The organism is Streptomyces sp. NBC_01465 (assembly GCF_036227325.1).
Lineage (GTDB): Bacteria > Actinomycetota > Actinomycetes > Streptomycetales > Streptomycetaceae > Streptomyces.
Genome location: NZ_CP109467.1, coordinates 1,420,584 through 1,477,770, shown reverse-complemented (window position 1 = coordinate 1,477,770; position 57,187 = coordinate 1,420,584). Strand labels below are relative to the sequence as shown.

The following is a 57,187-nucleotide window of genomic DNA, read 5'->3' as shown; positions in this document are numbered from 1 at the left end:
TGTCCGGTACGCAGCTCACGAACCGCATCGCCATGGCACCGATGACCCGCAGTCGCGCCGGCGAGAACGGCACGGCCACGGACCTCACCGTCGAGTACTACACCCAGCGCGCCACGGCCGGCCTCATCATCACCGAGGGCATCCAGCCGTCGGTCGTGGGCCAGGGCTACCCCTTCACCCCCGGCCTGCACAGCGCCGAGCAGGTAGCCTCCTGGCGCAGGGTGACGGACGCGGTGCACGCCGAGGGCGGCCGTATCTTCGCCCAGCTCATGCATGCGGGCCGCATCGGCCACCCGGTCCTGCTGCCGGAGGGCCAGACCCCGGTCAGCGCCTCTCCCGTAACCCCCGCAGGCCAGCTCTTCACGGCCGAGGGCATGAAGGACTTCACGGAGCCGCGCGAGCTGACGGACGCCGAGATCCGCGCGACGATAGCCGACTTCGCGGCAGCCGCCCGCAACGCGGTCGACGCGGGCTTCGACGGAGTCGAACTCCATGGCGCCAACGGCTACTTGATCCACCAGTTCCTGGCGCCCAGCACCAACCTGCGCACCGACGAGTGGGGCGGCGAGGCCGAGGCCCGCATCCGCTTCGCGGTGGAGACGGTCAAGGCGGTCGTGGCGGAGATCGGCGCGGAGCGCACAGGCCTGCGGATCTCCCCGGCCAACCCGTACAACGACATCGACGAGCCGATCGCGGAGGCCGAGAAGGTCTACCCGGCACTGGTGAAGGAGATCGAGCCGCTGGGCCTGGCCTACCTCCACGTGATGGAGAACGCCGAGATCCGCGACCTGACCCTGGGCCTGCGCAAGCAGTTCTCGGGCACGTTCATCATCAACGTGCTGGGCCCCACGGGCCCGGACGACCACAAGGTGATCGACGACGGCATCGCGGACCTCATCTCGTACGGCGCCCTCTTCCTCGCCAACCCGGATCTCCCGGCGCGCCTGAAGGCGGGCGGTCCCTTCAACACCCCTGACGCGGCAACGTTCTTCGGCGGCGACGCGAAGGGCTACACGGACTATCCGTCGCTTGGTGAGTGAGTACGCGTACGGATGTGCGGCGCGGGTGGGGCCCATAACCTCCAGGTGGGAGGTGGGGCACATGATGCAGCCACAGATGATGGTGGAGCGGGGCGGCGGCCACAAATGGTGGGCGCCGGGGCTGATCAGCGCGCTCCTGCTGCCCGTGTGGTGCGTCGGCTGCGTGGTCCTGAATGTGATGGCCACGCTCCTGACGTTCGGTGACGGCGGGTGCGACGACGGCTCGGGGGACTGCATGGGCCCGAGCCAGGCCGTATGGCACGGGACGATCCTCGTCATGGTCGCGGCTGCACTGGCGACTCTCATCAGCTTGCTGGTGCCGCACGGGAGAGGGTGGCGCGCGCTGCGGTGGTCCCTGGCAGGAACGAGCATGGTGCTCGGCCTGGTGGTGCAGGTCATCGCGGTGACCGTGACGTCGCACTGAGCCGGACCGGCGTCATCGCCGTCCTACGCGTCCGGGTCCCAGGCGCTGAGCTGGTCGAAGAGACCTCGGTCGCCGTCGAGCCTCAGGGAGTTGAACGGGATCCGGTCGTGCAGGATGAGGACCAGCTCGTCGGCCGTGCCCCACGCGGAGAGGTCGGCCGCGTCCGGTTCCTGGCCGCCGGCCTCGGGGAGGCGGACGGACCGTGCGCCGTCGGCGGAGAGCGAGAGGCGCCAGGAGCGGCCCTCGGAGGCGTGGAAGTCGATGACAGCGGGCTTGTGCGGCCAGGCACTTGTCGTGGCGACGCAGGTGGACAGGAACTCGTCGACACCGTCGAGCGCCACCTCGGCCGGCAGCGGCTGCGGGGCACCCAAGGTGATCTGGGCGTCGTACGTGTGCACCGCCATCTGCAGGAGCTGGTGCCGAGCCACGGTGCCGGAGGTGTGCGGCGACTGCAGGGTCTCCCACCACGCCCAGCAACCGCGATCCGGGCCGACTTTCCGCAGTGCGTCCAGGAGTTGCTCCGTGGACTCCGCCAACCAGGCCAGCAGGGCCTCGCGCTCCCGAGGCACAGCCGGAGCGCCCTCCGCTGCGGACTTGGCCGGAGCAGGCCCTGCGGCGACGGTGGCGGCCCAGTCGCGGCGCCCCTCGCCTATGTGCTGCGCCAGATCGAACAGCGTCCACTCGGGGCAGGTCGGCACCTGTACGTCGAGGCTGGGCGCGGAGGCGACCGCGGCGCGGAAGGCAGTTGACCGTTCGTCGATCAGTTGCAGCAGGGCAGGGAATTCGAGAGTCGTTGTCACCCCGAATCTCTATCACTGTGATCCGACCGTCGGACAGCGATTTTGAGGGGGCGGCAGTCCGTGCGGCTGCCGCCCCCGTGCATGTCAGGCGCGGTACGAGCCGATCGACGCCAGCGCCGGCAGTGCCTTGCTGCTGTAGTCGAACAGGGCCTGGTTCTCCCAGTTGTTGCCGGAGGACGCGTTGGTCGGATCCCAGCCGTTGCCGGTCACCGCCGTCCAGAATCCCTCCCAGTAGACATAGCCGAGGCCCATTCCGTTCGGGGTCGCCGCCACCGTGTCGGCCACCGCCCGCACCCAGGCGTTCTGGCCGGCGGAGGTCGCCGGGTAGCCGGAGGTGAGCTGGCTGCTCGCGTTGACCAGGTTGGCGAAGCCGTCCTTGTCCGTGAGCGTCCAGGGGTACGCGGTCTCGGCGACCAGGGCCGGAGTGCCGTAACGGGCCGTGACGTAGGCGAGGTTGGCCGCCAGGTCCGTGAGGGCGCCGTGCCAGTACGGGTAGAACGACATCCCGATCACGTCCCAGACCACACCCCGCGACTTCATGTTGTCGAAGAACCACGTGTAGAGGCTCTGCGTACCGCCGTTGGAGAGGTGCAGGATCGTGCGGACGCCCGGCGTGGTGGCCTTCGCCGCGCTGATGCCCGACTTGAGGAACGTCGCCAGGTTGTCGAGGTTGTCCCAGTTGCCGGTCGGCCAGAGGATGCCGCCGTCCGTCTCGTTGCCGATCTGCACCAGGTCGGCGGGGGTGCCCTGGGCGACGAGTGCGCCGAGGACGTCCGCTGTGTGGTTGTAGACCGCTGTGGAGAGCTGCGCGACCGTGTAGCTCGACCAGGCGGCGGGCTTGGCCTGGTTGCCCGGGTCGCACCAGGTGTCGGAGTAGTGGAAGTCGATGAGCAGCTTGATGCCCTTCGCCTTCAGGCGCAGGGCGAGCGGGAGGATGTGCGCCTTGTTGTTGTAGCCGTCGGCCGGATTGACCCAGACCTTGAGGCGGGCGTGGCTGATGCCGGCCGTCGACATCAGCTGGACCGCGTCCGTCTTGGTGCCGCTGGTGGAGTAGTACACCCCGCCCAGCGCCTCGGACTTGGGCAGCGAGGAGATGTCGATCCCCCGGACGGAGAGGGAGGTCGCTGCCGAGGCCCTGCCTGCGGTCGCGGTGAGGAGGGCGGGGGCTGCGACCGAGGCGGCGGCGGCTTTGAGCAACGTACGTCTGCGCATGGTGATCCTCCCGGATCAGAGGTGCGGGTACGGGTGCGGGTCGTGCGGTTGGTACATCGGCGGCTCGCAGCGACTCACCGGTCATGGCTGCGAGCCGCCGACATCGGAAGCGGGGCGGGACTCAGCCCCGGTAGCGGCCCAGGGTCTTCAGACCGGGCAGCGCCTTGTCGTCGAAGTCGAAGAGCGCGAGGTTCTCCCAGGCGTTTCCGGAGGTGGGGTCCGTCGGGTCCCAGCCGTCGCCCTCGCGGTACGTCCAGACGCCCTCCCAGTAGCAGTAGCCGAGGCCCTTGCCGCCGGGGATCGCGGCCTGGAGGTCGGCCACCGCGCGCAGCCACGCCGCCTGGCCCTCGGGGGTCGCGGGGAAGCCCGGCGTGAGCTGGGAGGGGTCGTACAGGATGTCGTTCGTCGCGTCCTCGCTCTCCAGCGTGAACGGGTACGCCGTCTCCGCGATCACGACCGGCTTGTCGTAACGGGCCGCCAGATCCGTCATGTTGGCGAGCGCCGTCGCCAGGTCGCCGTGCCAGAAGGGGTAGTAGGACTGGCCGATGATGTCGAAGTCCAGGCCGTACGAGACGGCGTTGTCGAACCACCAGCGTGACGTGCCGTTGTCGCCGCCCGAGGCGATGTGGAGCATCGTGCGGACGCGCGGGGTGGTGTCGCGGGCGGCGGTGAGACCCGCCTTGAGGAACGCGGCCTGCGTGGCCCAGCCCCCGGACCCGTCGCCCCAGTTCTTGCCCTCGGGCCAGAGCAGGCCGCCGTTGATCTCGTTGCCGATCTGTACGAGGTCGGCGGGCGTGCCCTGGCGCTTGAGCGAGCCGAGGACATCGGCCGTGTGGTCGTAGACGGCCCGGGTCAGGCCCGCCACGTCCAGGGTCGCCCAGGCCTCGGGCTTGGTCTGGTGCGCCGGGTCGGCCCAGACGTCGGAGTAGTGGAAGTCGATCCAGATGCCGATTCCGGCGCGCTTGAGGCGGCGGGCCAGCGGGAGGATCTGCTTCTTGGTGTTGTAGCCGTCCGCCGGGTGCACCCACACCTTGAGACGGGCGTGGGTGACGCCGTACGACGCGAGGATGCGGATCGCGTCGTCGCGGCGGCCGTCGGCGTAGCGGTAGACCGCGCCGAAGTCCTCGTCCTTGGGGAGCGAGGAGATGTCCACGCCGCGGATCTCCAGGCGGCGGTGCGTGCTCGCGGCGAGGGCGGGGGCCGCGGTCAGGACGGGGGCCGCCAGGGCGGCGGCTCCCGCGGCGGCGAGAACGGTACGTCTGCGCATCACAAAGGTTCCCTTCACAGTGAATCGGCTCTGGATCTGCGGGGGGTGGGGTGGAGCGAGGAGTGGTCAGCGGGGGTCGCGGAAGACCTCGACCGCGCCCGCGGGGACACAGGCGCGGGACCCGTCGGGCAGGGTGACCTTCACCTCGGCGTCGGTGTGGTTGATCGCGAAGCGGAACGTGCCCGACTCGCCTTCCCGTACGACGAGTTCGACATCACGCGGGAGCCCGGAGGGTGCGATGCCGGCGTCCGCGAGGGCGAGATCCACGACGGCCGCCAGGCTGTCGCCGGTCAGCCGCGTCGCCAGATACCAGGCGGTGCCCTCGCCGAGTACGTGCCGGGTGAGCGCCGGGTGCCCGGCGGTGCGGCCGTCGGTGAAGGTGGCGAGGGTCTCGCAGCCGTTCGGTACGACGACCTCCGCCCAGAGGTCCGCCTCGTACGTCTCGCCCGTACCGGTGCCGACGGTGACCTTCTCGCCGGGCAGCAGCGGGCTGAACTCCTCGACGGTCAGGCCGAGTACGTCACGGAGCACACCCGGGTGCGGGCCGGGGTGCACGGTGTCGTTCTCGTCGACGATGCCGGAGAAGAACGAGACCACCAGCGTCCCGCCGCGCGCGACGTAGCTCTCCAGGTCGGCTGCGACGGAGGCGGGCGCCGCGTACAGCTGCGGGACGACGAGCAGCGGGTATCGCTCGGGGTCCAGGCCGCCAATGCCGGACGGGGCGAAGAAGTCGACGGTGAGGTGCCGGTCGTACAGCGCCTCGTAGAAGGATTCGAGCCGCTCACGGGCGTCCAGGTCCTCGCTGGGGCGCCATTCCAGGCTCTGCGCCCACATCGACTCCCACGACCAGATCATCGCGACGTTGCCGTGGGTGCGGGTGGCGCGCAGATCGGCCAACTCGCCCAGTGTGCGGCCGAGTTCGACGACCTCGTTCCAGACGCGGGTGCCGGTGCCGCCGTGCGGCAGCATCGAGGAGTGGAACTTCTCCGCGCCGCTGCGGGACTGCCGCCACTGGAAGAACATCGCGCCCTCGGAGCCGCGGGCCACGTGCGACAGGGAGTTGCGGGCCATCTCGCCGGGGAGCTTGGCCGGGTTGTACGGCTGCCAGTTGACGCCGGACGTGGCGTGCTCCAGCAGCAGCCAGGGGCCGCCGCCCGCCACCGAACGCGTCAGGTCGGCGGTGAGGGCCAGGTTGACGTGGGTGCGGCGGCCGTCGGTGACCAGGTAGTGGTCGTTGGTGACGAGGTCGACCTCCGCCGCCCAGGCCCAGTAGTCGATGGACTGGCACTGGCTGGGCGCGACCATGAAGTTGGTGGTCACGGGCACGCCGGGGGAGAGGCGGTGCAGGATGTCGCGCTCGGCGACGAAGTTGGCGCGGGCCTGGGCGTCGGCGAAGCGCTGGTAGTCCAGCTGCTGCGTGGGGTTGCAGACGGTGGGGGTCGTACGGGGCGGGGTGATCTCCTCCCAGTCGCCGTACTGCTGGCCCCAGAAGGCCGTTCCCCAGGCCTCGTTGAGGGCGTCCAGCGAGCCGTGGCGGTCCTGGAGCCAGAGCCGGAACGCTGCTGCGCAGTTGTCGCAGTAGCAGGTCAGGACAGGTGCGCCGTACTCGTTGTGGACGTGCCACAGGACGACCGCGGGGTGGCTGCCGTACCGCTCGGCGATCTTGGTGGTGATCGAGGCGGCGGCCGCCCGGTAGTCGGCGCTGGAGTGGCAGATCGCGCCGCGTGAGCCGAAGGCGAGCCGGACCCCGTCGCGGGTGACGGGCAGTGCGTCGGGGTGGGCGCGGTAGAACCAGGCGGGCGGCACCACGGTCGGGGTGGCCAGGTCGACGGATATCCCCGCCGCGTGGAGCATCCCGATGATCGTGTCGAGCCATTCCCAGTCGTACGTGCCGCGCCTCGGCTCGGTCCGCGCCCAGGCGAAGACGCCGAGCGAGACCACGGTGACCCCGGCCTCCCGCATGAGCCGTACGTCCTCCTCCCAGACCTCCCGCGGCCACTGCTCGGGGTTGTAGTCACCCCCGTAGGCAAGCGGCAGGCGGTCGTGCGGAAGGGCGGAGGACATGTGGTGCTCCCGGAGGATCGTTGAGGCGATGTCGCAGTTTTCTGTGAGCGTGCACAGAGTAAGTCGGCGCTGACATCGGCTTGCAACGAGTAGGTAACCCCACGGTTCATCCATTGACAAGAGACCGAAACAATTTTCTACTGTGCACGATCACAGAGCCGCACGGCCCTCCTGAAGGGCCCGCTCTTCTCAGTCAGGGGAGATACAGATGTCGATCCACCGCCACCAGATCAACAGGCGAACCGTGCTCGCCGGCGCCCTGAGCGTCGCCGCCGCCGGCACGCTCGCGGCCTGCGGCAGCTCGGACAAGGGCTCCGGCAAGAGCAGCGGACCGGTCAAGCTCTCCTACTGGTCGTGGGCGCCGGGCATGGAAAAGGTTGCCGCGATCTGGAACAAGAAGAACCCCGACATCACGGTGACGGTGTCGAAGCAGGCCAGCGGTGGCGAGATGATCTCCAAGCTGATCACGGCGAAGAAGGCGGGCAACGCCCCCGACCTGATCCAGGTCGAGTACCAGTCCCTGCCGACCCTGGTCTCCAACGACGTCCTCGCCGACATCGCGAAGTACGCCAAGGACGCCAAGTCCCACTTCTCCGACGGCATTTGGGGCATGGTCACCCTCGGCAGCGACGCGCTCTACGCGGTCCCGCAGGACTCCGGGCCGCTGATGTTCTACTACCGCGAGGACCTCTTCAAGAAGCACAACCTCAAGGTCCCCACCACCTGGGACGAGTTCGCCGAGACCGCCCGCGCCGCCAAGAAGGCCGCCCCCGACGCGTTCCTCACCACGTTCTCCTCCCAGGACTCGGGGCTCTTCGCCGGACTCGCCCAGCAGGCCGGCGCCAAGTGGTGGACGGTGGACGCCGACGGCAAGTGGACCGTCGACATCGCGAGCGACGCCACCGACAAGGTCGCCGGATTCTGGGGCGGCCTCGTCGAGGAGGGCGTCATCGACAACCAGCCGATGTACACCCCGGCCTGGAACAACGCCCTCAACAAGGGCACCCACCTCGCCTGGGTCTCCGCCGTGTGGGCCCCCGGCGTCCTCGTCAGCTCGGCCCCCGACACCAAGGGCAAGTGGCGCATGGCCCCGCTCCCGCAGTGGTCCGCCGGCGAGAACGTCACGGGCAGCTGGGGCGGCTCCTCCACCGGCGTCTCGACCGACTCCAAGAACGCCGAGGCCGCCGCCAAGTTCATCAAGTGGCTGAACACCGACACCGAGGCGCTCGCCGCCCTGGTCAAGGAGTCCGGCATCTACCCGGCCGCCACCGAGGCGCAGTCCGGATCCGTACTCGCCACGCCCGCGTTCTTCCCGAACCAGAAGGACTTCTACGCGACGGCCGCCAAGATCTCCGCGACCACCGTCGCCTCCGCCTGGGGACCGAACGTCCAGACCGCGTACGACGCGTTCACCGACAGCTTCGGCAAGGCCACCAAGGCGAAGAAGAAGACGAAGTTCCTGTCCGCCGTCGGGGACATGCAGTCCCAGACCTTCGCGGACATGAAGAAGCAGGGATTCAAGGTGACCGAGGGATGACCACCACTCCGCTCGAGGGTTCCGGCCGTCTGACGGCCGGGCCCTTGGCGGACGGTGCCACCAGTCCCGTCCGCCCCCGCCGCCCGCGACGCCGAGGCCGCTCGGCCCCGTACTGGTTCCTGGTCCCCACCCTCACCCTGTTCGCCGCCTTCACGGTCGTCCCCATCGGGTACGCGATCTGGCTCAGCCTCCACAAGGTGCAGGTCAAGGGCGCAGGACTCGGCCGAGGCGCCCGCGCCGAAGTCTGGAACGGCATCGGCAACTACGCCGACGTCTTCGAGAACTCCGAGTTCGGCCACAGCATCCTGCGCGCCTTCGGCTACGGACTGATCGTCATCCCCACCATGCTCGGCCTGGCGCTCGTCTTCGCGCTGATGCTCGACACCCCGCTGGTGCGCGGCGCCTCCTTCACCCGCCTCGCGATCTTCCTTCCGTACGCGGTGCCGGGAATCATCGCCGCCGTCATGTGGGGCTTCCTCTACCTGCCCGACGTCAGCCCCTTCTACTACGTGCTGCGCGAGCTCGGCCTCCCGCAGCCCGACCTGTTCGACGGCGGCAACCTCTACCTCTCCCTCGCCAACATCGCGGTCTGGGGCGGCACCGGCTTCAACATGATCGTCATCTACACGGCGCTGCGCGCGATACCGCAGGAGATCTACGAGGCCGCGAAGATCGACGGCGCCTCCAACCTGAAGATCGCTCTCCGGATCAAGATTCCGATCGTGATGCCCTCGCTGGTCCTCACCTTCTTCTTCTCGGTCATCGCCACCCTGCAGGTCTTCACCGAGCCCAAGACGCTCCGCACCCTGACCAACGGCGTCTCCAACTCCTGGAGCCCGCTGCTGGCCATCTACGACAGCGCCTTCGGCCGCTCCGACATCTACGGCGCCTCCGCCACCGCGGTCGTCCTCGCCGGGGCCACGTTCCTCCTGTCCTTCACCCTCCTGCGCATCTCCGACCGCTTCACCCGGGAGGACAAGGCATGACCCCCCTCACCCTGACCGCCACCACGGACCGCCCCTCCCGTGCGAAGCGCACCGCCTGGATCCCCACGCTCGTCATGGCGATCGGCGCGCTGTACTGCCTGATCCCCGTGGCCTGGGTCGTCATGGCGTCGACGAAGAACCGCTCCGAGCTGTTCTCCACCTTCACGATGTCGCCCGGCTCCGGCTTCATGGACAACGTCAGCCAGCTGAGCTCCTACCGCGACGGCATCTACTGGCAGTGGATGGGCAACTCCGCCTTCTACGCGGGCGCCGGCGCCCTCCTGTCCGCGGCGGTCTCCGCCGCCGGCGGCTATGCGCTCGGCCGGTTCGCCTTCCGCGGACGGGAGTTCGTCTTCAAGCTGATCCTGGCCGGCGTGCTCGTCCCGGGCATCGTGCTCGCGGTCCCGCAGTACCTGCTGATGTCCAAGATGGGCCTCGCCGACTCGTACTGGTCGATGCTGCTGCCGTCGATCCTCTCCCCGTACGGCGTCTACCTGGTCCGCATCTACGCGAGCGCCGCCGTCCCCGCCGAACTCCTGGAAGCGGCCCGCATGGACGGTGCGAGCGAGTGGCGCATCTTCTCGCGGATCGCGGTCCCGATGATGATGCCGGGCCTGGTCACCGTCTTCCTCTTCCAGTTCGTCGGCATCTGGAACAACTTCCTGCTGCCGTACGTCATGCTGGCCGACGACACCAAGTTCCCGATCACCCTGGGGCTTTACACCCTCATGGCCCAGGGCGCCTCGCAACCCGCTCTCTATACACTGGTCATCACCGGGTGTCTGCTGGCGGTCATCCCCCTGATCGCTCTCTTCCTGGTGATCCAGCGTTTCTGGTCCCTGGACCTGCTGAGCGGATCGGTCAAGGCCTGACCGCACAGCTCGCTCATCCGCACCGGCACAGACGAGGGACATGACCACCAGTACGAACGGACGCCGCAAGCCTCCCACCGTCCACGACGTGGCGAGGGAGGCGGGCGTCTCACGGGGAACCGTCTCCCGTGTCCTCAACGGGGGCCACTACGTCTCGCCCGCCGCACGCAAGGCGGTCGAGGCGGCCATCAAGAAGACCGGGTACGTCGTCAACCGGCACGCCCGCTCCCTGATCACCGGACGCTCGGACTCGGTGGCATTCCTCCTCACGGAGCCGCAGGAGAAGTTCTTCGAGGACCCGAACTTCAACGTCCTGCTCCGCGGCTGCACCGAGCACCTCGCCAAGCACGACATCCCGCTGCTGCTGATGCTCGCCTCGAACGAGGACGAGCGCCGCCGTCTGACCCGCTACATCACCTCGGGCCATGTCGACGGCGTGCTCCTGGTCTCCAGCCACAGCGGGGACCCGGTCGCGGCCGAGCTGCTGGACGCCGGAATCCCCCTGGTGGCCTGCGGAAAGCCGCTCGGCCTCGGTACGAAGGTCAGCTACGTCGCCGTCGACGAGCGCGAGGGCGCCCACGAGATGGTCCGCCACCTCGTCGCCACCGGACGCCGTCGCATCGGCATGATCACCGGCCCGCTCGACACCCCGGGCGGCACCGAGCGCCTGGCCGGGTACCGCGACGTACTGGCCGAGGCAGGTCTCCCGTACGACCCGGCGCTGGTGGCGGAGGGCGACTACCGGCGGGCCGGCGGCGAGGAAGCGGCCGCCCGCCTCCTGGCCCAAGCCCCGGACATGGACGCCGTGTTCGTCGCCTCCGACCTCATGGCCCAGGGCGTCGTCTCCACGCTCCAGCACGCCGGACGCGTGGTCCCCGACGACATCGCGGTCGGCGGTTTCGACGACTCCCCGGCGGCCACGGCGGTCAGCCCGGCGCTGACCACGATGCGCCAGCCCTTCGACCGGATCAGCGCCGAGATGGTGCGCGTGCTCCTCGCCCAGATCGCGGGCGAGGACACGGCGGCGGTGATACTCCCGACGGAACTGGTCGTACGCGACTCGGCCTAGCCCGAGAGCGTACGGACGGCCAGCGCAAGAATCAGCGCCGACGACGCGAGCGCGGTGCCCAGCCGTCCGCGCCTGCTGGTCAGCACCCGCCCGAGCAGCGTCCCGCCCCCGGCCAGCAGCAACTGCCAGCTGGCGGAGGCGGCGAACGCGGCGGCGACGAACACCACCTGTGCCAGTACGCCCGGGTCCGCCGTAGAGCGGCTGCCGAGGACGAGCGCCGCGAAGTAGATCACGGTGGTCGGGTTGAGCAGGGTCATCCCGAGGAGCCCGAGATAGGCCCGGCCGGGCCCGACGGGTGTCCCTTCGGCGCGTGCGGAGGTCTGCCGCTTCCGGTACTGACCGACCGCGGCGGCCCCGCCCCGTACGGCCAGCACGATCAGGACCACGGCGGAAACCCACCTCAGCGGATCCATGACCGGTGCCAGCACGGGGGCGATCGAGGAGCCCCCGGCCGTCGCGATCAGCGCGTACACCCCGTCGGCGGTCGCGACCCCGAGGGCCGCGCAGGCTCCGGTCCGCCAGCTCGTACGGGCGGTGAGCCCCACCAGATACGCGCCGACGGCCCCCACGGGAATGGCGATGCCGTACCCGGCGAGCAGGCCCGCGCCCAGCGCGCCGCCCATCACGCGTGCGCGGGAATCGGCCTCCGCGGACGGCCGGGCTGCTGCTGGACGCGCGCCGGGAGGGCGGACGTCGACAGCGGCAGGGCGGCAGGGATGAGGGTTGCGTTCATGGGCAGATCCTGGAGGCGGCGCGGGCGCGGCAGCAACCCATTTACAGATCCACAGGAGCCCTGGCACCTTGTGCCCATGGCCGACGACCAGTTCACCGACCCCGAACTCGCCGCTCTCTACGACACGTTGAACTCCTCCGAGCCGCGCGACGACTTCGCCTTCTACCTCCCCCTGATCATGTCCGCGCAGGCCGTGCTCGACGTCGGCTGCGGAACGGGCACCCTGCTGCACGACGCCCGTCGCGCGGGTCACACGGGGGCGCTCGTCGGACTGGATCCGGCACCCGCGATGCTGGAGCGGGCCCGGGCGCATCCGGACATCCAGTGGATGCTCGGCACCCTCGGATCGGCCGCCTGGGACCAGGAGTTCGACCTGGTGGTGATGAGCGGACACGCCTTCCAGGTCTTCGTGGAGGACGACGAACTGCGCAGCGCACTGCAGGGCATCCGCACCTCCCTGAAGCCCGGCGGACGCTTCGCCTTCGAGACGCGCAACCCGGCGGTCCGGGGCTGGGAGCGCTGGGACAAGGAGTACTCGTCGGAGGTGCAGGACGCCTCGGGCGCGACGATACGGACGGTGTGCGCGGTGGAGACCCCGGTCACCGGCGACCGGGTCACCTTCACGACCACCTACACAGGACCTGCCTGGCCCGAACCGCAGGTCAGCCGCAGCACGCTCCGGTTCCTCGACCCGGACGTCCTCCTCGCGCACCTCGCGGCGGCGGGTCTGGTGATCGTGGAGCAGTACGGCGACTGGGACCGCACCCCGCTGACCCCGAGCAGCCCGGAGATCATCACGATCGCCATCAGGCCCTACTGAGCGAGCCAAATGCGCAGCGGCCCGATCGCCTCGAAGCCCTGCGCGAGCGCGGCGTCGAGATCGTCGCCGGACTCGTACCCGACGACCGGGAGACCGGGCCAGAGGTGTGCGATCTGCGCGAGCGCGCCCGGCCAGTCGCCGAAGGTGTTGGAGAGGCCCACGACCGACGCGCTGCGGTTGGCGACGGCTCCCGCGACGACGGCGGATCCGTCGAAGGCGGCGAGCACGGCGACGGTCTCGTCGGCGAGGAGGTCGGGGAGGAACAGGTCGGTGACCCCGCCGTCCCAGGCCGCCTCCCAGGCGGCGAGCTCAGCGGCCGTCTCCACGCGACGCCAGCGAAGTTCCGTGCGGGGGAAGGGAGTTGAGGTGGAGCGGTGAATCCACTGGGCGTCGAAAAGCACCTCGAATCCTGCCGCGGACAGGTCCAGAGAGCTGTAGCTGTCCTTCACCGAGCAGTCGTCCGACGAGGTGTCGACGCGCTCCAGGATCTGCGCGGCGTCGGCATCGGCGGTGAGCGTCACCGCATCCGGATAGTAGGGCGGCGTGCGGCGAGGAGCGGTCCAGGCGGCGGCCCCGAACTCGCCCTTCACTCCGTGCGTCCGCGAGAGCGCGTCGCACCACTCGGCGTTGTTGAGGGCGGCTGCGCGCACCAGGGCTTCGTTGTCCGTGATCACGCGGGTGATCGTGCACCACGGGGCGCGGAAGTGCCATCGCTTATCGTGGCTCGTCATGAACGCTGATCATGAATGGGACGCCGCCCTGGCCGAAGCCGTACTACTCCGCGAGCAGGGGAAGCCGGAGCAGGCGCGCGAACGGCTCCTCGCCCTGGCGGAGAAGCACCCGGACAGCGTCGAGGTCGCGTACCAGACGGCGTGGGTGCACGACGTACTCGGGCTCGAGGCCGATGCGGTGCCGTTCTACGAGCGGGCGTTGAGCGCTCCGGGGCTCACGGAGGAGGACCGGCACGGGGTGTTCCTGGGCCTCGGCTCCACCTACCGGATCCTCGGCCGCTACGAGGAGGCGCTGAGAACGCTGCGCCGCGGCCTGGCGGAGTTCCCGGACGACGCCGCCCTGCAGGCCTTCCTCGCCATGGCGCTCTACAACACGGGTGATGGCCGGGAGGCTGTCGCATCGCTGCTCAGGGTGCTGGCGGCGACCAGCGCGGACAGCCGCGTCCAGCAGTACCGGCGCGCGATCGAGCACTACGCGGGCGACCTCGACGCGGTCGAGCAGTGAGCGGCCCTGGGGTCGACCGCGTCCGTCTGGCAGGACTGCTGAGCTCCGTCTTCGGCGGCCGGCGCGGGCTCGACGCGGTGACGCGGCTGCGGGGCGGCAGCAAGAAGGGCGTCTACCGGCTGGGCTTCGACGACGGGTTCTCCGCGATCCTGTACGTCTGGTCCGCCGGCGAGAACTACTGGCCTGAGCGGGACGCCGAACCGGAGCCCTTCGCCGACGGCACCGGCGCCGATCTGTTCGGCGCCGCACACCGGACGCTGGACGAACTCGGCGTGCGCGTACCGGAGTTGTACGTGCTCGACCGGAGCCGGAGCGTGTACCCGGAGGATGTCGCACTGGTCGAGGACGTCCGGGGCGGATCGCTCGAGGCGCTGCTGAAGACCGACCCGGCCGGCGGACGGCAGGCGCTGGACCGGCTCGGCTCCGCGCTGCGGGTCATGCACGGGCACACCGCACCCCGGGCCGGGAAGGTGGCCCTGGTCGAGCGGGGCGAGAGCGTACCGGCGGACTCGTGCGAGCAGGCCGTGACGGATCGCGCCCTGCGGCACATTGCCGAGATCGCCGTACGGGACGAGCGCGGCGCCCGGGCGCGGACGCGCCTCGACGACGCGGTGCGCACACGTGCCGCGGCGGTGGAGCCGCGGTCCGAATACCGGCTGATCCACGGCGAGTTGGGGCCCGACCATGTGCTGGTGGGCCCTGACGGGGAGCTGGTCGTCATCGACATCGAAGGGCTGATGTACTTCGACGTCGAGTGGGAGCACGTCTTCCTGGCGCACCGGTTCAAGGGCGGCTACGAACCGCTGCGCGTACCGGGCCTCGACGATGCGCGGCTGCGCCTCTACACCCTGGCCAACCATCTCTCGCTGGTCGCGGGCCCGTTGCGGCTCCTGGACGGGGACTTCCCCGACCGCGAGGCCATGGCGGGGATTGCCGAGCACAACCTCGCCATGGTCCTCGCGCTGGTCAGCGCACCGGGGTGAAGTCCCGGGCCCCGATGAACTCGGGGCGGCGTACCGGTGCCGCGAACGGCTCCACCGCCGCGTTCTCCACGCTGTTGAAGACGATGAAGACATTGCTGCGCGCGTACGGGGTGATGTTGTCGCCCGACCCGTGCATCGCGTTGCAGTCGAACCAGGTCGCCGAACCGGCCGCCCCGGTGAAGAGCTTGATGCCGTGGCGGTCGGCCATCCGCGTCAGCGCCTCGTCCGACGGGGTGCCGGCGTCCTGCATCTGCAGGGACTTCTTGTAGTTGTCCTTCGGTGTCTCGCCCGAGCACCCCAGGAACTGCTTGTGCGACCCCGGCATGATCATCAAGCCGCCGTTGGTGTCGTAGTTCTCGGTCAGCGCGATCGAGACCGACACGGTCCGCATGTTCGCCAGACCGTCCTCGGCGTGCCAGGTCTCGAAGTCCGAGTGCCAGTAGAAGCCGGAGGCGCCGAAGCCGGGCTTGACGTTGATCCGCGACTGGTGGACGTACACGTCGGAGCCCAGGATCTGGCGGGCGCGGCCCACCACGCGCTCGTCACTCACGAGCCCCGCGAAGACCTCGCTGAGCTTGTGGACCTCGAAGACGGAGCGCACCGACTGGGACTGCGGCTCGATGATCGAGCGCTCGTCGGCCCGTACGCCCGGGTCGTTGATGAGGCGGTCCAACTCGGCCTGGTAGAGCGTGACTTCGTCGGGCCCAACGAGCTGGTCGACGGTGAGGAACCCGTTGCGCTCGAACCCCTGCAGGTCCGCCTGCGAGACCGGTCCCGGCGCACCGGGCGGCGACCAGACGACCGGGTCCTGGCGTGGGGTGATCACTTCGGCCGCGCCCCGGGATGGATACAGGTCCGCTCGTATGTTGGTGAGTACGTCGGTCATGGCGGCTCAGACCTCCTCGGTCAGCAGCGGGTAGACGCCGTTCTCGTCGTGGTCCTCCCGTCCGGTGACGGGAGGGTTGAAGACGCAGACGCAGCGGAAATCGGTCTTCGGACGCATGGTGTGACGCTCGTGGCCGTCCAGCAGGTACATCGTGCCGGGGGAGATCCAGTGGGTCTCGCCGGTCTCGTCGTTGGTGAGCTCGGCCTCGCCCTCCGTGCACAGGACGGCCTCGATGTGGTTCGCGTACCACATCGACGTCTCCGTACCCGCGTACAGCACGGTTTCGTGGAGCGAGAAGCCGACCTTCTCCTTGGCGAGCACGATGCGCTTGCTCTCCCAGGTGCCGGTGGCGGCCTTCACATGGCGGTCGGTGTTCTCGATGTCCTTGAACGAGCGGACGATCACGGTGGGTTGCTCCCTCTCTCTGTGGTGCGTTTGGTGCGGTGTCAGGCGGTCTCTCGTACGGAACGGGCGAGGATGCGCAGTCCCTCGTCCAGCTCCTCGGGGCTCACGGTCAGCGGCGGCAGCAGCTTGACGACCTCGCTCATGGGCCCCGAAGTCTCGATGAGCAGTCCGAGCTCGAAGGCGCGGCGGGCGACCGCCGTGGCGCGCTCCTTGTCGTCGAACTCCATGCCCCAGACCAGGCCGCGGCCGCGGAAGCTGACGCCGATCGCGTCCATCTCGTCGACGATCTCCAGGAGCGCGCGCTCGACCTGCTCGCCGCGTGCCAGGGTCTGCTTCTCCATCTGGCCGTCGGCCCAGTACGTGTTGAGCGCGGCGGCGGCGGTGACGAACGCCGGGTTGTTGCCGCGGAAGGTGCCGTTGTGCTCGCCCGGCTCCCAGATGTCCAGCTCCGGCTTGAACAGGCAGAGGGACATGGGCAGTCCGTAGCCGCTGATGGACTTCGACAGTGTAACGATGTCCGGCGTGATGCCGGCCTCCTCGAAGGAGAAGAAGCCGCCGGTGCGGCCGCAGCCCATCTGGATGTCGTCGACGATCAGCAGCATGTCCTGGCGGTGGCAGAGGTCCTGCAGCGCGCGCAGCCACTCGGCGCGGGCGACGTTGATGCCGCCCTCGCCCTGGACCGTCTCGACGATCACGGCGGCGGGCTTGTTGAGGCCGGAGCCCTGGTCCTCCAACAGCCGCTCGAACCACAGGAAGTCGGGAACCTGGCCGTCGAAGTAGTTGTCGAAGGGCATCGGGGTGCCGTGGACGAGCGGGATGCCGGCCCCGGCCCGCTTGAAGGCGTTGCCGGTGACGGCGAGCGAGCCCAGCGACATGCCGTGGAAGGCGTTGGTGAAGGAGACGACGGACTCGCGGCCCTTGACCTTGCGGGCCAACTTGAGCGCGGACTCGACGGCGTTGGTGCCCGTCGGACCCGGGAACATCACCTTGTACGGGAGGTCGCGCGGCCGCAGGATCACGTTCTGGAAGGACTCCAGGAAGGCGCGCTTGGCGGTGGTCGCCATGTCGAGGCCGTGCGTGATGCCGTCGCGCTCGATGTAGTCGATCAACGCCCGTTTCAGGACAGGGTTGTTGTGCCCGTAGTTGAGCGACCCGGCACCGGCGAAGAAGTCCAGGTAGGTGTGGCCGTCCTCGTCGTGGAGGTAGCTGCCCTGGGCGCGGTCGAACACGGCGGGCCAGCTGCGGCAGTAACTGCGTACCTCGGACTCCAGGGTCTCGAAGACGCTCAGGGCAGGCGGGGTGATGGTCACAGCGGGTCTCCTGTGGTGGGGGGTGTCAGGCGGCCGGGACGGGGCTGATGCGGTACAGGACCTCTGGTTCGTGCGAGGTGCCCTCGGGGAACAGCCCGCCGTCGAAGAGGACTTCGCGGGTCAGTGACGCGCCATGGCGTTCCGCGTACGCGGCGAAGAGGCGGTCGGAGGCGGTGTTGTCCGGGGTGACGGTCGTCTCGATCTCCCGCACTCCGCCCGCCGCCGTGACCTTGGCGGTCAGCGCGTCGAGCAGCGTGCCGGCGAGGCCGCGTCCGCGGTGGGCCCGGTCGACGGCCACCTGCCAGACGACGAGGGCCTCGGGCCGCTCCGGCCGTACGTAGCCGGTGACGAAGCCGATGGGTGCTCCGTCGGCGCCGCGCGCCACGACGGAGGTCGCGGCGAAGTCGCGACACCACAGCAGGTAGCTGTACGAGGAGTTGAGGTCCAGCACCTCGGAGTCGCGGGCGATGCGCCAGATCGCGGCTCCGTCCTCCACTCGCGGGGTGTCGATCTCCAGCTCCAGGAATTCGGTCATGGGGAGGAAATTTACCCAGCGAATTCAAAAAATGCATTCTGGGGCGGGGTTGGCGGGAGAGGCGGAACGTGTTATCGCGCGGGCGCACGCGCCGGGCGAGGGTTTGGCGAATCGGTATGGTTTGTACGGGAATTAACGGGCAAATCAACCTTCGTGTGGGGTCGGTCACACCTCCGTAACGACCGCGAGACGCGTCCGAATTACGTAGATCGGTCTTGTTGAAACTCTAGCGTTTAGGGTCGATAAAACGGGGCAGAAGAAAATGGGAAGCTGCGCTGGAAAAGGGCCTGTTCTGCATTTTCAATTCCATTCTCCGGGGGTTGTCGATAAATGCGGAACGGGCCTGTGTCGTGCCCTCGCCCTCCAAGGTTCGGTCAGAGTTCACGCACACCTCTGGCCCCGTGCGTCGAAGTCTCGTATCTATAACGGGTCTGGACCCACGGATGAGCCAAGGAGCTAGCCACCCATGTCCCTCGACGTCTCACGGCGCACCCTGCTGGGCGGTGCGGCAGGTGCTGCGGTGCTGTCCGCCCTGCCGCTGAGTGTGCGCACCGCACTCGCGGCGCCCGCCAAGCCCGGCCGACTCGACGACATCGAGCACGTCGTCGTCTTCATGCAGGAGAACCGCGCGTTCGACCACTACTTCGGCACCCAGCGCGGGGTGCGCGGTCTCGGCGACCGCACCGCGATACGCACCACCAACGGCAGATCCGTCTTCCACCAGCCCGACCCCTCGCGCGCCGAGGGGTACTTGCTGCCCTTCGCGATGAACGCCGCCCACACCAACGCCTACCGGCAGGGCGCGGCCGCCTTCGGCTTCATCGACTCCCAGTCGCTGTGGCGCGACGGCCTCGGCGACGGCTACGTCAACGGCCGCGGCTCGGGCTATCTCGGCCAGGGCTTCTACGAGTCCGCCGACATGCCCTTCTACGCGGCGCTCGCCTCGACGTTCACGATCTGCGACAACTACCACGCGTCGATGCAGACCAGCACGAACCCGAACCGTGAGTACTTCATGACGGGGACCAGCGGAGGCACCGTCAGCGACCTCGCGGTCATCGACAACACGGAGACGGCGGCCGGTTACACCTGGACGACGTACGCCGAGCGCCTGGAGAAGGCGGGCATCAGCTGGAAGACGTACCAGGCGCGCGACAACTTCGACGACAACGCCCTCGCCTGGTTCAAGCCCTTCCACGACGCGAAGCCCGGCGAGCCGCTGCACGACCGCGGCATGACGATGGTCGGCGACGCCGCGCAGGCGGGCGACCCGCACGCGATGGGCGACGCGCTCGTCGCTGCCTTCAAGGCCGACATCGACAACGGTGCACTCCCGCAGGTCTCCTGGCTCGTCGCGCCCGCCGCACTCTCCGAGCACGCCGACTACCCGCCGCCGGACGGCGAGGACCTCACCGCGCGCCTGATCGAGGCGCTCGCCGCCAACCCCGAGGTCTGGGCCAAGACGGCCTTCATCCTCAACTACGACGAGCACGGCGGCTTCTTCGACCACGTCCTGCCGCCGGTGCCGCCGCTCGGCGCCGGGCGCGGCAGGTCGACGGCGAACCCGGACGGCGAAGTGGTCGTACGGGTGACGACTGCCGCCGGCAAGACCCAGATGCGGGTCGTCGGCCAGGACGGCCGCTACCGCGTCAAGTCGGCTGACGGGACGCTCAGTTGGTCGTCGACCCTCCCCGACGGCGAGAAGCTCGTCTCCGGCCCGCACGCGCTGGGCCTGGGCATCAGGGTGCCGATGATGGTGGTGTCGCCGTGGACGCGCGGAGGCGTCGTCGACTCGGCGGTCTTCGACCACACGTCGGTCATCAAGTTCCTGGAACGCCGCTTCGGCGTCCACGAGCCCAACATCAGCGACTGGCGGCGCTCGGTGACGGGTGACCTCACCTCGGTCTTCGACTTCTCGGGAGAGGAGATCGCCTGGCCCCAACTCCCGGACACCAGCGGCAATGTGGCGAAGTCGGTGGCGGCGGCCTCCAAGCCGACCATCGCGGTCCCGAACCCCCAGTTCTTCCCGAAGCAGCAGCGCGGCACCCAGCCCGCACGAGCCGTCCCGTACGCCCTGCGGGTCACCTCCCGCATCCGCGACGGCAAGGCGGAGCTGACCTTCCGCAACCAGGGCGGCCGGGGCAGCCAGGCCGCGGTCTTCCAGGTCTATCCGGAGCCCGGCACCGTCCCCCGGCACTACACGGTCGGCGCGGGCGCCTCGCTCTCCGACACCTGGACGGCAGGCCCCGACGGCTACGACCTGCGCGTCCACGGCCCCAACGGCTACCTCTGGCACCTGCGCGGCAACGACAGCGCCCCGCTCGACGCGCGCATCGACGAGGACCACGACCGCCGCCGCCTCACGGTGGAGGTGGCCAACCGAGGCCGCCGAGCCCGCACGGTCCTGATCGGCGACCTGGCCTACGGCGGGGGAGTGCGTGAACTCCGCGTCCCCGCAAGGGGATCGCGCCAGATCACGGTCAAGGTGCCGGCAGAACGCTGGTACGACATCGCGGTCACCGCGGCGGACGACCCGCACTACCTGCGCCGCTTCGCAGCCCGCTTCGGCGACCGCAGGCCGGGCGTCACCGACCCCGCAATGGGCCTGCCCGAGGCGCTCACGGTCGAGGTCGCGGCGGCAGCAGGCGACGAGCCGGTAGTGGCCGCAGGCGCGGCAACCCGCTTCACGGCGACGATCACCAACCGGGGTGAGTCGCCGCTCAGGGACGTCGAGACAGCCCTGAACGCCCCGGCAGGCTGGCAGACGAAGGCAGCGAAGGGAGATGCTCCCCGAACGCTGGCCGCGGGTTCCTCGTACACCCTCACCTATGACGTCACCCCGTCCTCCACGGCGAAGGCGTACGACACAGGACGCCTGCTGGTGGTCGTACGCGGCCGCTCGGACGACGGCCTGCGCCTGGCCGAGGGCGAACTGGCGACCCGCATAGCCCCGTCGATGTCCGGCTACCTCCTGGGCGAGGACTTCCAGTCCGTCTCGGACAAGCTCCAGCCGCGCGCGGGAATCCTCGGCTGGACGCCGACCGCCCCGGCGGGCTGGTCGGTGGTCAACGCGACAGCGATGCCGCAGGGCACGAAGGAGTTGCAGGGCTGGACGTTCCTGACGAAGCGCTCATGGGCGACAGGCGGCCAGGACCGGGCCAACTTCGCGAGGGCGCTGGGCGTGATCGCGGTGGCGGACCCCGACGACTGGGACGACACGGGATCCCCGTCCGCGAAGGGCAAGTTCGACTCGACGCTGGTCTCCCCGCCGGTGCCGATCCCGACGGGAGCGAAGAAGCTCCACCTCGGCTTCGACTCGCACTACCGCCAGGAGGACCCGCAGAAGGCAGAGGTGCGAGCGGTCTTCGACACGGGCCAGGAACAGGTGCTGCTGACGTACGGCTCGGGTTCGCCGGACGCCGAGAACACCTTGGTCGCAAGAGAGTTGACGGTCCCGGACGGAGCGAAGACCGTGACCCTGCGCTTCCGCATGTACGACGCAGGAAACAACTGGTACTGGGCGGTGGACCACATCCGCCTCGGCACGAAACCGATCACGGCGTAACAAGAGAGGCCGGGCGGGAACCCCCGCCCGGCCGCCGATCGCTCAACCCTTGAGCCACGCCTCGGTGACCGCCCTGCGCGCCGCCTCCAGGTCCACCGTCGCGCCCGTCTCGCCCAGCGCGGCGCCGAGTGCGGCGAGGGAGGAGTGCACCATGCCCTGGGTCGCGTCGGGTCCGTAGTGGTTGATGCGGATCATCTCCTTCGCCAGTGCTCCGCCGCCCGCGATCATCGGCAGCGTCGGGTCGGCGGCCAGGGCCTTCGCTACGAGCTCCGAGGCGTCAACTCCGGGCGGGGTGCGCAGAGTTGTGGCTACAGGCGCGGCGTCTGCGGCCTCGTACACGTACGGCTCCAGGCCCCCGCCCAGCGCCAGCGCACCCGCACGCGTCGCGGCCGCGGCCCGCGCGTGACGAGCGATCACCGCGTCCAGGCCCTCCGCCTCGATCCGCTCGATGCACGCCTCCAGCGCCAGCATCTCCAGCTGCGCCGGTGCGTGCAGCAGGGCCTTGCGGCCGCCGTCGATCCAGCGCTGCTTCCAGTCCAGGAGGGAGAGGTACGAGTGGCGGGGCGCGGACGGGTTCGCCGCGAACCGGGCCCAGGCGCGCTCGCTGATCGACACCGCCGAGACGCCCGCCGGGCCGCCCATCGCCTTCTGGGCGCCGATGATGCACATGTCGACGCCCCACGCGTCGGGCAGGACGGGCTCGGCGCCGATCGACGCGACCGCGTCCAGGTAGAAGAGCGCGCCGTGCTCCCGTACGACCTCGCCGATCTCCGCGACCGGGTTCGTATTGCCGGTCGCCGCTTCTGCGTGCACCAGCGAGACGAAGTCGATCTCCGGGTGCTCGGAGAGGGCGTCGCGGACCTGGGCCGCGGTGACCGCCGTGTGGAAGGGCACCGCCAGGTCGACGACCGTGACTCCGCAGTCGCGCAGCCAGTCGCCGAAGGTCTGTCCGTACGGACCGGTGATGACGTTGAGCGCGGTCGAGCCCGGGGTGGCGCCGGAGCGGATGCAGCCTTCGAGGGGGAGGAGCGCTTCCCCCTGCATGATCACGACGTCCTGCTCGGTGGAGAGCAGGGAGGCGACCCGGCGCTCGATGCCCGCGAAGTGCGCGGCGGTGAGCGGGGGGAGGTCGAGGAAGGGGTGCGTCACGGTGGTGCTCTTCTCGCGAGTTCGTTCGGGCTGCCGGAATGAGCGTACCTATGGGGTTCTAGGCTCGGCACATGAGCGATCGCGTGGTGCTGCATGTGAAGGGGCGGGTGCTCGTCGGGGCCGACGAGATCCGCGACGAGTTGTGGGTCGTCGGCGGGCGGATCACCTACGAGCGTCCGGCCGCCGAGGCCGTCACCGTCGAGGGCTGGGTGCTTCCCGGTCTGGTCGACGCGCACTGCCATGTGGGGCTCGGACCGCACGGCGCGGTCGACGAGGAGACCGCCGAGAAGCAGGCCCTCACCGACCGCGACCTGGGGACGCTGCTGCTGCGCGACGCGGGATCGCCGTCCGACACTCGTTGGGTCGACGACCGCGAAGACCTCCCCACGATCATCCGCGCGGGCCGGCACATCGCCCGTACTCGCCGCTACATCCGCAATTTCGCGCACGAGATCGAGCCCGGGGACCTCACTGCTTACGTTGCCCAGGAGGCGCGACGGGGCGACGGGTGGGTCAAGCTCGTCGGTGACTGGATCGACCGCTCCACCGGCGATCTGTCCGCCTGCTGGCCGCGCGGCGCGGTCGAGGAGGCGATCGCCGAGGCGCACCGGCTCGGCGCCAGGGTCACCGCGCACTGCTTCGCCGAGGACTCGCTGCGCGACCTCGTCGAGGCGGGCATCGACTGCATCGAGCACGCCACGGGCCTCACCGAGGACACCATCCCGCTCTTCGCCGAGCGCGGCGTCGCGATCGTCCCGACCCTGGTCAACATCGCCACGTTCCCGCACCTGGCGGCGGGCGGCGACGAGAAGTACCCGCGCTGGTCGGCCCATATGCGCGACCTGCACGCCCGCCGCTACGACACGGTGCGCTCGGCCTACGACGCGGGCGTCCCGGTCTTCGTCGGTACGGACGCGGGCGGCACCCTCCCGCACGGCCTGGTCGCGGCCGAGGTCGCGGAGCTGGTGAAGGCGGGCATCCCGACGCGCGACGCCCTGTCCGCGACGGCGTGGGGCGCCCGCGAATGGCTCGGCCGCCCCGGCCTGGAGGAGGGCGCCCCGGCGGACCTGGTGGTGTACGAAACGGACCCCCGCGAGGACCACCGCGTCTTGGCAGCCCCCCACCGCATCGTCCTCAACGGCAGGGTCATCGGCTGACCTCGCCGCTTGGTTGTGGGCAGTCGTTCCGCAGGGCGGAACGGGTGGGCACAACCGGTACACGCGGGCCGCGTCAAGGCCCTGCCCCGCCCCAGGTCACACCACCCCCGGCTGCACCTCCAGCGCGGGACAGCCCGAGACCAGCGACTCCCCGTCGACGTACCCCTCAGGCCGCCCCCGAAGCGCATCGACCAGCCGCGCCCGCCAAAGCGCCACCCGCAACGGCCGGTCCGAGCCGAAATCGTGCAGCTCCTGCGGATCCCCGTCCAGATCGAAGAGCTGCTCCCGCCCGCTCCCCGAGAACCACACGTACTTCTCGTGCCCGTCCGTCAGCCACTGCATCGACTCCCCGAACAGCGTGTGCTCCCCGTGCAGATAAGGCCGCCAGTCCACGACGTCCTCACCCCGCGCCAGCCCCAGCACACTCCGCCCGTCAAGCCCCTCCGGCACCGGAAGCCCCGCACACTCCAGCAGCGTCGGCATGACATCCCGTAGCTCGACCACCGCCGACGGCGCACCCCCGCGCGGCAGTTCGCCCGGCGGCCCCGCCAAAATCAGCGGGACGCGCGCCGAGCCCTCATACGGGTACGCCTTGCGCCAGAGTCCGTGTTCGCCCAGCATCTCGCCGTGGTCGGACGTGAAGCAGATCCAGGTGTCGTCTCCCAGCCCGAACTCCCCGAGCGCCGCCACGAACCGCTGGATCTGCTGGTCGATGTGCGACATGTGCCCGAAGTAGCCGGCCCGCGCCCGCTGCACCGTACCGGCGTCGTACGAAGCCAGGTTGGCGTCCGCCCGGGAGTCGTCGCGCCAGCCCTCCAGCGCGTCAGCCCAGTCGCCCCGCACCGGCTCGTAAGGCGGAGCCCCCGTGTACTGCTCGAACGCCCACCGCGGCGGATCGTACGGCGGATGCGGCCGGTGGAAGGAGAGATGCAGCAGGAAGGGTGAGCCGGGGTCGCGCCGGTACAGAAAGTCGATCGCCTCGCTCACCACCCAGTTGGTGGGGTGCAGCCGCTCGGGTCGGTCCCACGGCCGCGCGACCACGCTGTTGCAGTCGAGCCCGTTCTCCGCGTAGTCCGAGCCCGGCACCTCGCCCGGCTGCCGCTCCAGCCACGCCAGATAGTCGTCGTGGAAACGCGGGTCGCGACCGCGCTCGCGCGCGAAGTGCAAGTAGCCGTCGTGCAGCGTCACTTCGTCGAAGCCGAGCCGGTTGCGCTCGGGGTACGTGTGCAGCTTGCCGATGGCGCGCGTCTGGTAGCCGTTGCGCCCGAACTCCCCGGCCAGCGTGACCGGGTACTCCCACGGCACCCCGTCCCGGTACCCGGTGCGCCCGTGCGTCTCCTGCGCGAGACCGGTGTGCAGAGCAGCCCGCGCCGGGATGCAGGACGGCACCGCCGAGTACGCCCGGTCGAAGCGCGCCCCGCGGCCCGCGAGCTGGTCCAGGTACGGGGTGCGTACGACGGGATGCCCGGCCCCCGAGAGACAGTCGCCCCGCCACTGGTCGACGGCGATCAGCACGACATTGCGGGGTGTTGCGGACACCAGGCGCTCCTCTGGCAGTTGGGCGGTCTGCCGCATGATCGCATTGACGGAAGCGTGACGCCGAGCCGACGTGATTCGTTACACCCCCTCGCGCGCACTCCGGCGTATGCGTGAAACGAGACGTCTAGAGGAACGCACGTGCCGAAAGATTCGAATAAGAGCACGGAAACCCCCCTTTGGGGTGAACTCACGCCAGGTTGCTGTTCATTCACTCTCAGTGCGTAAAGATTCCCGTGTCTCAGTCGCCGGCGGCGCCCGTGATGTCCCCCATCGGCGGGCGACCCGGCGGCTTCATGTCTCTTGTGGGGGTTCCACCGCTTTGAACAGCAACACCTTTGCCATGCCCGCACGCCGTCGCGCAGCCGCCGCCCTGGTGGCCGCCGCACTGACCGCCGGCCCCGCGGTCCTGCTTGCCGCCGCCCCGGCACATGCCACGGGCGGCGACGGCGGAAAGGCGAGTGCCGTCGTACTCCGTGCCGGCCTCGACGTCTCGCTGCTCAACAAGACCGTCGACGTTCCGCTGAACGTCACCCTGAACGACGTCCAGGCACCGGCGTCCGCCGAAAAGACCGCCCTGACCGTGAAGTTGGACAGCGTCGACCGCAACCGGCCGTTCAGCATCCTCCGTGCCGACGTCGCCACCGCGAAGGCCACGGTCGACGCGCACAAGGCCGAGGGCTACTCCAACCTGGCGCACGCCAAGATCCACCTTCCCGGCCTTCCCCTCCTCTCCCTCATCGAGGTCCAGCAGGTCACCTCGAAGGCGGTCTGCGAGGCGGGTAAGCAGCCGTACGCCGACTCCAACCTCCTCGGTCACGTCACTGTGCTCGGCAAGAAGGTCACGGTCTCCACGGGCGGTACGACGCGGATCTCGGTCCCCGCCGTCGGCGAGGTCACCCTCGACCTGTCCAAGACGCACACCACTTCGCGCACGGCAGCCGCGACCGCGCTGCAGCTGAAGGTGTCGGTCAACCCGCTGAAGCTCAACGTGGCCGAAGTGACCGGCGACATCACGCTCGTCGAGGCGAAGTGCGAGTCGCCCAAGGCGCCCGCCACGCACGAGGAGGGCTCCTCAGGCGGCTCCTCCGGCGGAGGCAGCAGCACCGGCGGCACCGACACGAAGGCGCAGTCCGCCAAGGACCCGGTCGCCGTCAAGGCCGCCGCGAAGGACGACGCCAAGGGCGACGAGAACCTCGCCGAGACCGGCGGCAGCTCCACGACCCCGTACATCGCGGGCGGAGCCGTGGCCCTGGTCCTCGCCGGCGGTGGCGCGCTCGCCCTGGCCCGCGGCCGCAAGCGGAGCTGATCCAGGCCGAGTTGAGGGCCGCCGGGGGCGGGGCGGCCCTCAACTCACTCGTACGCATGTTCTGAATGCGGGGTTCCACCCGTACGCTCCTGCCCCATGGACACCATCTTTGAGCGCATAGGCGGAGCACCCGCCGTGGCCGCGGTCGTCGACCTCTTCTACGAACGGGTGCTGGCCGACGCCGAGTTGAGCCCGTACTTCACCGGAGCCGACCTCGGCGCGCTCAAGGCCCACCAGCGCGACTTCGTCGGTCAGGCGCTGGGTGCCACCAGCCCGTACGAGGGCCGAGCCATGCGCGAGGCCCACGGTTCCCTCGCCATCAGGAGCGAGGACTTCGACCGCGTCGTCGGCCACCTCGCCGCCGCACTCGCCGAGGCCGGCGTCGACGACGACACCATCGGCACCATCGCCGGCGCACTCGCCCCGCTGAAGGCGGACATCGTCACCGGCTGACGGAGACCAGAGCCTGGTCCAGCGCCTGCAGGAAGCGGTTCGTCGTCACCCGGTCGCGTACGGCAAGACGCAGCCACTCCGGCCCGAGCCCGGGGAAGGTGTCCCCGCGCCGGGCGGCGAACCCGAGGAGGCGCAGCCGCTCCCGGACCAGGTCGGCCCGCTCCATCCGTACGAGAACGAAAGGACCCTCCGCCGCTTCGACCGCCCGCACCTCGTCGAACTCCGCGAGCCCGGCCAGAAGATGGGCCCGGTCGGCGGCGATCCGCACCGCGGCCGCCCCCGCCTCCGCGAGCGCGTCGGGCGCGGAACACGCCTCGGCCGCCGTCAGCGCGGGCGTCGAGACGGGCCACAGCGGCTGCGCCCCCTCCAGGGCGGCGACGGTCTCCGGCTCGGCGAGTACGTAACCGATGCGCAGCCCCGCAAGGCCCCAGGTCTTGGTGAGACTCCGCAGCACGACGAGCCCCGGTACGTCGGTGCGTCCGGCCAGCGCCTCGCGCTCACCGGGAACGGCGTCCATGAACGCCTCGTCGACGACCAACACCCGCCCGGGACGGGCGAGTTGCACCAGATCCTCGGCCGGATGCAGCACGGACGTCGGATTGGTCGGATTGCCGACCACGACCAGGTCCGCGTCCTCGGGCACGGCCCCCGGATCGATCCTGAACCCGTCCGCCTCGCGCAGCAGCACCCGCCGCACCGTGTGCCCGGCGTCGCACAGCGCCGCCTCTGGCTCGGTGAACTGCGGGTGCACGACGACGGGCCGCCGTACGGCGAGCGCACGCGCGATCAGCACGAACGCCTCCGCCGCCCCCGCCGTCAACAGCACCCGCTCCACCGGCAGTCCGTGCCGCGCCGCGACCGCCGCACGGGCCGCCCGCCCGTCCGGGTAGGCGGCCAGCGCGCTGAGCGAACCCGCGATGCGGGCGCGCAGCCAGTCCGGGGGAGTGCCGGTCCGTACGTTGACCGCGAGGTCCGTCAGATCGTGATCCCTGACCTCGGAGTCGCCGTGGTGGCGGAGGTCGTGGCCGTCAGTGCGTGTGTGCATGGTGGTGATTGTGATGGCCGTCGTCGTCGGGGTGGAAGTGGGGCTGCTGGGCCAATCCCACCTTGTCCTCGAAGCCGGGGAGTGCGATGCGGTAGACGCAGGAGTCGCAGTTCATCCGGATGTCGCCCTTGACGGCCTCGCGGTAGCGCTCCATCACCAGGTCGCGCAACTCCTCGGTGGGACCGATGACATCGGCCGACCTCACCTCGGTGGCCGGATGTGTGCGGTCCCATTCCGCGGTCTGCGTCCGCACCCGGTCGGGAAGAATTCCGGTGAAGAGGAAGTACGGCAGCACAACGATCTTCCGCGCGCCCAGCGCGACGCACCGGTCGAGGCCGCTGGGAACGTCGGGCGCGGCGAGCGAGACGAACGCCGTCTCCACGCCCGCGTACCCGCGCCCCTCCCACAGGAGCCGTGCCGCCTTGTACACCTCGGCGTTGGCGTCGGGGTCGGTGGACCCGCGCCCGACGAGCAGCACGGTCACCTCGGAGCGCTCAAGCCCCACAGTGGCCTCGTCGATACGCCGCTCCAGCACGGCGAGCAGCCCCGGGTGCGGCCCGAGCGGACGCCCGTAGGTGTACGAGATCCCGGGGTGCCGCTCCTTCTCGCGCGCGAGCGCGGCGGGTATGTCGCCCTTGGCGTGCCCGGCGGAGACGAGCATCAGCGGTACGGCGGCGAAACGCTTGACGCCCCGCTCGACGAGGTCGCTCACCGCGTCGCCGAGCGGCGGCGGTGAGAGCTCGATGAAACCGCCGGCGACGGCGATCTCCGGGTGCCGCTCGCCCAGTTCGGCGACGAACGAACGGAAGGCCTCGGCCCCGGCGTCGTCCCGGGTGCCGTGTCCGGCGACGAGCAGTGCGGGCTGGGGGGTGGTCACGCGATCTCCTTGTAGAGCAGGGCATTGAGGGCGGCGGCCGCGACGGCGGACCCGCCCTTCTCGGAAACATTGCTGACAGCGGGCAGCCCGCTTGTCCGCAGGGCGGCCTTGGACTCGGCCGCTCCGACGAACCCGACGGGCAGCCCGATGACGAGCGCGGGCGCGGCATCCAGTACGAGCAACTCCTCGAGCGCGGTGGGCGCGCACCCGATGACCCAGACGGCCCCGGGCCCCACCTGCTCGTACGCGAGCCGCACCGCATGCGCGGACCGGGTGAGCCCGGGCCCGGCGACGGCATCCTTGAGCCGGCAGACGGCCTCGCGCTTCGTGATCCCGGCGGCGACCATCTCGACGTCGGCGACGACGGGCGCCCCGGCGTGCAGGGCGGCATGGGCGACTTCGAGGGAGCGCTCGTCACAGACGAGGTCGTCGGCGTACTCGAGATCGGCGGCGGAGTGGATGACCCGCTCGACGACGGCCCGGGTGAACGGCGCAAACCCGGAGGTGTCGAGCCGAGCCCGAAGACGCCGGAACGACTCCTGCTCGATGGGGTGCACGATGCGGGTCACGAGGCGGCTCCTGAGGGGGCGGGGACGGCGTCGCGAACGCGCGGCGCGGGGGAGGCGGCAACCTGCGTGCCGTGCCCGGACCCTGCGGCCCGGACCCGGACTCGGCGTGAATCACCAGCGGTGCGCAGGCTGGGGTGCGGTCGCCTATCGCCTGCTGCGAGAGATCCGCTCGCGGAGCCGCTGGGCGGCCGGTTGCCGGACCGCGCTGCGCCGGTCAGAGCGCGTGCTGTTTTCTGGCGCGAGCGCACCTTGTCGGCCTCGCCGCAGCGCGAGCGGCGCCCGTGCCCCGTAGCCAGGTCCCGCGGAGCCTGTCCCGCCACGGCCCGCGCATGTGCGTTCAGGCGGGGCCGTACCACGCCCGCCCGCACCCCGTCTCCGTGCCCACGGCACGTGCTGGGCCCGTGGCACGCAGCCGGGTCCTGTGCGCGCGTGTCGACGGAGGCGCGTGCGCGACGCACTCCACCTGTGCCGGCCCGCACCCCGCAGCCGCACCTGCCAACACCCGCCCCGGGCCTACGCGTTGCCCGCATCAGACCTGCCACCGGTACCCCCTGGGCGTCACCATGCGGCCCGCGATCTCCCGGGCCGCCGTGTTGCCGACCACCACGACCGTCATCATGTCCACCGTCGTCGGGTCCAACGCGCCCAGCGTCGTCAGCCTGCTGCTCTCGTCCACGCGCGACGCGTTGCGTACGACACCGACCGGCGTCGTCCCCGTACGGTGCTCCGCCAGAATCCCCAGCGCCTTCGGCAGCTGCCAGTCGCGGCCCCGGCTGCGCGGGTTGTAGAACGTCACCACGATGTCCGCCTCGGCCGCCGCCCGGACCCGCCGCTCGATGACCTCCCACGGCGTGTGCAGGTCCGAGAGGCTGATCGAGACGTGGTCGTGGCCCAGCGGGGCGCCCAGGATCGCCGCCGCGGCCAGCGCCGCCGTCACCCCTGGCACCCCCACCACGTCGATGTCGTCGCTCGCCTCGGCCAGTGCGGGCGACGCCATCGCGTACACGCCCGCGTCCCCGCTCCCGATCAGCGCGACCGCATGCCCCTTCCGGGCCTCGGCGACCGCCGTGCGCGCCCGCTCCTCCTCCGCGCCGAGCCCCGACTCCAGGACGGTCGTCCCCGGTCGCAGCAGATCGCGGATCTGGTCCACGTACTGGTCGAGCCCGACCAGCACCGACGCCCGCCGCAACTCCTCCTTCGCACGCGGCGTCAGCAGATCCCGCGCCCCGGGACCGAGCCCCACCACGGCCAGCCGGCCGCGCGGCGCGCGGCGCACCACCGCGCACGTCGCCATCGCGGGCAGCCCGTCCGGACGGCTCGACTTCCGCTTCGGTACGAGGAGTTCGCCGCCCTCCGCGAGCGCCGCCGCCTCCGCCACGGACGGTGTCCCGACGGCGGCGAGGGGGGCGTCCGACGGATTGGGTACGGCGACCCCGGCAAGGACCTCGGCCGCGTACGTACGCAACGGAACCCCCAGCCGCGCGGCCGCCCCGACGATCCCGGCCTCTTCCGTCTTCGCGTCCACGGTCACCAGCTCCGCGACGCTCAGCGCGGAGAGCCCGGCCCCCTCCAGGGACTCCTCGACCAGCCCGAGCACCTCCTCCACGGACGCACCCTTGCTCGCCCCGATCCCCACCACCAGGGACGGAGGCCTCAACACCGCCTCGCACGCCCCGAGTTCACCCACCCGGTCGCTCACCCGCAACACCGCATCGGCGTCGTCCGCGACCACCACGGGCAGCGGTGGCAGCGGCCACACCGCGTCCGCCCGTACCGCCACGGGCTCCCCGTCCAGAACGGCCCGCGTGACCGCCGCGACCGCACCCTCGACCGGCCACCCCAGCGTGTCGAGGCCGGGGATGTCCCGTGCGTCGGTGGCCGTGGTCACGACCGGCGCGCACCCCAGCACCTCGCCGACCTCACCGGCCAGCGCGTTCGCCCCACCCTCGTGCCCGCCGAGCAGCGACACCGCGAACCGGGACCCCTCGTCGACGCACACGACCCCGGGGTCGGACGCCTTCCCTTCGAGCAGCGGCGCCACGAGCCGCACCACGGCCCCGGTCGCCAGGAAGCACACCAGCTGCTCGCACTCCCCGAACGCCCGCACCACGGCGTCCCGTACGGGACCTTCGTAGACCCGCGTACGCCCGGGCCAGGCCGCGGCCAGCCGGTCGCGTGCCACGGCGCCCGCCGCCGTGGCGGAGATCAGGCCGATCACAGTTGTGCTCCTTCGACGTCAACAGCAGTGTCTGCAGGGCGAGTTCCCCACAGCAGAAAGACAGGATTGGTGGCCGCGAGCCGTGTCACGTCCCCCGGCAGCGGCGCGAGCCGCGACGACTGCAGCAGTACGCCGTCGGGCACCAGCCCCGCCCCCGCCAGCGCCGCCCGCACCTCAGGCACCCGGTCGAGCGCGGCCAGCGCCACCACCACACTCCGCCGCGCCCGCCGCGCGCACGCCGTCACGATGGCGGGCAGCTCGCGCCCGCCGCCGCCGATGAACACCGCGTCGGGATCGAAGAGATCGGACAGCACGGTCGGCGCGGCACCGTGCACCGCCCGTACGTACACCCCGTGCGCCTCCGCATTGGCGCGGATCCGCTCCACCCCGTCGGAGGTCTTCTCCACGGCGACCACGGCCGCCCCCAGCCGCGCACACTCCACGGCCACCGACCCCGACCCGGCCCCGATGTCCCACACCAGATCCCCGAGCCGCGGCCCCAGCTTCGCCAGCGCCAGCGCCCGCACCTCGAACTTGGTGATCATCGAGTCCCGATGCTCGAACTCACTCTCGTCCAGGGCCCATTGGCCTGGGACGGCCGCAGCCCCGGCCACCGTCCGTACGACCGGCGACAGAGCCCGCGCCTCGTCGATGCACAGCACCACGCTCACCGGATCGGGCCACTCGCGCCCCGCCGCCTCCAGCGCGGACATCCGCTCGACGACCTCGTGCTCCGGATCCCCGAGCGCGCTCGCGATCACCAGAGTCCGCCCCGAGGACTTGTACGCAAGGGCAGTCGCAAGCTCCGCGGGCCCCGACCCGGGACCGGTCAGCACGGCCACCTTCGGATGCGCCCGGCACACATTGACCGCGGTCCGCAGGTCACGCCCGTGCGCGCTGACGACGACCGCGTCGTCCCAGGGCAGCCCGATGCGGGCGAAGGCGACGGCGACGGAAGGCGCCGAGGGACGTACATCCAACGCATCCGAACCGAAGCGCTCGGCCAACGCCCGTACGATCCCGAAGAATCCAGGATCCCCAGAGGCCAGCACCACGACCCGCGCCCCGTCCTTCCCGACCTGCTCGGCCATCACCTCAAGGGCGGGAGCCAGCGGCCCGAGCACGATCCGCTCCGTCTCCTCCGGCAGCCCGGCCGCCTCCAGATGACGCCGCGCGCCCACCACGAGGGTGGCCCCGTCGAGCACGCCGGGCGGCAGGGGCGAGCCCGTCCCCGTACCGACGACGGTGATCACGACGAAGCCCTCTCGGCCCGCAGAGCGGCCCGCGCCGCCTTGTCGGCCTTACGGAATCCGTGGAAGTGCCCCGGGTGGTAGAGATGCGACCGCGTCCCCGAAGCGGACAGCGCGGGCCCCACCAGGAACAAGGTGTGCTTCCACAACTTGTGCTCCTTGACGGTCGCTTCGAGCGTCTCGATCGTGCACTGCAGCACCAGTTCCTCGGGCCACGTCACCTGGTACGCGATGACGACGGGCGTCGACGTCGGATACCCGCCCTCGAGCAGCTCCGCGGTCAACTGCCCCGACCGCGCCGCCGACAGGAACACCGCCATCGTCGTCCCGTGCCGCGCGAACTCCCGCACCTCCTCGCCCGGCGGCATCGGCGTCTTGCCGCCGCCGAGCCGGGTCAGGATCACCGACTGCGCGACCTCCGGAATGGTCAGCTCGCGCTGGGCGATCGCGGCGACGGCCGAGAACGACGAGACGCCGGGGATGATCTCCACGTCCAGCCCGATCCCCGTACACCGGTCGACCTGCTCCTGCGTACCGCCCCACAGCGCGGGATCCCCCGAGTGGATCCTGGCCACGCGCAGCCCGTCCCGCAGCGCCCGCTCGTACACGGCGACGACGTCCTCCAGGGACATCACCGCCGAGTCGAGGATCTCCGCACCCTCGCGCGCGTGGTCGAGGACCTCGGCCTGCACCAGGCTCGCCGCCCAGATGACGACGTCGGCGTCCGCGATGGCCCGCGCGGCCCGGAAGGTCAGCAGATCGGCGGCGCCGGGGCCGGCGCCGACAAAGGTCACCTTTCCGGTGGAGGCGGTGACATCGGCCATGGGAGGGGTCCTCTCAAGAACAGGAACAGAGCGGAAAAGATCTGGACGTGCGGGGTCGGTGCTCAATGGACTAGCAAGGGGGCATGGCGGTCTTCGTCGCGCTCGGCGCGTTCCTGATGACGCTGGTCGGCGGCTGGACGGCCCAGCGCGTCACCGACCGGCGCCACCTGGTGCTCGGTCTCGCGGGCGGCCTGATGCTCGGCGTGGTCGGCCTGGATCTGCTGCCGGAGGCGCTGGACGCGGCGGGCCAGGACGTCTTCGGCGTACCGGCGGCCCTGCTCCTCTTCGTCGCGGGCTTCCTCTTCGCACACCTGGGCGAGCGGCTCCTCGCCGTACGGCAGGCGGCTCACGGAGCGAGCGACGAACGCGTCCCCGAGGTCGGCCTGACAGCGGCTTCGGCGATGGTGATCCACAGCCTGATGGACGGCGTGGCGATCGGCGCGGCCTTCCAGGTGGGCGGCGGAATGGGCCTGGCCGTGGCGATCGCCGTGATCACGCACGACTTCGCGGACGGCTTCAACACGTACACACTGACGAGCCTCTACGGCAACGCCCGCCGCAAGGCCGTCGCGATGCTCTTCGCCGACGCACTCGCCCCGGTGGTGGGCGCGGCGTCGACGCTGCTGTTCACCCTTCCGGAGCAACTGCTCGGCAGCTATCTCGGCTTCTTCGGCGGCGTACTCCTCTATCTGGCCGCCGCCGAGATCCTCCCCGAGGCCCACCACGACCACCCGGCCCGCTCCACGCTGCTGTTCACGATCGCCGGAGTGGGCTTCATCTGGCTGGTCGTGGGCATCGCGGGCTGACCGTATCGGCGGCCTCACAGCTTGCCGCCGCGGCGCCCGTCGCGCCGGGCGGGCGCGATGAGGGTCGAGAGATACGGCAGGGACTCCTCACCCAGCTCGGAGGCGGGCCGTATCGACTCCTCCTCAAGACCGAGCGCCGACCCCCACACGGCGTCCTCGGTCCGCCCGGTCTCCCGCAGCGCGGTGGCCACCTCACCGGCGAGCCGCCCGAACTTGTACGCCACGACGGTGCCGGGCCCCTCCAGGGCCTCCTTCAGCACGGCGGCCCCTGCCGTCACCGGGACGAGCGTCAACGGCTCGGTGCCCTCGGTGAGCACGGCTCCGCTGCGGGCGGCGAGATCCTGCATGGCGGTGATGCCGGGCACGGTCTCGACGACCAGGTCGGGGGCGGCGACGGTCTGCGCGAGATAGGTGAAGGTCGAGTACACGTTGGGGTCGCCGATGGTCGCGAAGGCGACGACGTCATGCGTACGCAACAGCTCGGCGACCCGCACACCGGCGGCGTCCCAGGCGGCTTCACGGCGCCCGCGGTCGGAGCGCTCGTTCAGCGCGAAGACGACACGCACGACCTTCTCCGCGCCGACGTAATGGAGGACGGTCGCCTCGGCGCGCCCCACTTCACCCGTGTCCATGACGGGCACGACGACCACATCGGCGCCGCGCAGCGCATTGACCCCCTTGACGGTGACCAACTCCGGGTCCCCGGGCCCGACTCCGACGCCTATGAGCTTGCTCATCCCCAGCACCTCTCAACAAATCTCTGTGCGATCCCGGGCCGGGAGGCCCAGTGCGTATGCAGATAGCTCGCATGCACGCTCTGCTGTACGAACCCTTCGACCCGGCGCTCGGGCTGGTGCAGCCCCCAGGCGGGGGAGGCCCCGGCGGCCGGCTCCAGTACGGTCCGGTGGAACTCGTGGCCCTGCATCCGGGTCCCTGCGGCGAAGAGGGAACTGTCGGAGACGGCGACGGCCTCGCGATACCCGAGGGTGAGCCGCTCCGACATCCGGGCCTCGCCGTCGAGGACGCCGCACATGGGCTGCCCGTCGAGGGACCGCGCGAGATAGAGCAGCCCAGCGCACTCGGCGGCGACGGGGGCCCCGGAGAAGGCGAGCTCGGCAACGGCCTTACGGAGGGGCTCGTTGGCGGAGAGCTCGGGCGCGTACACCTCGGGGAACCCGCCGCCGATGACCAACCCCCGGGTTCCTTCGGGCAGTTGCTCATCCCGGAGAGGGTCAAAGGTCACGACGTCGGCACCGGCGGCGGAGAGCAACTCGGCATGCTCGGCGTAGGAGAAGGTAAAAGCAGCCCCACCGGCGACAGCTACGACGGGCTTCGCCACATCAAGCCCCTCCGGCGATTGAGGAGCGGGGTCTGGGACGCTGTGTCCATTGGCGGCTTCGCCGCGGGCCCAGTTTCGGGAAGGGGCGGGCTGGGGGAGATCCCCGCCCCCCGACCCCGGCTCCCACGCATCCCCCGCAAGGGCAGGCGCACTCCGGGCCAGAGCAAGCAGAGCCTCCAGATCACACCCGGCCCGCACCCGCGCCCCCAACTCCCGTACGGCCTCAACAGCCGCCGCCCGCCGCTCGGCAACCGGCACAAGCCCCAGATGCCGCGAAGGAGTCGCGACCTCCTCGACCCGCCGCAGCACACCCAGCACCGGCACCCCGGACTCGTCCAGAGCCTCCCGCAGCATCGCCTCGTGCCGATCGGAAGCAACCTTGTTGAGAATGACGCCCCCGATCCGCACCTGCGGATCCCACGACGCGAACCCATGCACCAGCGCGGCAACGGACCGCGACTGCGACGACGCGTCAACAACCAGCACCACAGGCGCCCGAAGCAGCTTCGCCACCTGCGCAGTAGAAGCCAGCTCCCCCCGCCCCGCAGCCCCGTCGTACAGCCCCATCACACCCTCGACGACAGCGAGATCGCACCCCGCCGCCCCATGGGCGAACAGCGGCGCGACGAGATCCTCCCCGCAGAGAAAGGCGTCGAGATTCCGCCCCACCCGCCCCGTGGCGAGGGAGTGATATCCGGGGTCGATGTAGTCGGGCCCGACCTTATGAGGCGACACGGACAAGCCCCGCCCCGCGAAAGCCGCCATCAACCCCGTCGCGACGGTCGTCTTCCCACTGCCCGAAGCCGGCGCCGCGACAACAATCCGAGCTACCACTCGATACCCCTCTGGCCCTTCTGACCGGCATCCATCGGATGCTTGACCTTCGACATATCGGTCACCAGGTCGGCGAGCTCAACCAACGCCTCCGGCGCGCCCCGCCCCGTGATGACGACATGCTGGGTCCCGGGCCGGTCCTTCAGCACAGCAACAACCTCATCGACATCCACCCACCCCCACTTCATCGGGTAGATGAACTCATCCAGCACATACAGCTGATACGTCTCGGCGGCCAGGTCCCGCTTGACCTGCTCCCACCCTTCCCGGGCCGCATCCTCACTGCTCTCGATGTCGCGCTGGACCCAGGACCACCCCTCGCCCATCTTGTGCCAGGCAACGGTCCCGCCCTCGCCGCTCGCCCCCAGCACGCGCAGCGCCCGCTCCTCGCCGACCTTCCACTTCGCGGACTTCACGAACTGGAAGACCCCGATGGGCCACCCCTGATTCCACCCGCGCAGGGCGAGCCCGAAGGCGGCGGTGGACTTCCCCTTCCCCACGCCCGTATGCACGACGACCAGCGGCCGATTGCGGCGCTGTCGCGTGGTGAGTCCGTCGTCCGGCACGGTCTCCGGCTGTCCCTGCGGCATTAAGCGGCCCTCCGACGGTTTCCCTGTACGTCCTTGACGAGCCCGGCGATGGACTCGGCCCGCAGCTCATCGAGCGTCACGGCGGTTCCCCCGAGCTGCCGGGCGAGCTCCCCGGCGAGCCCGAGCCGCACCGGCCCCGACTCGCAGTCGACGACGACCGAGGCCACACCCTCGACCTCATGGAGCCGCGCGGCACGCGCGGCGAGTGCCAGCGGCTCGGGCCCGCCGGTGGCGCGCCCGTCGGTGACGACGACGAGCAGCGGCCGGCGCGAAGGATCCCGCATGCGCTCGATCCGCAGTACGTCATGGGCTTTCAACAGCCCAGCGGCAACGGGCGTCCGCCCACCCGTGGGCAACGACTCCAGCCGCGCCGCAGCAGCATCCACGGACGAGGTGGGAGGCAACGCAACCTCAGCGTCCTTCCCCCGGAAGGAGACGAGCCCCACCTTGTCGCGCCGCTGATAAGCATCGAGCAGCAGCGAAAGAACAGCCCCCTTCACGGCACTCATCCGCTGCCGGGCGGCCATGGACCCGGAGGCGTCCACGACGAACAGCACGAGGTTCCCCTCGCGCCCTTCCCGGTTGGCCTGCCGCAGATCGTCACGCCGTATGACGAGCCCGGTCCCGGACCGCCCGCGCGCCCGCTGATGGGGTGCGGCGGCCTGCACGGTGGCGGCCAAGTGGAGCTTGGTCAGGGCCCCTTGGGGCCGCCGGGCCCCGGTGGTCCGCCCGTGCTCGGTACGGGCCCGGGACCGACGCCCGGCAGCTCCCTCGCCCAGCCCGGGCACACTCAGCATCTTCGTGCGGAACGGCTCCCCGGCCCGGACAGCACTCTGCTCCCCACCGGCGGGCTGCGACGCGGGCCCACCGGATTCGGGCTCGGCGGGCGTGTCGCCCTGCGCGTCATCACCCTGTGACGGCGTGTCGGGCCCGCCCGACGGAGGCTGCCCACCACTGCCGGGACCGTCAGGATCAGGATCAGGCTCGTCGTCCCCGCTCGATTCCTGGAGGGTCTCGTCGAGCTTGTCCTCGTCGAGTCCGGGAGCGTCAAAGGGATTGCGCCGACGCCGATGCGGAAGGGCGAGCAGCGCAGCCTGCCGTACGTCCTCGGCGATGACGTCCTCCCGCCCGGCCCAGGCGGCCAGGGCGGTGGCGGTACGGGCCATGACGATGTCGGCGCGCATGCCGTCGACTTCGAAGGCGGCGCAGGTGGCGGCGATCTGCCGAAGGGCGGGATCGCCGAGCCGAACAGACGGAAGCAGAGCCCGAGCACCAACGATGCGGGCCCTCAACGCGGCTTCCTCATCGGCCCACTTGGCGGCGAACGCGGCAGGGTCGTCGTCGTAGGCGAGCCGCCGCCGTACGACCTCGACGCGCAGATCGGGCTCGCGCGAGGCGGCGACCTCGACGGTGAGCCCGAACCGGTCGAGCAACTGGGGCCGCAGCTCGCCCTCTTCGGGATTCATGGTCCCTACGAGCAGGAACCGAGCGGCGTGCCGCACGGAGACGCCTTCGCGCTCGACGTAGGAGGCGCCCATGGCGGCGGCATCGAGCAGCAGATCGACGAGATGGTCATGCAGCAGATTGACTTCGTCGACGTACAGAATCCCGCGATGGGCGTCGGCAAGAAGCCCCGGCTCAAAGGCTTTCACGCCTTCGGCGAGCGCACGCTCGATATCGAGGGCGCCCACAAGCCGGTCCTCGGAGGCCCCCACGGGCAGCTCAACGGTCCGCGCATCACGCGACACGCCGCCACCGTCTGCGTGGGGCCCGTCGGGACACGCCGGATCGGGAGAGGAGGGATCGCAGGAGAATCGGCACCCGGAGACGACGGGAACTTCGGGGAGCAGGGCGGAGAGGGCACGGACGGCGGTGCTCTTGGCGGTGCCCTTCTCGCCGCGCACGAGGACGCCACCGACGCGCTCGGAGACGGCGTTGAGGAGCAGCGCAAGCCGCAGGTCGTCCTGCCCGACGATGGCGGTAAAGGGATAGGGGGTGCTCATGCGATGGCCTCCTTCAGCGATGCAGGACGTTCGAGCGCGCACTGGGCAAAATCAAGCCCGTCCGGCGATTGAGGACCGGGGGTCCGGGGGCGGAGCCCCCGAGTAGGGGCGCAGGGGGCGAAGCCCCCGCACACCGGGGCCAGGGGGTCTGGGGCGCAGCCCCAGTTTCGGGAAGGGGCGGGGTGGGGGAGAGACCCCCGCACCCCCCTCACGCGTCACCCTCCAAGTCACCCTCGAGCTCCAGATACGTAGCCCGCAACCGCTCCAGCGTCCCCGCATCCGGCTCGGCCCAGAGCCCCCGCTCGGCCGCCTCCAGCAACCGCTCCGAAATCCCCCTCAGCGCCCAGGGATTGGACGTCTTCATGAACTCCCGGTTCTCCGGATCGAAGACATACTCCGCCGACAACTTCTCGTACATCCAGTCGTCGACAACCCCCGCAGTCGCGTCGTACCCGAACAAATAATCAACGGTGGCGGCCATCTCAAAGGCCCCCTTGTACCCGTGCCGCCGCATAGCCGCCATCCACCGCGGATTGACGACCCGAGCCCGGAACACCCGATGGGTCTCTTCGCCCAGAGTCCGCGTCTTGACCTGATCCGGGGTCGCACTGTCACCCACGTACGCCTCGGGCGACTCCCCGGTCAGATGCCGCACCATGGCGACCATCCCGCCGTGGTACTGGAAGTAGTCGTCGGCATCCACAAGATCGTGTTCCCGCGTGTCCACGTTCTTCGCAGCAACAGCGATCCGCCGGAAAGCGGTCTCCATATCCCCCCGAGCGGCCCGCCCCTCCAGCCCCCGCCCATACGCATAGCCGCCCCACACCGCGTACACCTCGGCCAGATCCGCATCACTGCGCCAGTTCCGCGCATCGATCAGCGGCAGCAGCCCGGCCCCATAGGCCCCCGGCTTGGACCCGAAGATCCGAGCCGTGGCCCGCCGCCGATCCCCGTGCTCCGCGGCGTCCGCATCCACATGGGCTCGTACGAAGTTGCTCTCAGCCCCCTCCTCCAACTCGGCCACAGCCCGCACCGCGTCGTCGATGAGCCCGACCACATGCGGAAAGGCGTCCCGGAAGAACCCGGAGATACGCACGGTCACGTCAATCCGAGGCCGCCCCAACTCCTCCAAGGCCACGACCTCGAACCCGGTGACCCGCCGCGAGGCGTCGTCCCAGACAGGCCGGCACCCCAACAGCGCAAGAATCTCCGCGATGTCGTCCCCCTGGGTCCGCATCGCCGAGGTCCCCCACACCGTCAGCCCCACGGACTTCGGATACTCACCCGAATCCGCCAGGTACCGCGCGATCAGCGAATCGGCGAGCGCCTGCCCGACCTCCCAGGAGAGCCGCGAAGGAATCGCCTTGGGATCCACAGAGTAGAAATTCCGCCCCGTAGGCAGCACATTCACGAGCCCCCGCGTAGGCGACCCCGAGGGCCCGGCCGGGACGAACCCACCGTCCAGCGCGAGCAGAATGTTCCCGATCTCATCGGTGGTCCGCGCCAGCCGAGGGACGACCTCCTCGCAAGCGAACCCCAACACAGCGACAACGTCGGGCAGTTCAGCGCCCAGCACGTCCCGTACCAGCGGCCGCACGGCAGCCGCATCCCAACCCCGCGCCTCCATGCCCTCGGCAAGCCGCCGGCACAGCTGCTCCAGCAGATCAATGGCATCGGCGCCGGTCCGAGCGGGCCCCTCCACCAGCCCGCTCAGCTCCACCGGCACCTTCACCGCAGCCCCGGGCTCACCCAGCAACTCCTTCTCCACGAGCCCGAAGTGCTCGGCGAGACAGGCCCGCAGCCCCGGCAGTGCGTTGGCCGTACCGCCCCACACCTGCGAGGCCCGCAGCACGGCCAGCACCAGATTGACCCGGGCGTCGGCCTCCGGGCCTCCACCCAGCACATGCAGCCCGTCCCGGATCTGCACATCCTTGATCTCGCACAGATAGCCGTCGATGTGCATCACAAAGGAATCGAAGTCCCCGTCATCGGGCTGCTCGTCCACATGCAGATCGTGATGAAGCTCGGCGGCCTTCACCAGCGTCCAGATCTGCGCCCGCACGGCAGGCGCCTTCGTCGGATCCAGATCGCTCACCAGCGCATATTCATCCAGGAGCTGCTCCAGCTTCGCCAGATCCCCGTACGTGTCCGCCCGCGCCATCGGCGGCACCAGATGGTCGACGACGGTCGCATGTCCGCGCCGCTTGGCCTGCGTGCCCTCGCCCGGGTCGTTCACGATGAACGGATAGATCAGCGGCAGCTCGCCCAGTACCGCATCGGGCCCGCACCCACGCGAGAGCCCAAGTCCCTTCCCTGGCAGCCATTCCATGGTCCCGTGCTTGCCCATGTGAATGACAGCATCGGCACCAAAAGAATTCTCCAGCCACCGATACGTGGCCATGTAGTGATGCGAAGGCGGCATATCGGGATCGTGGTAAATGGCGATGGGATTCTCGCCGAACCCGCGCGGCGGCTGAATCAGCACCACCACATTCCCGAACTGCAACGACGCGAGCACCACATCGTCCCCGTCGACGTACAGCTGCCCCGGCGGCTCCCCCCAGTGCTCCAGCATGGAGTCCCTGAGCCCCGGCTCCAACTGCCCGAACCACTCCCGGTAGTCGGCCAGCGGCACCCGCGCAGGAGCCGCCGCCAGCTGCTCCTCGGTCAGCCACTCCACATCGTGCCCACCGGCCGCGATCAGCCGGTGAATGAGCTCGTCGCCCTCCACGGGGTAGCCCTCCACCCCGTAACCCGCATCCCGCAGCGCATCCAGCACCCGCACAGCGGACGCCGGTGTATCAAGGCCCACAGCGTTCCCGACCCGCGAATGCTTCGTCGGATACGCGGTGAACACAACGGCGATCCGCTTCTCCGCATTCGGCTTGTGCCTCAACTGCGCATGCCGTACGGCAATTCCGGCGACCCGCGCCGCCCGCTCAGGATCGGCGACGTAAACAGGAACATCCCCCTCGCCCTGCTCCTTGAACGAAAACGGAACAGTGATAATGCGCCCGTCGAATTCCGGAATGGCGACCTGCATCGCCGCATCCATCGGAGACAGCGCCGCATCCGACGCATCCCACACGGCCCGCGAAGACGTCAGACAAAGCCCCTGCAGCACGGGCACATTCAGCTCGGCGAGCGCCCCGATGTCCCACGCCTCGTCGTCACCGCCGGCCGAGGCGTCCGAAGCGCGCGTACCACCGGCAGCCAGCACGGTGGCGACCAGCGCGTCGGTCCGCCCCAGCAGTTCGTACAGCTCCGCGTCGGCGCCCCGCAGTGAACCGCAGTACACAGGAAGGGTGTTGGCTCCCCGCGCCTCCACGGCATCGCACAGCACATCGACAAACCCGGTGTTCCCCGACAGCTCGTGGGCCCGGTAGAAGAGAACGCCCACGGTCGGCCGCCCATCCACCCACTCGCGCGCCCCGTGCACCCCCCACTCGGGCATCTTCTCCGGCTCGGCGAACCCGACGCCCGTGAGCAGCACGGTGTCCGAGAGGAACCGCGCCAGCTCCACCAGGTTCCCCGGCCCGCCCTCCACCAGATACCGCAGCGCCTCGGCGACGACCCCCGCGGGCACCGACGACTCGGCCATCAACTCCGCGTCCGGTACGGTCTCCCCGCCGAGGAGCACGGTGGGTATCCCGGACGCCCGCAGCACCGCGAGCCCGTCCTCCCAGGCGCGCTTCCCGCCCAGCAGCCGTACGACGGCGACCGAAGCGCCCTCGATCAGCGCAGGAAGCTCACCCTCCGCATCGATCCGCGTCGGATTCCCGATCCGGTACGGAGCCCCGGAGGCCCGCGCCGCCAGGAGATCCGTATCGGCGGTCGACAGCAGCAGCACAGTGCTCATGAAGGCGCTCCAGGTGCGATGAAGGGAAGTCCTGACGGTGCGCCCGACTCGATGAGTGCGAGCAGCGCGTCCGTGTCCGCGTGTTCCTCGATCAGATCGCCGAGGCGATCCAGTTGCTCCTCGCGGAGCGCTCCAAAACTCGTGTCCGGGGCGGGCACGAACCGCCGCCCCGCAGCCTCCGCGACCTCCCGCAGGAAGGCCCGCCGGAATCCGTCGCTCTCCAGCGACCCGTGCCAGTGCGTGCCCCAGACGGAGCCGACCCGGCACCCGTCCAAGAAGGCTTCTCCGCCCAGCACTTGGGCCACCCCGTGGTGGATCTCGTACCCCTCCACCACTTCACCCAGCGCCTCGCCGACCGGCCGCTCCAGGGTCTTCTCCACGGCGAACCGCACGCGCACCGGCAGCAGCCCGAGCCCGTCCACAGCACCCGCCCGAGACTCGACGTCGTCCTCGATCCGCTCACCGAGCACCTGGAACCCGCCGCAGATCCCCAGTACGGGCCGCCCCTCGGCCGCCCGCCGTGCCAGCGCATCGGCGAGCCCGCGCTCCCGCAGCCACTCCAGCGCGCGCACGGTGCCGCGCGTCCCCGGCACGATCACCAGATCGGCGTCGACGAGCTCCTCGGCGCGGTCCACGAACCGCACCACCACACCCGGTTCGGCGGCCAGCGCGTCCACATCGGTGAAGTTCGACATCAGCGGTACGGCGCACACCGCGACCCGCAGCACGTCCTCGCCGACCGGCGGCGCGACGACCGACTCCCGTACGGCACCGCGCATCGAGACGCGCAGCCCGTCCTCCTCGTCGATGCCGAGCCCGTGCGTGTACGGCAGGATCCCGTACGTACGCCGCCCCGTCAGCCCGGTCAGCATGTCGATGCCCGGCTCGAGAAGCGACACGTCACCCCGGAACTTGTTGACGAGATACCCGGCCACCAGCGCCTGGTCCTCCGCACTCAACAACGCGGTGGTCCCGAAGAACGAGGCGAAGACACCCCCACGATCGATGTCGCCGACGACGACCACAGGGAACCGCGCGGCCCGCGCGATCCCCATGTTCACGATGTCGGTCCGCCGCAGATTGATCTCGGCCGGACTGCCCGCCCCCTCGCAGATCACGGCGTCATACGTGCCCCGCAGCTCCTCCAGGCACTCCACGACGGTCCCCAGAAGCGACTCCTGGCGCCCCCCGTGGTAGCCGCGCGCACTCATCTCGCCGACCGGCTTGCCCATCAGCACGACCTGGCTGCTGCGGTCGCTCCCCGGCTTGAGGAGTACGGGATTCATCAGCGCGCTCGGCTCGACGCGCGCGGCCTGCGCCTGCATGGCCTGCGCACGCCCGATCTCCGCGCCCTCGCGCGTGACGAACGAATTGAGCGACATGTTCTGCGCCTTGAAGGGCGCGACCTTCACCCCCCGCCGTACCAGCCACCGGCAGATCCCCGCCGTGACGACGCTCTTGCCCGCGTCCGAGGTGGTCCCCGCGACGAGCAGTCCACCGCCCTTGCGTACGCCTGTCATGCCCGACTCCTTCTGGTGGCGCCCGCGCGGCGTCCGCGCAGAACTCCGTACGCACCGCGCGCGGCGACGCACGTCGCCAGTGCCAGCACATTGACGCGACGCGACAGCCGCACCGCCCGTTCGATGTCCCCGATGTCGACCGCCCGCGCCTCGCCGTTGAGCACGGCGCGGTGCTCGATCCGCCCGCCGTACGACAGGGTCCCCCCGAGCCGTACGCCCAGCGCGCCCGCGAACGAAGCTTCCACGGGGCCCGCGTTGGGGCTCGGGTGCTTGCCCGCGTCGCTCCGCCAGGCCTGGACCGCGCCTCGAGCGTTTCCGCCCGCGAGGACGGCGAGCGCGGCGGTCAGTCGGGCCCCCGGCCAGCCGGCCACGTCGTCGAGGCGGGCCGAGGCCCACCCGTACCGCAGATACCGGTCCGAGCGGTGCCCGACCATCGCGTCCAGCGTGTTCACGGCCCGGAACCCGATCAGACCCGGAACTCCGCCCAGGGCGCCCCACACCAGCGCGCCCACCACGGCGTCGGAGGTGTTCTCGGCGACGGACTCGACGACCGCCCGGGCGATCTGCTGCGCGTCCAGCGCCGAGGGATCGCGCCCGCACAGATGCGGCAGCCGCTCCCGTGCGACCTCGATGTCCCCGGCGGCCAGCGCACCGCCGACGGCCCGCGCCTCGCGCCCCAGGGAGGTCCCGCCCACAACGGCCCAGGTGGCGGCGGCAGTCAGGGCAACGGAGGCGGCAGGGCGGCCGCGTACGGCCCGCTCGGCCACGACGGCAGCGGCGACCGCACCCCCGGCACAGACCACGGAATGCAGCGCACCCCACCCACGGTGGTCACGCCACAGACGCTGCTCGACGGCGGCCGCGGCCCGCCCGAACAGGGCGACCGGATGCCCCCGGCGAGGATCACCGAGCAGCAGGTCGCCGAGAAGGCCGGCGGTGGCGCCGTACGCGAAACTTCGCTCGGCACGCATGAGTTCAGCAGGGTGGAGAAGAGACCGGCAACAGGCAGCCGTACGCAACGCTCATGGCGAAAAGTCCTCACTCAGGGTGTCCGCGCCCTGGTTCGACGTGATCGACGGCGAGAGTTCCTGGCTTCCGGAGATCACTCCCCGGTGACAGTGGCGGGACCGCGCCGGATTCGCACCGGACTTCCTCTCCATGCCGCCGTATTGGCTTCGGCAGTCCACCACGCTCGGAGAACACCCGTCAACTCACCCTTGACCTGCGAAGGAAGAGTGTGTTGGGGCACACAGAAGACCGCCCCGCACAAGAGCGCGGGGCGGTCGTGAAGCGTGGTGTCCGTCAGGCGACGATCAGGTAGATCCCGTACGAGACGGCCGCCGCGCAGAGTGCGAAGCAGAGGTACGCGCCGGAGCGCGCCACGAGCGCCGATCCTGCGGTACCGGACGAGCCGTTGGTCTCCGAGGACTTGGAGAGTCCGACGATGCCGAGGGTGAACAGGCCCACCAGTCCGACGGTCGCCACGAGGCTGACGCCGAAGACGGTGCCGAGTGCTTGCCAGTCGATGTGCATACCGCTGTGTCCTTAACCGTTCTCAGACCGTGGCCGGTCGGGTCGGCTCGGGGGCGGCGCCCCCGGGCGACGGGATGGTGGCCCTGAGCTCGTCGACCGGAGCGCCGGCCGGGGGAGGCGGGGTGACGGCCGCGATGGCGGTGGTCACGACGCCCGCGGGCTCGGCGTCGGTGTCCGCGTCGGGGGTGACGCTCGTGTGGTCGACCGGCTTGCGGCGCGAGAGCGACCAGATGACACCCGATCCCGCGACGAGCAGGACGGCGACCGCGGCGATGCCGACGTTGCCCTGGCGGGTGAGGAACTCCGCACCCGCACCGACGACCGCTGCGGCCGGCAGCGTCAGGCCCCAGGCGACGAACATCCGGGTCGCGGTGGACCAGCGGACCACACCGCCCTTGCGGCCGAGGCCCGCGCCCATGACCGAGCCCGAGCAGACCTGGGTGGTGGAGAGGGAGAAGCCGAGGTGCGAGGAGGCCAGGATGACTGTGGCCGCACCGGTCTGGGCGGAGAAGCCCTGCTGCGGACGGAGCTCGGTGAGCCCCTTGCCCATGGTCTTGATGATGCGCCAGCCGCCCAGGTACGTACCCATCGCGATGGCCAGACCGGCCGAGACGATGACCCACAGCGGCGGGTTGGCGCCGGGGGCGAGGACGCCGCCCGTCACCAGCGCCAGGGTGATGACACCCATGGTCTTCTGCGCGTCGTTGGTGCCGTGCGCGAGGGAGACCAGACCGGCGGAGGCGATCTGACCGGCGCGGTAGCCCTTGGCCGTCGCCTTGTCGTCGGTGCGGCTGCCGATCTTGTACGTCAGCTTCGTGGCCAGGTAGGCGGCCAGACCGGCGACGATCGGGGCGGCGATCGCGGGGATCAGCACCTTGGTGACGACGGTGGTGCCGTTGACCCCGGAGGTTCCGACGGACATCAGCGTGGCGCCGATGAGCCCGCCGAAGAGAGCGTGGGAGGAACTGGACGGCAGGCCGAGGAGCCAGGTCAGCAGATTCCAGAGGATGGCGCCGACGAGCGCCGCGAAGATCACTTCCGTGCTGATGCCTTGTTCATTGATGATCCCGCCGGAGATCGTCTTGGCGACCTCCACGGAAAGGAATGCACCGACGAGGTTGAGCACGGCGGACATGGCCACCGCAGTCTTGGGCTTGAGAGCGCCGGTCGAGATGGTCGTCGCCATCGCGTTGGCGGTGTCGTGGAAACCGTTCGTGAAGTCGAACACGAGAGCGGTAACGATCACGATCCCAAGGAGCAGGGTCAGGTGTTCCATTTACCTGGGCAATCGTTCGAGGTCATTGACGATTCGAAGGTAGGCAACCCGAGTGAACGGAAGGTGAACTGAGGCGGGCGTTGTGGTGACCCCAAACGGGAGAGTGCCGCTCCGGTTGTAATCGTGTCGTCACCGGAGCGGCCCCCCGGCCGTGCAGACACCGGGTTCGCTACCCCCTGGCGAACCTCTGGAGCTGACTGACCGACCCGTTGAAGAGATTCTGGTCACCCGGCAGCGACCCGCTGCCGTTGTCGTACTGCCAGATCGTCCAGTACGACCACCCGGCGGGCAGTTCCCCCGGCGAACTGCTGTAGCGCGCCACCCACAGGGCATGGCTCGCGGCGAAGGCCCGGCTCCTGCCCGTGCAGCGGTTCCACCAGCGGGCCGAGGTGTAGATGACAGGGCGGCGCCCGGTCAGCCGCCTGATCTCGTTGCTGAAGGACGTGATCCAGCCGACCATCTTCGCCGGGTTCATCCCGTAGCAGGCGTGCTTGCTGTACGGGTTGTACTCCATGTCCACGGCGGGCGGCAGCGTCCAGCCGTCCGCCTTCCACCGGCCCCCGTACTTCACGAAGTAGGCAGCCTGCGCCTTCCCGGACGACTTGTCCGGCAGCGCGAAGTGGTAGGCGCCCCGGACGAGCCCCGCGCTCCGTGCGCCGTTGTACTGCTGCGAGAAGTAGGGGTTGCGATAGGTGGTGGACTCGGTGGCCTTGACGTAGGTGAAGCGGCCGCCCTCGGCCCTGGTCTCCGCCCAGTCCACGTTCTTCTGGTGCGAGGAGACGTCGTTCCCCTTGGGCTTGCCCGCGCCCGACGCCGGGATCTCGGCGAGCGCGGTTCCCCCCAGTGCGGTGAGTGCCGCGGCGGACACGGCGAGTGTCCGTACCCGGGCGCGGCGAAGTAACGGTTTGTTGTCACGGGCCATGTTTCCCCCCGATGGCGTCGTGCGTGAAAAAGCCCGCCAGAGGCTATCGGAAGATCCACTGATCTCCGTCGATCCCAGGCCAACCCCGGCACCTGCTGACGTATCGGTACATCCTCGGCCCGCAGTGGCCCATGGCGGCCCACCTGGCACGATCCCCTCCATGACCTCACAGGACGCGATCGCAGAAGCCTGGAACGAACTCGTCGCCACCGCCCGCAGGACCGTGGCCGAGGGCCTGGTCGTCGGCACCTCCGGCAATGTCTCCGTACGCTCCGGAGGCCTCATCCTGGTCACCCCGAGCGGCGTCCCCTACGACCGGCTCGGCCCCGAGGACACCGTCGCCGTCGACCTCGCGGGCCACCAGGTGCTCGGCACCCTCGCCCCGACCAGCGAGCTTCCCCTCCACCTCGCGGTGTACGGGAGCACCGACGCGACGGCCGTCGTCCACACCCACGCCGTCCACGCGACCGCCGTCTCCACCCTCGTCCCCGAGCTCCCGCTGGTCCATTACATGGCCGCGGTGCTGGGCGGCCCGGTGCGCGTCGCGCCGTACGCGCTCTACGGATCCGACGAGTTGGCCGAGAATGTGCTGCGCGCGCTTGCCGGACGCACAGGATGCCTGCTGCAGAACCACGGCACCGTCACGTACGGAACCTCCCTCTCCCAGGCGTACGACCGCACGGCCCAGCTGGAGTGGATGTGCGAACTCTGGCTGAAGGCGAGCGCCCTCCCCGGCCGTACCCCCCACCTGCTGACCGAACCCCAGCTCGCAGAGGTCAAGGAGAAGCTCCGCGGCTACGGTCCCCAGCCTCGTTAGGTCCCCGCCCACTGGCCGCGCGGCCCGTCCGCCCCGACACTGAGAGCGTGCGCCCGGCTACAGCGACGGCAGCGGCCGTCACCACCCTGATCGGCGTCGGCGCGGCTGCGGTCGCCGCCGGACGCTACGCCAGCGATGCCGCCCTCAGGGCGCCGCGCGGCCGGCCGCTCCCTGCCGACCCGCGCCTCACCCTGCACGCCACGGCGCCCGGGCAGATCACCCTGACCCGCAGCCTGGCCTCGCTGCGCCCCGGCACCTACGGCCTCGAGAACGCCGACGTCCACGCCGTGATCGGCCCCGTCCTCGATCAGGTCCCGCACACCGCGGACACCGTCGTACGCCGCCTGGAGCGCGTCACCCACGGCTCCCTGGAGCCCGGCGCCCGGCTGCGGCTGACCCCGCAGCTCCACCAGGGGAACCCGTACACGGCGCTCGGCCTCGACCACGAGGACGTCGTCATCACCGGTGAACTGGGCACGCTCCCCGCCTGGTTCGTGCCCGCGGTCCGCTCCACCTGGGTGATCACCATCCATGGGCTCGGCACCACCAGGGAGCACCCCATGAACGTCATGGACTTCCTGCACCGGCAGCAGTTCCCGGTCCTCGACCTCACCTACCGCGGCGACCTGGGTGCCCCGCGCTCGCCCGACGGCCTCGGTCACCTGGGTGAATCCGAGTGGCGCGATGTGGACGCCGCCATCCGCCACGCGGTACGCGGCGGCGCCGAGCGCGTCATCCTCCACGGCTGGTCCACCGGCGCGACGATGGCCCTGCACGCCGCGACCCGCTCCGCCTTGCGGCACAAGGTCAGCGGCCTCGTCCTGGACTCGCCGGTCCTCGACTGGGAAGCCACCCTCAGGGCGCTCGCCGCGACCCGCCACACCCCGGCCCCGCTGCTCCCTCTTGCGGTACGGGCGGCGCAGGGCCGGACCGGGCTGCACGCCGACCACCACTTCGACGTATCGGTCCCCACCCTGATCCTGCACGGCCCCGGCGACCAGGTCTCGCCCTGGGCCCGGTCGCGCGAACTGGCCGCGCGAAGCCCGGAGTTGACCACCCTGCACCCCGTTCCGGATGCGCCGCACGCCGCCATGTGGAACGCGGACCCCGCAGCGTACGAAGAGGCCCTTCGCCGCTTCCTGACCCCTCTCATGTGACCCCTCCGGCGAAGGCGGCCGATTCCGTTTGGGTTTTCGGGGCGTGAGCGGAGAGACTGACCTCCGTGACGACCCGGAAGCCTGATGAGAAGTTGGCGCGCGACTCCAGACTGCGACTCGTCCGCTCCCGCCCCCTCGCCACGGCCCGCCGGGCCGTGACGAACCGGCGCACCCGTCCCACCCCCCGCCCGCCCGAGGGCACCCCGGCCCCCGCCGAGCTGGCCCGCCAGGCCCGGCAGGTGCTCGCCGACGCCGTACGGATCGCCCGCTGGGCCGCCGACGCCTTCGCCGCACCGGACCCCGAAGAGACGGCCCGCACCCTGCAGTTGACCCCCGCCCAGGTGCGCGCGGGCTGGGACCGGGCCCGTCTCGCCGGGCTCGTCGAGCTGCACGACTCCACCGTCCGCCCCGGGTGGCGCCTGCGCGCCTGGGACCGCGACGACTCCGCCGTGCTGCGCGGCTGGGTCGCCCTCTTCGACGCCTGGTCGATCGTCCACCCCGCCGACCGCGACGTCGCCCCGGCCGCCGTCGCCGAGGTCGTCGAAGCCGTACCCCAGGTGCTCTCCCTCCTCCAGCTCTCCGCGGGCCCGGTGACCTTCCCCGCCCTCCTCGACCTCCTGGAGCAGCGCGTCGCCGAACTCCGCGAGGAGCGCTGCGAGGTCGCCTACGGACCGGAAACAGAAGCCCCGGCCCCGCCCGCTCCTCTCCCGCCCCTCCTCGGCTGGGCCCTGCGCGGACTGGCCGCCGTGGGCGCGCTGACCCTCGGCGAGAACCAGGCCACCCTGACGCCGCTGGGCAACTGGGCGGTCTGGGTCAAGCTCGAGCAGATCTGCGTCGCGGCCCAGAGCCCCGCCGGGAACATCGAGCAGCCCGCCGAGGACATGCTCCACGGCTGCGCCGGCCTCACCCCGGGCCCGGCCCGCGCCGAGTACCGCGCCTGGCTCGCCGCCCGCCCCGTCGGCAGCGCCGTCGCCGAACTGCTCTCCGTGGCCCGCGGCGACGACGCCCTGCTGCGCGGCCTCGCCTTCGAGGCGCTGCGCGTCGTCGGCGCCCCCGCGGAGCCCGTGGTACGGGCAGCGGCGGGGGAGCGGACCCTGCGCCCGTACGCCGTGCTCTGGCTGGCGGAGTACGAGGGCGCGGACCCCGAGGACGCCGCCGAAGCGCTCACCCGCGAGGAAGCGACCTGGCTCTGGGTGGACACCGCCGCAGCGGTCTCCGACCACGGCGAGAGCCCGCTCCTGGTCAGCCACCTCGAATCCGCGGTCCAGGGCACGATCCCCGCCCTGCTCGACGAGGTACGGGCCGTGGGCCACCCCCGCACGGTCCAGGTCCTGGTCGCCCTGGCCGCGGCCCACCCGGACCCCGCCCTGGCCAAGGCCGTACGCCGCGCGGCCTTCCAGGTCCACACCGGCGGCGCCTGACCGAAGGGCTACCCGGCGGCGGCGCCTCCCGGCACATACGTACCGAAGCTCCACACGTTGCCCTCGGCGTCGCGTGCCATGTAGTCCCGACCGCCGTAGTCCTGGTCGGTGGGCGGCATCAGGATCTCCACCCCGTGGTCCCGTGCCTGCTGGTGGTGTGCGTCGACGTTCTCCACGACGACGTACACCCCGACCGGACCGCCGTCGGCCAGGGCCTTGGCGAAGACGCCCTCCCGGCCCCTCGAGCCGAGCATCACGGTGCCGTCGCCGTAGGTCAGTTCGGCGTGGACGACCAGGCCGTTCTCGTCCTCGTAGACACCCACCTCGCTGAAACCGAAGGCGTCCTTCAGCAGCTGGACCGCTGCTTTCGCGTCGTCGTACAGAATCGTCGGACTGATGGTGTTGGCCATGCCAACCACCCCTTCACTCGACTGGATTCCAGCATGGCACCAGGCACTGACAACGCTTCACCGGAAGGTGTTGCACTGGCTCATGTCGCCCGTGCGGAACCCGGTGTGGAACCACTGCTGGCGCTGCGCGGCCGAACCGTGCGTCCATGACTCCGGCGTGACCCGGCCCTGGAACTTCTCCTGGATGCGGTCGTCTCCGACCGCCGCCGCGGCGCTCAGTCCGTCCTCGATGTCGGCCTGCGTCAGCGAGCTGATCAGCGGCCGCCCCGACTCGTCCGGCGTGGTCGTCGCATGGTGCGCCCACACCCCGGCGTAGCAGTCGGCCTGCAGCTCCACCTTCACCGCGTTGCTGTTGGCGCCCTGCCGCCCGTCCTGCGACTTGCCGAGCGTTCCCATCAGCTGCTGCACATGGTGGCCGTACTCGTGCGCCACCACATAGGCCTGCGCGAAGGGACCGCCGCTGGAACCGAACTTGGTCTGCAGCTCGTTGAAGAACCCCAGGTCCAGATAGACCTTGTTGTCGCGCGGGCAGTAGAAGGGCCCGACCGCGGAGGTCGCCGCCCCGCACGCCGTGGTGACCCGGTCGGAGAAGAGAGTCGTCTGTGCGGGTGAGTAGGTGCCACCCCGCCGGGTGAACTCCTGCCGCCAGTAGTCCTGGAGGCTGTTGACCACCGCGACCGTACGGCAGTCCTCCTTGGCGTTGGCGTCCGTGCCCTTGCGGCAGCTCTGCTGCACCTGCGCCACGGACGACGCGGTGGCCGTCGTGCCGGAGTCGCCCGAGGACAGCCCCAGTTGCTCGGGCCCCACTCCGAAGAACAGCCCCATGATCAGCGCGATGATGCCCGCGATGCCGCCGCCGATGGTGGCCTTGCCCCCGGGGACGCGGCTTCCGCGCACATCCTGGACCTCGGAGGTGTCCAGATTGGCGTCGTCATCGAATTGCATGGTCCGAGTATCGACCGGTTGATTGCGGTACGCGCTTTTTGCGTCCGGGGGAGTTACGCTCTGCGGCTCATGAGACCCATCGGCCGGGGCACGCGCCTCGCCCTCTCCGCCGTCGCCGCCGTGTGCGCCCTGCCGCTGCTGACCGCCGCCCACGACGCCCGCCCCCTCCCGTACGGCGACAGCCTCACGGTCCGCACCGGAGCGGCCGGTCCCGCCGCGCTCGCGGCGCTGCGGACCCGGGGCGCCGCGGTTGAGGCGTACGACACCGGCTCGGGCCGTACCCGCTGGACGTACCGCCGCGAGGGCCGTCGTCCGCTGGACCTCCTCACCGCGCCGGGCCGCGCCTTCACGCTCTGGAGCGACGGCATGGTCACCGGCTCGGCCGGCCCCACGGTGCGCTGGCACCGCGCGGTCCCGTACGCGGGCCACCGGACGACGGGGGTCCTGCGCTCCCTCGACCCCCGGACCCGGATGCTCGCCGTCGTCACCCCCGAGCGGGTCATGGCGTACCGCACCGACGACGGTGATCTGCGCTGGACGCTCCCCGCCACCGACGGCTGCGCCTTCGCCCCCGACCGGGTCCTCGCCACCCGGGGAGCGCTGCTGATCGCCCAGCCCTGCGGGCGCGGCGCCGCCTGGACGGAGGAACTGGTCGCGGTGGACGGCCTCGGCCGCATCACCCCGGGCCGCACCCCCCTGGGCAACGACAGGGACGTTGCACGGCACCGTTAGACTGGACCCATGGCATCTCTCCTTGTGCATTAGCCGGCGTCGAAAGAACCCCTCCGCCTGCCCTTCCGCCGTCCAAAACCGCCCTGGAGTTTTACCGTGATCACCGCTTCCGGCATCGAGCTGCGCGCCGGCGCCCGCATCCTCATCGAGAACGCCTCCTTCCGCGTCGCCAAGGGCGACCGCATCGGCCTCGTCGGCCGCAACGGAGCGGGCAAGACGACCCTCACCAAGTGCCTCGCCGGCGAGGGCACCCCCGCGGGCGGCACCATCACGCGCTCCGGCGAGGTCGGCTACCTCCCGCAGGACCCGCGCACCGGCGACCTCGACGTCCTGGCCCGCGACCGCATCCTCTCCGCCCGTGAGCTCGACTCCGTCCTGCGCAAGATGCGCGAGAACGAGGAGCGCATGTCCACCGGACAGGGCGCCACGCGCGAGAAGGCGATGAAGAAGTACGAGCGCCTGGAGACGGAGTTCCTCACCAAGGGCGGTTACGCCGCCGAGGCCGAGGCCGCCACCATCGCCGCGGCCCTGGGCCTGCCCGACCGCGTGCTCGGCCAGCCCCTCCACACGCTCTCCGGCGGTCAGCGCCGCCGCGTCGAGCTGGCCCGGATCCTCTTCTCCGACGCCGACACCCTGCTCCTCGACGAGCCCACGAACCACCTCGACGCCGACTCCATCGTCTGGCTGCGCGACTATCTGAAGACCTACCGCGGCGGCTTCATCGTGATCTCCCACGATGTGGACCTGGTCGAGACGGTCGTCAACAAGGTCTTCTACCTGGACGCCAACCGCGCCCAGATCGACGTCTACAACATGGGCTGGAAGCTCTACCAGCAGCAGCGCGAGGCCGACGAGAAGCGCCGCAAGCGCGAGCGCCAGAACGCCGAGAAGAAGGCCGCAGCGCTCAACTCGCAGGCCGACAAGATGCGCGCCAAGGCCACCAAGACGGTCGCCGCGCAGAACATGGCCAAGCGCGCCGAGCGCCTGCTCTCGGGCCTGGAGGCCGTCCGCGTCTCCGACAAGGTCGCCAAGCTCCGCTTCCCCGAGCCCGCGCCCTGCGGCAAGACCCCGCTGATGGCGGAGGGCCTGTCGAAGTCGTACGGCTCCCTGGAGATCTTCACCGACGTCGACCTGGCGATCGACAAGGGCTCGCGCGTCGTCATCCTCGGCCTCAACGGCGCCGGCAAGACCACGCTCCTGCGGCTCCTCGCCAAGGCGGAGAAGCCCGACACCGGGACGGTCATCGAGGGCCACGGCCTGAAGATGGGCTACTACGCCCAGGAGCACGAGACGCTGGACCCCGAGCGCACCGTCCTGGAGAACATGCGCTCCTCGGCGCCCGACCTCGACCTCGTCGAGGTCCGCAAGACCCTCGGCTCCTTCCTCTTCTCCGGCGACGACGTCGACAAGCCGGCAGGGGTCCTGTCCGGCGGCGAGAAGACCCGTCTCGCCCTGGCGACCCTGGTCGTCTCCTCGGCCAACGTCCTGCTCCTCGACGAGCCCACCAACAACCTCGACCCGGCCAGCCGGGAAGAGATCCTGGGCGCGCTGCGTACGTACAAGGGCGCCGTCATCCTCGTCACCCACGACGAGGGCGCGGTCGAGGCGCTCGAGCCGGAGCGGATCATCCTGCTCCCCGACGGCGTCGAGGACCTGTGGGGCCCCGACTACCGGGATCTGGTCGCACTCGCCTGATCCACCGCCTGATCCACTTCGGATGGATCATTCGGCTTACTGGTGATCCTTCATCTGGGTGAGTCTCTCTCGTACCACGGCGTGGCGGACGCGGAATTGCTGCCCTGACCATGCATTGCGTGCGTACGGCGCTGACCTGGTGATTCTTTCGCGGACGTGCGCGGAACCTTGAATTCCGGCCGTGCTGTCACGCCCGGGTCCGGAAAATGTTGTCGTACGGACCTTGCCGAATGGGTGGCCAGGAAGCTCATGAGGGGTGATCATGAGAGTCCAGAGCGCACTTCCGCTGAGGAGGCACGGGTGGCCGAGACTCTGAAGAAGGGCAGCCGGGTAACCGGCGCCGCGCGCGACAAGCTCGCGGCAGACCTGAAGAAGCAGTACGACTCCGGTGCGAGTATCCGGGCGTTGGCCGAATCGACCGGCCGCTCCTATGGATTCGTCCACCGGATGCTCAGTGAATCCGGCGTGACGCTGCGAGGCCGCGGCGGAGCGACCCGAGGCAAGAAGGCTGCCTCGGCCTGAGCCGGGCATTCGTCCTGGGCTCTCCGGTTTCGGCGGTGCCCACCCGGTCGATCGTGAGGTTGACCGGGTGGTTACTGTGCAGTCACTTAACACTGTCTGCATCCGAACCGGAGGCGTTCCATGACCTCGCCCGACAACGTGCTCGACAAGGACGGCGTACGGCTCACCGTCGAGGACGCGATTGCCACGGTGACACTGACCAACCCGGAGAAGCGCAACGCTCAGTCTCCCGCTCTGTGGCGGGCGTTGACGGAAGCCGGGCGGTCACTTCCGGGCAGTGTGCGCGTCGTGGTGCTGCGCGGCGAAGGCAAGTCCTTCTCCGCCGGCCTGGACCGTCAGGCATTCACGCCTGAGGGTTTCGACGGTGAGCCTTCCTTCCTCGACATGGCACGCGGCGACGACGCCGAGCTCGACGCGACCATCGCCGAGTACCAGGAGGCGTTCACCTGGTGGCGGCGCAACGACCTGATCACCGTCGCTGCCGTTCAGGGCCATGCGATCGGTGCCGGATTCCAGCTCGCCCTCGCCTGTGACCTGCGGGTCGTCGCCGAGGACGTGCAATTCGCCATGCGTGAGACCAGCCTCGGTCTCGTCCCCGACCTCACGGGCACCCACCCGCTGGTGGGCCTCGTGGGGTATGCCCGTGCGCTCGAGATCTGTGTCACCGGGCGCTTC

General features: G+C 70.5%; 51 protein-coding genes and 1 riboswitch (2 of these 52 only partly in view). Of the genes, 21 read left to right on the top strand and 30 right to left on the bottom strand.

Annotation, left to right across the window (positions count from 1 at the left end):
- On the top strand, positions 1–1,040 hold the 3' portion of the coding sequence (locus OG707_RS06670) for an alkene reductase (protein ID WP_329115374.1). The gene continues 28 nt to the left of window position 1, outside the view; 1,040 of the gene's 1,068 nt are visible here — the last part of the coding sequence; its start codon lies off the left edge, out of view; its stop codon occupies positions 1,038–1,040.
- Positions 1,041–1,101: 61 nt separating this feature from the next.
- Entirely contained in the window at positions 1,102–1,464 is a 363-nt protein-coding gene (locus tag OG707_RS06665; protein WP_329115372.1) for a hypothetical protein, read from the top strand.
- A gap of 23 nt (positions 1,465–1,487) precedes the next feature.
- Here the strand turns inward: OG707_RS06665 and OG707_RS06660 are convergent, their stop codons facing one another.
- The 4 genes from OG707_RS06660 to OG707_RS06645 form a co-directional block, all read right to left on the bottom strand.
- On the bottom strand, positions 1,488–2,264 hold the full coding sequence (locus OG707_RS06660; RefSeq protein ID WP_329115370.1) for a maleylpyruvate isomerase family mycothiol-dependent enzyme: 777 nt from the start codon (positions 2,262–2,264) through the stop codon (positions 1,488–1,490).
- Between the two features lie 84 nt (positions 2,265–2,348).
- Complete coding sequence (locus OG707_RS06655; protein WP_329115368.1) at positions 2,349–3,476, bottom strand: glycoside hydrolase family 53 protein; 1,128 nt, start codon at positions 3,474–3,476, stop codon at positions 2,349–2,351.
- 121 nt (positions 3,477–3,597) lie between these two features.
- On the bottom strand, positions 3,598–4,743 hold the full coding sequence (locus tag OG707_RS06650) for a glycoside hydrolase family 53 protein (RefSeq protein WP_329115367.1): 1,146 nt from the start codon (positions 4,741–4,743) through the stop codon (positions 3,598–3,600).
- A 66-nt stretch (positions 4,744–4,809) separates the two neighbouring features.
- A complete protein-coding gene (locus OG707_RS06645) occupies positions 4,810–6,807 on the bottom strand; it encodes a beta-galactosidase (protein WP_329115365.1) in 1,998 nt (665 codons plus the stop codon).
- A gap of 208 nt (positions 6,808–7,015) precedes the next feature.
- On the opposite strand from OG707_RS06645, the gene OG707_RS06640 reads away from it, so the two are divergent.
- Genes OG707_RS06640 through OG707_RS06625 form a run of 4 tightly spaced genes read left to right on the top strand, consistent with a single transcriptional unit; the run spans position 7,016 to position 11,271 of the window.
- Positions 7,016–8,344, top strand: a complete 1,329-nt coding sequence (locus tag OG707_RS06640; protein ID WP_329115363.1) for an ABC transporter substrate-binding protein — start codon at positions 7,016–7,018, stop codon at positions 8,342–8,344.
- Positions 8,341–9,330 carry a carbohydrate ABC transporter permease gene (locus OG707_RS06635; protein ID WP_329115361.1) on the top strand — a complete coding sequence of 330 codons (990 nt, stop codon included), beginning with the start codon at positions 8,341–8,343 and terminating at the stop codon, positions 9,328–9,330. The genes OG707_RS06640 and OG707_RS06635 overlap by 4 nt, the downstream gene beginning before the upstream one ends.
- Positions 9,327–10,202, top strand: coding sequence for a carbohydrate ABC transporter permease (locus OG707_RS06630; RefSeq protein WP_329115359.1), 876 nt, complete (start codon positions 9,327–9,329; stop codon positions 10,200–10,202). Before OG707_RS06635 ends, OG707_RS06630 begins: the two co-directional genes overlap by 4 nt.
- Positions 10,203–10,242: 40 nt before the next feature.
- Positions 10,243–11,271, top strand: a complete 1,029-nt coding sequence (locus tag OG707_RS06625) for a LacI family DNA-binding transcriptional regulator (RefSeq protein ID WP_329115357.1) — start codon at positions 10,243–10,245, stop codon at positions 11,269–11,271.
- On the opposite strand, the gene OG707_RS06620 is transcribed toward OG707_RS06625, so the two are convergent.
- The gene (locus OG707_RS06620; protein WP_329115355.1) at positions 11,268–11,894 is read right to left on the bottom strand and encodes a LysE family transporter; all 627 of its coding nucleotides are present in this window, start codon (positions 11,892–11,894) and stop codon (positions 11,268–11,270) included. The genes OG707_RS06625 and OG707_RS06620 overlap by 4 nt on opposite strands.
- A 186-nt stretch (positions 11,895–12,080) precedes the next feature.
- Here OG707_RS06620 and OG707_RS06615 point away from each other — a divergent pair, with 186 nt between their 5' ends.
- The gene (locus OG707_RS06615; RefSeq protein WP_329115353.1) at positions 12,081–12,824 is read left to right on the top strand and encodes a class I SAM-dependent methyltransferase; all 744 of its coding nucleotides are present in this window, start codon (positions 12,081–12,083) and stop codon (positions 12,822–12,824) included.
- On the opposite strand, the gene OG707_RS06610 is transcribed toward OG707_RS06615, so the two are convergent.
- The gene (locus OG707_RS06610) at positions 12,818–13,555 is read right to left on the bottom strand and encodes a hypothetical protein (RefSeq protein WP_329115352.1); all 738 of its coding nucleotides are present in this window, start codon (positions 13,553–13,555) and stop codon (positions 12,818–12,820) included. The genes OG707_RS06615 and OG707_RS06610 overlap by 7 nt on opposite strands.
- Here OG707_RS06610 and OG707_RS06605 point away from each other — a divergent pair.
- Both OG707_RS06605 and OG707_RS06600 read left to right on the top strand, forming a co-directional pair.
- Positions 13,554–14,060, top strand: coding sequence for a tetratricopeptide repeat protein (locus OG707_RS06605; RefSeq protein WP_329115351.1), 507 nt, complete (start codon positions 13,554–13,556; stop codon positions 14,058–14,060). The two genes, OG707_RS06610 and OG707_RS06605, sit on opposite strands and share 2 nt — an antisense overlap.
- Positions 14,057–15,043, top strand: a complete 987-nt coding sequence (locus OG707_RS06600; protein ID WP_329115350.1) for a phosphotransferase family protein — start codon at positions 14,057–14,059, stop codon at positions 15,041–15,043. Before OG707_RS06605 ends, OG707_RS06600 begins: the two co-directional genes overlap by 4 nt.
- Here OG707_RS06600 and thpD read toward each other — a convergent pair.
- Genes thpD through ectA form a run of 4 tightly spaced genes read right to left on the bottom strand, consistent with a single transcriptional unit; the run spans position 15,027 to position 18,179 of the window.
- On the bottom strand, positions 15,027–15,929 hold the full coding sequence (thpD, locus tag OG707_RS06595; protein WP_329115348.1) for an ectoine hydroxylase: 903 nt from the start codon (positions 15,927–15,929) through the stop codon (positions 15,027–15,029). The two genes, OG707_RS06600 and thpD, sit on opposite strands and share 17 nt — an antisense overlap.
- Before the next feature lie 6 nt (positions 15,930–15,935).
- The gene (locus OG707_RS06590; RefSeq protein ID WP_206962203.1) at positions 15,936–16,334 is read right to left on the bottom strand and encodes an ectoine synthase; all 399 of its coding nucleotides are present in this window, start codon (positions 16,332–16,334) and stop codon (positions 15,936–15,938) included.
- A 41-nt stretch (positions 16,335–16,375) separates the two neighbouring features.
- Positions 16,376–17,644 carry a diaminobutyrate--2-oxoglutarate transaminase gene (gene ectB, locus OG707_RS06585; RefSeq protein WP_329115344.1) on the bottom strand — a complete coding sequence of 423 codons (1,269 nt, stop codon included), beginning with the start codon at positions 17,642–17,644 and terminating at the stop codon, positions 16,376–16,378.
- Positions 17,645–17,669: 25 nt separating this feature from the next.
- Complete coding sequence (gene ectA, locus OG707_RS06580; RefSeq protein ID WP_329115342.1) at positions 17,670–18,179, bottom strand: diaminobutyrate acetyltransferase; 510 nt, start codon at positions 18,177–18,179, stop codon at positions 17,670–17,672.
- A 466-nt stretch (positions 18,180–18,645) separates the two neighbouring features.
- On the opposite strand from ectA, the gene OG707_RS06575 reads away from it, so the two are divergent.
- Positions 18,646–21,744, top strand: a complete 3,099-nt coding sequence (locus OG707_RS06575) for a phosphocholine-specific phospholipase C (protein WP_329115340.1) — start codon at positions 18,646–18,648, stop codon at positions 21,742–21,744.
- Between the two features lie 42 nt (positions 21,745–21,786).
- Here the strand turns inward: OG707_RS06575 and OG707_RS06570 are convergent, their stop codons facing one another.
- Positions 21,787–22,893 carry a pyridoxal-phosphate-dependent aminotransferase family protein gene (locus OG707_RS06570; RefSeq protein WP_329115338.1) on the bottom strand — a complete coding sequence of 369 codons (1,107 nt, stop codon included), beginning with the start codon at positions 22,891–22,893 and terminating at the stop codon, positions 21,787–21,789.
- A gap of 71 nt (positions 22,894–22,964) precedes the next feature.
- Here OG707_RS06570 and OG707_RS06565 point away from each other — a divergent pair, with 71 nt between their 5' ends.
- On the top strand, positions 22,965–24,050 hold the full coding sequence (locus tag OG707_RS06565; RefSeq protein WP_329115336.1) for an amidohydrolase family protein: 1,086 nt from the start codon (positions 22,965–22,967) through the stop codon (positions 24,048–24,050).
- Positions 24,051–24,146: 96 nt separating this feature from the next.
- Here the strand turns inward: OG707_RS06565 and OG707_RS06560 are convergent, their stop codons facing one another.
- Complete coding sequence (locus OG707_RS06560) at positions 24,147–25,589, bottom strand: arylsulfatase (RefSeq protein WP_329115334.1); 1,443 nt, start codon at positions 25,587–25,589, stop codon at positions 24,147–24,149.
- A 319-nt stretch (positions 25,590–25,908) separates the two neighbouring features.
- Between OG707_RS06560 and OG707_RS06555 the strand changes: the two genes are divergently transcribed.
- Positions 25,909–26,895 (top strand): SCO1860 family LAETG-anchored protein, encoded by a 987-nt coding sequence (locus OG707_RS06555; protein WP_443071275.1) that lies wholly within the window; start codon positions 25,909–25,911, stop codon positions 26,893–26,895.
- Positions 26,896–26,991: 96 nt separating this feature from the next.
- Entirely contained in the window at positions 26,992–27,348 is a 357-nt protein-coding gene (locus OG707_RS06550; RefSeq protein ID WP_329115330.1) for a group I truncated hemoglobin, read from the top strand.
- On the opposite strand, the gene cobC is transcribed toward OG707_RS06550, so the two are convergent.
- From cobC to cobM, 6 genes are all read right to left on the bottom strand, one after another.
- Complete coding sequence (gene cobC, locus OG707_RS06545) at positions 27,338–28,393, bottom strand: Rv2231c family pyridoxal phosphate-dependent protein CobC (protein WP_329115328.1); 1,056 nt, start codon at positions 28,391–28,393, stop codon at positions 27,338–27,340. The two genes, OG707_RS06550 and cobC, sit on opposite strands and share 11 nt — an antisense overlap.
- The gene (locus OG707_RS06540) at positions 28,377–29,270 is read right to left on the bottom strand and encodes a sirohydrochlorin chelatase (protein ID WP_329115326.1); all 894 of its coding nucleotides are present in this window, start codon (positions 29,268–29,270) and stop codon (positions 28,377–28,379) included. The genes cobC and OG707_RS06540 overlap by 17 nt, the downstream gene beginning before the upstream one ends.
- Positions 29,267–29,839: a precorrin-8X methylmutase gene (locus tag OG707_RS06535; protein WP_329115324.1), complete on the bottom strand. Its 573-nt coding sequence runs from the start codon at positions 29,837–29,839 to the stop codon at positions 29,267–29,269. Before OG707_RS06535 ends, OG707_RS06540 begins: the two co-directional genes overlap by 4 nt.
- Before the next feature lie 529 nt (positions 29,840–30,368).
- Complete coding sequence (cobJ, locus tag OG707_RS06530; RefSeq protein WP_329115322.1) at positions 30,369–32,057, bottom strand: precorrin-3B C(17)-methyltransferase; 1,689 nt, start codon at positions 32,055–32,057, stop codon at positions 30,369–30,371.
- Entirely contained in the window at positions 32,054–33,310 is a 1,257-nt protein-coding gene (gene cbiE, locus OG707_RS06525) for a precorrin-6y C5,15-methyltransferase (decarboxylating) subunit CbiE (protein ID WP_329115320.1), read from the bottom strand. The genes cobJ and cbiE overlap by 4 nt, the downstream gene beginning before the upstream one ends.
- A complete protein-coding gene (gene cobM, locus OG707_RS06520; RefSeq protein WP_329115318.1) occupies positions 33,307–34,131 on the bottom strand; it encodes a precorrin-4 C(11)-methyltransferase in 825 nt (274 codons plus the stop codon). The genes cbiE and cobM overlap by 4 nt, the downstream gene beginning before the upstream one ends.
- A gap of 83 nt (positions 34,132–34,214) precedes the next feature.
- On the opposite strand from cobM, the gene OG707_RS06515 reads away from it, so the two are divergent.
- On the top strand, positions 34,215–34,937 hold the full coding sequence (locus OG707_RS06515) for a ZIP family metal transporter (RefSeq protein WP_329115316.1): 723 nt from the start codon (positions 34,215–34,217) through the stop codon (positions 34,935–34,937).
- 14 nt (positions 34,938–34,951) lie between these two features.
- Here the strand turns inward: OG707_RS06515 and cobI are convergent, their stop codons facing one another.
- The 10 genes from cobI to OG707_RS06465 form a co-directional block, all read right to left on the bottom strand.
- Positions 34,952–35,674, bottom strand: a complete 723-nt coding sequence (gene cobI / locus OG707_RS06510; protein WP_329115314.1) for a precorrin-2 C(20)-methyltransferase — start codon at positions 35,672–35,674, stop codon at positions 34,952–34,954.
- Positions 35,671–37,110, bottom strand: a complete 1,440-nt coding sequence (locus OG707_RS06505; protein WP_329115312.1) for a cobyrinate a,c-diamide synthase — start codon at positions 37,108–37,110, stop codon at positions 35,671–35,673. Before OG707_RS06505 ends, cobI begins: the two co-directional genes overlap by 4 nt.
- Entirely contained in the window at positions 37,104–37,700 is a 597-nt protein-coding gene (gene cobO, locus OG707_RS06500; RefSeq protein ID WP_329115310.1) for a cob(I)yrinic acid a,c-diamide adenosyltransferase, read from the bottom strand. The genes OG707_RS06505 and cobO overlap by 7 nt, the downstream gene beginning before the upstream one ends.
- On the bottom strand, positions 37,700–39,703 hold the full coding sequence (locus OG707_RS06495; RefSeq protein WP_329115308.1) for a putative cobaltochelatase: 2,004 nt from the start codon (positions 39,701–39,703) through the stop codon (positions 37,700–37,702). Before OG707_RS06495 ends, cobO begins: the two co-directional genes overlap by 1 nt.
- 208 nt (positions 39,704–39,911) lie before the next feature.
- Positions 39,912–43,562 (bottom strand): cobaltochelatase subunit CobN, encoded by a 3,651-nt coding sequence (gene cobN / locus OG707_RS06490; protein WP_329115306.1) that lies wholly within the window; start codon positions 43,560–43,562, stop codon positions 39,912–39,914.
- The gene (locus OG707_RS06485; RefSeq protein WP_329115304.1) at positions 43,559–45,082 is read right to left on the bottom strand and encodes a cobyric acid synthase; all 1,524 of its coding nucleotides are present in this window, start codon (positions 45,080–45,082) and stop codon (positions 43,559–43,561) included. Before OG707_RS06485 ends, cobN begins: the two co-directional genes overlap by 4 nt.
- Complete coding sequence (locus tag OG707_RS06480) at positions 45,079–46,053, bottom strand: cobalamin biosynthesis protein (RefSeq protein WP_329115302.1); 975 nt, start codon at positions 46,051–46,053, stop codon at positions 45,079–45,081. Before OG707_RS06480 ends, OG707_RS06485 begins: the two co-directional genes overlap by 4 nt.
- Positions 46,054–46,142: 89 nt before the next feature.
- Positions 46,143–46,285: riboswitch (cobalamin riboswitch) on the bottom strand.
- A 99-nt stretch (positions 46,286–46,384) separates the two neighbouring features.
- A complete protein-coding gene (locus OG707_RS06475) occupies positions 46,385–46,615 on the bottom strand; it encodes a hypothetical protein (protein WP_329115300.1) in 231 nt (76 codons plus the stop codon).
- A gap of 22 nt (positions 46,616–46,637) precedes the next feature.
- Positions 46,638–47,891: an inorganic phosphate transporter gene (locus tag OG707_RS06470; protein ID WP_329115298.1), complete on the bottom strand. Its 1,254-nt coding sequence runs from the start codon at positions 47,889–47,891 to the stop codon at positions 46,638–46,640.
- Positions 47,892–48,060: 169 nt separating this feature from the next.
- The gene (locus OG707_RS06465; RefSeq protein WP_329115296.1) at positions 48,061–48,813 is read right to left on the bottom strand and encodes a lysozyme; all 753 of its coding nucleotides are present in this window, start codon (positions 48,811–48,813) and stop codon (positions 48,061–48,063) included.
- A gap of 160 nt (positions 48,814–48,973) precedes the next feature.
- On the opposite strand from OG707_RS06465, the gene OG707_RS06460 reads away from it, so the two are divergent.
- The 3 genes from OG707_RS06460 to OG707_RS06450 all read left to right on the top strand — a co-directional run bounded on the left by OG707_RS06460 (position 48,974) and on the right by OG707_RS06450 (position 52,208).
- Complete coding sequence (locus OG707_RS06460) at positions 48,974–49,630, top strand: class II aldolase/adducin family protein (protein WP_329115295.1); 657 nt, start codon at positions 48,974–48,976, stop codon at positions 49,628–49,630.
- Positions 49,631–49,677: 47 nt separating this feature from the next.
- The gene (locus OG707_RS06455) at positions 49,678–50,787 is read left to right on the top strand and encodes an alpha/beta hydrolase (protein WP_329115293.1); all 1,110 of its coding nucleotides are present in this window, start codon (positions 49,678–49,680) and stop codon (positions 50,785–50,787) included.
- A gap of 155 nt (positions 50,788–50,942) precedes the next feature.
- Positions 50,943–52,208: a hypothetical protein gene (locus OG707_RS06450; protein ID WP_329127640.1), complete on the top strand. Its 1,266-nt coding sequence runs from the start codon at positions 50,943–50,945 to the stop codon at positions 52,206–52,208.
- An 8-nt stretch (positions 52,209–52,216) separates the two neighbouring features.
- Here the strand turns inward: OG707_RS06450 and OG707_RS06445 are convergent, their stop codons facing one another.
- The gene (locus OG707_RS06445) at positions 52,217–52,618 is read right to left on the bottom strand and encodes a VOC family protein (protein WP_329115291.1); all 402 of its coding nucleotides are present in this window, start codon (positions 52,616–52,618) and stop codon (positions 52,217–52,219) included.
- A gap of 57 nt (positions 52,619–52,675) precedes the next feature.
- Positions 52,676–53,563: a KPN_02809 family neutral zinc metallopeptidase gene (gene ypfJ, locus OG707_RS06440; protein WP_329115289.1), complete on the bottom strand. Its 888-nt coding sequence runs from the start codon at positions 53,561–53,563 to the stop codon at positions 52,676–52,678.
- A 69-nt stretch (positions 53,564–53,632) separates the two neighbouring features.
- Between ypfJ and OG707_RS06435 the strand changes: the two genes are divergently transcribed.
- The 4 genes from OG707_RS06435 to OG707_RS06420 all read left to right on the top strand — a co-directional run.
- Positions 53,633–54,295: a hypothetical protein gene (locus OG707_RS06435; protein ID WP_329115287.1), complete on the top strand. Its 663-nt coding sequence runs from the start codon at positions 53,633–53,635 to the stop codon at positions 54,293–54,295.
- Positions 54,296–54,391: 96 nt separating this feature from the next.
- Complete coding sequence (locus tag OG707_RS06430) at positions 54,392–55,990, top strand: ABC-F family ATP-binding cassette domain-containing protein (RefSeq protein ID WP_329115284.1); 1,599 nt, start codon at positions 54,392–54,394, stop codon at positions 55,988–55,990.
- Positions 55,991–56,290: 300 nt separating this feature from the next.
- On the top strand, positions 56,291–56,512 hold the full coding sequence (locus OG707_RS06425; protein WP_329115282.1) for a helix-turn-helix domain-containing protein: 222 nt from the start codon (positions 56,291–56,293) through the stop codon (positions 56,510–56,512).
- Positions 56,513–56,632: 120 nt separating this feature from the next.
- A protein-coding gene (locus tag OG707_RS06420) for an enoyl-CoA hydratase/isomerase family protein (RefSeq protein WP_329115280.1) crosses the window boundary here: on the top strand, positions 56,633–57,187 show its 5' portion. Its footprint extends 237 nt past the window's final position; 555 of the gene's 792 nt are visible here — the first part of the coding sequence; it begins with the start codon at positions 56,633–56,635; the stop codon falls past the right edge of the window.

Bases quoted from the DNA above. Each gene is read 5' to 3' on its own strand.
- OG707_RS06575 (WP_329115340.1), top strand. From the start codon at position 18,646: ATGTCCCTCGACGTCTCACGGCGCACCCTGCTGGGCGGTGCGGCAGGT.
- OG707_RS06495 (WP_329115308.1), bottom strand. From the start codon at position 39,703: ATGAGCACCCCCTATCCCTTTACCGCCATCGTCGGGCAGGACGACCTG.
- cobN (WP_329115306.1), bottom strand. From the start codon at position 43,562: ATGAGCACTGTGCTGCTGCTGTCGACCGCCGATACGGATCTCCTGGCG.
- cobO (WP_329115310.1), bottom strand. From the start codon at position 37,700: ATGCCGCAGGGACAGCCGGAGACCGTGCCGGACGACGGACTCACCACG.
- OG707_RS06665 (WP_329115372.1), top strand. From the start codon at position 1,102: ATGATGCAGCCACAGATGATGGTGGAGCGGGGCGGCGGCCACAAATGG.
- OG707_RS06465 (WP_329115296.1), bottom strand. From the start codon at position 48,813: ATGGCCCGTGACAACAAACCGTTACTTCGCCGCGCCCGGGTACGGACA.
- OG707_RS06640 (WP_329115363.1), top strand. From the start codon at position 7,016: ATGTCGATCCACCGCCACCAGATCAACAGGCGAACCGTGCTCGCCGGC.
- ectA (WP_329115342.1), bottom strand. From the start codon at position 18,179: ATGACCGAATTCCTGGAGCTGGAGATCGACACCCCGCGAGTGGAGGAC.
- OG707_RS06615 (WP_329115353.1), top strand. From the start codon at position 12,081: ATGGCCGACGACCAGTTCACCGACCCCGAACTCGCCGCTCTCTACGAC.
- OG707_RS06475 (WP_329115300.1), bottom strand. From the start codon at position 46,615: ATGCACATCGACTGGCAAGCACTCGGCACCGTCTTCGGCGTCAGCCTC.
- OG707_RS06485 (WP_329115304.1), bottom strand. From the start codon at position 45,082: ATGACAGGCGTACGCAAGGGCGGTGGACTGCTCGTCGCGGGGACCACC.
- OG707_RS06610 (WP_329115352.1), bottom strand. From the start codon at position 13,555: ATGACGAGCCACGATAAGCGATGGCACTTCCGCGCCCCGTGGTGCACG.
- OG707_RS06655 (WP_329115368.1), bottom strand. From the start codon at position 3,476: ATGCGCAGACGTACGTTGCTCAAAGCCGCCGCCGCCTCGGTCGCAGCC.
- OG707_RS06645 (WP_329115365.1), bottom strand. From the start codon at position 6,807: ATGTCCTCCGCCCTTCCGCACGACCGCCTGCCGCTTGCCTACGGGGGT.
- OG707_RS06470 (WP_329115298.1), bottom strand. From the start codon at position 47,891: ATGGAACACCTGACCCTGCTCCTTGGGATCGTGATCGTTACCGCTCTC.
- OG707_RS06515 (WP_329115316.1), top strand. From the start codon at position 34,215: ATGGCGGTCTTCGTCGCGCTCGGCGCGTTCCTGATGACGCTGGTCGGC.
- OG707_RS06630 (WP_329115359.1), top strand. From the start codon at position 9,327: ATGACCCCCCTCACCCTGACCGCCACCACGGACCGCCCCTCCCGTGCG.
- OG707_RS06650 (WP_329115367.1), bottom strand. From the start codon at position 4,743: ATGCGCAGACGTACCGTTCTCGCCGCCGCGGGAGCCGCCGCCCTGGCG.
- cobC (WP_329115328.1), bottom strand. From the start codon at position 28,393: ATGCACACACGCACTGACGGCCACGACCTCCGCCACCACGGCGACTCC.
- OG707_RS06480 (WP_329115302.1), bottom strand. From the start codon at position 46,053: ATGCGTGCCGAGCGAAGTTTCGCGTACGGCGCCACCGCCGGCCTTCTC.
- OG707_RS06550 (WP_329115330.1), top strand. From the start codon at position 26,992: ATGGACACCATCTTTGAGCGCATAGGCGGAGCACCCGCCGTGGCCGCG.
- OG707_RS06565 (WP_329115336.1), top strand. From the start codon at position 22,965: ATGAGCGATCGCGTGGTGCTGCATGTGAAGGGGCGGGTGCTCGTCGGG.
- OG707_RS06460 (WP_329115295.1), top strand. From the start codon at position 48,974: ATGACCTCACAGGACGCGATCGCAGAAGCCTGGAACGAACTCGTCGCC.
- cobM (WP_329115318.1), bottom strand. From the start codon at position 34,131: ATGGCCGATGTCACCGCCTCCACCGGAAAGGTGACCTTTGTCGGCGCC.
- cobI (WP_329115314.1), bottom strand. From the start codon at position 35,674: ATGAGCAAGCTCATAGGCGTCGGAGTCGGGCCCGGGGACCCGGAGTTG.
- OG707_RS06625 (WP_329115357.1), top strand. From the start codon at position 10,243: ATGACCACCAGTACGAACGGACGCCGCAAGCCTCCCACCGTCCACGAC.
- OG707_RS06620 (WP_329115355.1), bottom strand. From the start codon at position 11,894: ATGGGCGGCGCGCTGGGCGCGGGCCTGCTCGCCGGGTACGGCATCGCC.
- thpD (WP_329115348.1), bottom strand. From the start codon at position 15,929: ATGACCGACGTACTCACCAACATACGAGCGGACCTGTATCCATCCCGG.
- OG707_RS06635 (WP_329115361.1), top strand. From the start codon at position 8,341: ATGACCACCACTCCGCTCGAGGGTTCCGGCCGTCTGACGGCCGGGCCC.
- OG707_RS06605 (WP_329115351.1), top strand. From the start codon at position 13,554: ATGAACGCTGATCATGAATGGGACGCCGCCCTGGCCGAAGCCGTACTA.
- OG707_RS06435 (WP_329115287.1), top strand. From the start codon at position 53,633: ATGAGACCCATCGGCCGGGGCACGCGCCTCGCCCTCTCCGCCGTCGCC.
- ypfJ (WP_329115289.1), bottom strand. From the start codon at position 53,563: ATGCAATTCGATGACGACGCCAATCTGGACACCTCCGAGGTCCAGGAT.
- OG707_RS06445 (WP_329115291.1), bottom strand. From the start codon at position 52,618: ATGGCCAACACCATCAGTCCGACGATTCTGTACGACGACGCGAAAGCA.